Origin of the sequence: Klebsiella sp. HN106 (genome assembly GCF_051209435.1) — a bacterium.
Taxonomy (GTDB): Bacteria; Pseudomonadota; Gammaproteobacteria; order Enterobacterales; family Enterobacteriaceae; genus Klebsiella; species Klebsiella oxytoca.
In genome coordinates, this window is record NZ_JBLURD010000018.1 from 57,672 (window position 1) to 98,843 (window position 41,172).

Genomic DNA, 41,172 nt, shown 5'->3' on the forward strand with positions numbered 1-41,172 from the left:
CAGGACACGAACTCTGCTAAGAAGGTGTCATAATGAATGATTCGTTAAAAGCGCAATGTACCGCCGAGTTTTTGGGCACCGGGTTATTTTTGTTTTTCGGCATCGGCTGCCTGAGCGCGTTAAAGGTGGCGGGAGCCAGCCTCGGACTGTGGGAGATATGCATTATCTGGGGGTTGGGGATCTCGCTTGCCGTGTATCTGACTTCGGGGATCTCCGGCGGGCATCTCAACCCGGCGGTGACCGTCGCTTTATGGCTGTTTGCCTGCTTTCCCGGACGAAAAGTTTTCCCCTATATCGTTTCACAGGTTGCCGGCGCCTTTGGCGGCGCGGTGCTGGCCTATGTGCTGTACAGCACGATGTTTACCGAGTTTGAATCCGCCCACCATATCGCGCGCGGCAGCGTAGAGAGCCTGCAGCTGGCGAGTATTTTCAGCACCTACCCGGCGGCATCGCTGAGCATCTGGCATGCGGCGCTGGTTGAAGTGGTGATCACCTCCATGCTGATGGGGATGATTATGGCGCTGACCGACGACGGCAACGGCGTACCGAAAGGGCCGCTGGCCCCGCTGCTGATCGGCCTGCTGGTGGCGGTAATTGGCGCTTCAACCGGGCCGCTGACCGGCTTTGCGATGAATCCGGCGCGTGATTTTGGGCCGAAGCTGTTTACGTGGATGGCGGGTTGGGGCGATATCGCGATGACCGGCGGAAGGGATATTCCGTACTTTATTGTGCCGATTATTGCGCCACTGATCGGCGCTTGTCTCGGCGCGGCCATCTATCGTTATCTGATTGGTAATAATCTACCGTGTAATACCTGTAAATTAGAGGATTAAGGTCACGGCTGAAATAGCCAAAAATTTTCATGAACCGGTATCACGAACTCGCCAAAAACGTCTCCCACGGATGGGAGACTTTTGCTATCGTATTATTCTTTTATCGTTGGCGGCAATTGATGATGAAAGGAAGTAAATATTAAAGAAATGTTTTATTTATAACAAAAAATTAACTGAGAGGTTTTATCATGATTTCTGCGAGCACACTGAACTCAGAACTCATTAATAAAATCGCACAGGATTTTGCGCAGGCCACCAGTCTGGCGGTGGTGGTCGTCAATATTCATGGTGATGAAATATCTGAACTGTTTAACTTCACACCTTTTTGCCAGCTGATGCGCCAGCATCCCCAGCACAGCACCCGCTGTCGAATGAGCGACCGCTGCGGCGGGCTTGAGGCGTCTAAAACCGATCAGCTCTGTATCTACCGCTGCCACGCCGGGTTAACCGATTTCTCCATTCCTCTGGTCATTGCCGGGCACCTTGTGGGCTTTGTGCTTTGCGGCCAGGTGCGCTTAAGCAACGATGTTGAACTGGTCGATATCCTCAACGTGGATGACCGCTGGCAGGCCGACCCTGAGCTGCTTAAAGCGTTTCGCGACGTGCCGGAAATGGACTACTCCAGAGTGATTGCTTCTGCTGATTTACTGAAGCTTATCGTCGAAAACTGCCTTAAAAAACAGCTCAACTTTGTGGTGATTAAAGATAATCCCCAGCAGCCGGAACCTGCGCGCGCCAGCCGCGTTGCCAGCCCTCATGACAGTAAAATGAAGAAGGCGCTGCGCTACATTGATGCCCATTTATCCGATGAGCTTCGCCTGGAAGACGTCGCCGCTCACGTTTATCTCAGCCCCTATTACTTCAGTAAGCTGTTCAAAAAATATCAGGGTATTGGCTTTAATGCCTGGGTGAACCATCAGCGGATGGTGAGCGCCAAAGAGCTGCTTTGCCACAGCGACTGGAGCATCGCCAGCATTGCGCGGAATTTAGGATTTTCGCAAACCAGCTATTTTTGCAAAGTTTTTCGCCAGGCCTATCAGGTGACTCCGCAGGCCTATCGCCAGCAAATTAACGCCAGATCACAAACTGAGTCATTTTAAATGACAATAATTTGTTATTGCCGATTTTTGTTATGCCCGCGTATCTGGCTCATTATAAAATGAAAATATCTCATTCAGAGCAATAAATTGTCATAGCGCAACAAAATAATAATGAGAGAGCGATAAGCTGCACCAGTTTTTATTTATTTGATGAGATAGAGTGATATCCGAAATGGCTTTCAGCGCGCCATCGGCGTAATGAAACGGCTTTGGTAATTAAAAATTAAACACGACGGGAGCCATCCTGCTTCCGTAAGATGTTCCGGGAATCATTCGAGTGGGTTTCATCCCGCTCGATAAAATCGACAGGCGCCAGGGAAGGGGGTGTGAATCCCCCGCAGCCCCCGCTGCTGTGATGCTGACGAACCCATATATACGCTAAATAATTCGCGTTGTAGGAAGGCGGCAAGCGAGTGAATCCCCAGGAGCTTACACAGGTAAGTGACTGGGGTGAACAAGTAAAGCCAACGCACATACAACGTGAAGTATGACGGGTATGACCACTGATCTGCTTACCGGATTGGGAAGGATGGGAGAGGACGACGCTAAGCCAGAAGACCTGCCTGTCGGTAATAATCAACAACTTCGGTGGGAAGTGGGTTGCTCAGATGCGTACAGTCGAAAGACTGGGAATGCACGCAGCCCTACCACCCGGCACAGGATCGGGGTATGGCAGCCAGGCAGCACGCATTCATTCTTGCAGGTACCGGCAGCGGTTGTGGTAAAACTACGGTCACGCTTGGCCTGCTCAGCCTGTTGAAGCAGCGCGGCATGCGGGTTCAGCCCTGCAAAGTCGGCCCGGACTACCTCGACACCGGCTGGCACACCGCCGTCAGCGGCGTCGCTTCCCGCAACCTCGACAGCTTTATGCTCCCGGAGCCGGTGCTTAACGCGCTATTTTGCGAACAGATGCAGCGGGCGGATATCGCGGTCATTGAGGGCGTGATGGGGCTGTATGACGGCTTCGGTACCGACCCAGGCTACTGCAGCACCGCCGCGATGGCTAAACAGCTCGGCTGTCCGGTCATTTTGCTGGTAGATGGCAAAGCGGTTTCCACCTCCATCGCCGCCACGGTGATGGGATTTCAACACTTCGACCCCAGTCTTAACATTGCCGGCGTTATCGTCAATCGCGTCAACAGCGAAAGCCATTATCAGCTTCTCAAAGGCGCCATTGAACGCTACTGCGAGCTGCCGGTGCTCGGCTACGTACCGCGAGTGGAAGGGGTGGCGTTACCCGAACGCCATCTGGGACTGGTTACCGCCCGCGAGTCGCTGGTTAACCAGCAGCCGTGGCGCGATTTTGCCCAAACGCTGGCGCAAACGCTGGATATTGAACAGCTTCTTACCCTCAGCCAGCTCTCCATCCTACCTGCCGGGGAGTGGCCGACGCTGCCGTCCCCTGATGCTGGCGCGGGCCTGACGCTGGCGCTGGCCGACGACGAGGCCTTCAACTTTTACTACCCGGATAACCTCTCGCTGCTTGAACGCTGCGGAGTGAATATCGTGCGCTTCAGCCCGCTGCACGATAGCGAGCTTCCACCGTGCCAGATGATTTGGCTCGGCGGCGGCTATCCGGAAATTCATGCTGCCGCGCTGGCGGCCAATACGCCGATGCTGGCGCAGCTGCAGGAGGCACACCGGCGCGGGGTGGCGATTTACGCCGAATGCGGCGGTCTGATGTATCTCGGCAGCTCCCTGGAAGACGTCAACGGTGATATCTACCCGATGGCCAACCTTATTCCCGGCCATAGCAAAATGGGCAAACGGCTTACCCGCTTTGGCTACTGCGAGGCGCGAGCTATGCGCAAAACGCTGCTGGCGGCGCCGGGCGAAACCCTGCGCGGACATGAATTTCACTACTCGGATTTTACTCCCGAGTCCCCGGCGGTTCTGGCCTGCCGCAAGGTCCGCGACGGTATGACCCTTCAGCAGTGGTCCGGCGGCTGGCAGGTGGGCAACGCGTTCGCCAGCTATCTGCACCTGCACTTTGCGCAGCGCCCCACCATGCTCAACCACTGGCTGGCTGCGGCAAGGAGCGCGCTATGACGCTACTGGCATGGGGCGTTGCCTGGCTTCTCGATTTTATCATCGGCGATCCGCAAAGCTGGCCGCATCCGGTGCGCTGGATTGGCAACCTGATCGCCGCCGTTCAGCGCGGCGTGCGCCGCTATTGCCGTAGCGATGTTGCCTTGCGCATCGGCGGCGGGGTGATGTGGATAGTTGTAGTCGGACTGACGTGGGGCGTCTGCTGGGGCGTGCTGACGCTGGCGCAGAGGATTCATCCGTGGCTTGGCTGGCTGGTTGAGGTCTGGATGATTTTCACCGTGCTGGCCGGACGCTGTCTGGCGCAGTCGGCGCGGGACGTCGAGCGACCGCTGCGCGCGGGGGATCTGGCGGAAAGCCGTAGCAAGCTGTCATGGATTGTCGGGCGCGACACGTCGCAGCTTGCGCCGCAGCAGATTAATCGCGCGGTTGTTGAGACGGTGGCGGAAAACACCGTTGACGGGATTATCGCGCCGCTCTTCTTCCTGCTGCTCGGCGGCGCGCCGCTGGCGATGGCCTATAAAGCGGTCAACACCCTGGATTCGATGGTCGGCTATAAGCACGAAAAATACCGCGCCATCGGCATGGTTAGCGCCCGCCTTGATGATGTCGCCAACTTTATCCCCGCTCGCCTGAGCTGGCTGCTTATCAGCCTCGCCGCTCTCCTCTGTGGTGAAGCGAGTGGCCGCGCGTTGCGCATCGGCTGGCGCGATCGCTACAACCACAGCAGCCCAAACTGCGGATGGTCGGAGGCCGCCGTCGCCGGGGCGCTCGGCATCCGGCTTGGCGGCCCTAACGATTACTTTGGTCAGCGCGTGGAGAAGCCGTGGATTGGCGAGGCGACGCGCGACGTTTCCGTAGACGATATTTCCCGAACGATTCGACTGATGTGGGTGTCTTCGACCCTGGCGCTGGCGCTGTTTATGGCGATCCGGTTCTGGCTGGTCGGCGCAGCCTGAGGACAAATGAATGCACTATATCCAGCAACCGCAGGCGATTGAGGCGAAAAGCTTCGACATTATTGGCGACATTATTGCGCAGACCCGCCCGGACTACCGCTTTGCCAGCCCGCTACACGAAGCCATTATCAAGCGGGTGATCCACACCACCGCCGATTTTGACTGGCTGGATATCCTGTGGTTTTCTCCCGACGTGCTTCCTCGCTTAAGCGCCGCCCTGAGCCAGCCCTGCACGCTTTATACCGATACCACCATGGCCCTTTCCGGGATCAATAAAACTCTGCTGGCGAAATTCGGCGGCGAGTGCCGCTGCTATATCAGCGATCCGCGCGTGGTGGCGGAGGCCAAAGCGCAGGGGATGACCCGCTCGATGGCGGCGGTCGATATTGCGGTTGCCGAAGAGGGCGAGAAGGTGTTTGTTTTCGGCAATGCGCCCACCGCGCTGTTTCGTCTGCTGGAGCATGATGTCGCGGTCAACGGCGTGATTGGCGTGCCGGTCGGCTTCGTCGGCGCGGCGGAGTCGAAAGACGCCCTGACGCAGAGCGGCCTGCCGGGCATTGCCGCGCTGGGTCGTAAAGGCGGCAGCAACGTCGCCGCCGCTATCGTCAACGCCATTCTGTACCACTTACAGGGGGCGAGATGAGCGAGCAATCCTTCGACGCCCCGGTGTGGCACAACGGCAAGGCGCTGCGTAAAGGCTATACCACCGGATCCTGCGCGACGGCGGCGGCAAAGGTCGCGGCGCTGATGGTGATGCGCCAGCACCTCATTCATCAGGTCTCCATCGTGACTCCTTCCGGCGTCACCCTGTGTCTTAACGTCGAATCACCGCACGTCGAAGGGCAGCAGGCGATCGCCGCGATTCGTAAAGACGGCGGCGATGACGTTGACGCCACCCACGGCATGCTGATTTTCGCCCGCGTGACGCTCGACGACTCCGGCGAGATAACCCTGCGCGGCGGCGAAGGTATCGGCACCATCACCCGTAAAGGAATCGGCCTGCCTATCGGCAGCCCGGCGATTAACCGCACCCCGCGCCACACCATTGAGTCGGCGGTGCGCGAAGCGATAGGCCCGTCGCGCGGGGCGACGGTAGAGATTTTCGCCCCGGAGGGCGAGGAGCGGGCGCAGAAAACCTATAACTCGCGGCTGGGGATCCTGGGTGGTATCTCGATTATCGGCACCACCGGTATCGTGACGCCGATGTCGGAAGAGAGCTGGAAGCGTTCGCTGTCGCTGGAGCTGGAAATTAAGCGCGCGGCGGGGCTGGAGCGGGTGGTGCTGGTGCCGGGCAACCACGGTGAACGCTTCGTACGCGAGCAGATGGGCATCGACTCGCAGGTGGTGGTCACCATGAGCAACTTCGTCGGCTACATGATTGAAGAGGCCGTCCGCCTCGGGTTCCGTCAGATTGTGCTGATTGGCCATCCCGGCAAGCTGATTAAAGTCGCCGCCGGGATCTTCCATACCCACAGCCATATCGCCGATGCGCGCATGGAAACGCTGGTCGCGCATCTGGCGCTGTTGGGGGCGCCGCTGGCGCTGCTGCAACTGGTGAGCGAATGCGATACCACCGAAGCGGCGATGGAGCACATTGACGCATACGGTTTTCAGCCTATCTATAACCATCTTGCTGAACGCATCTGCCTGCGGGTGATGCAGATGCTGCGTTTTACCAAAACGCCGCCCGTCTGCGACGCCATCATGTTCTCCTTTGATAACAAGGTCCTCGGCAGCAATCGCCCGGTGGCCGAGATTGCGCGGGAGATGTCATGTTAACGGTGGTTGGCATGGGGCCGTCAGGCCTGCATTTGATGACGCCGGCGGCGCAAGATGCGGTCGCCAGTGCGGATGCGCTGGTAGGCGGTAAGCGGCATTTGCAGCAGTTCCCCGGATTTCGCGGCGAACGGTTTGCGCTGGGCGCCAATATTGCCGAACTGCTGGTCTGGCTCGGCGAACGCGCAGCGCAGAAGGTGGTGGTGCTGGCCTCAGGCGACCCGCTCTTTTACGGGATCGGCACGCGGCTGATAGCCCACTTTGGCATCGATCGCGTGCGCATTATTCCCGGTATCAGCGCGGTGCAGTATCTCTGCGCGAAGGCCGGTATCGATATGAACGATATCTGGCTGACCAGCAGCCACGGGCGAGACGTCTGTTTTGATGAGCTGGCGCGTCAGCGCAAGGTGGCGATGGTGACCGACGGGCGCTGCGGGCCGCGGGAAATCGCCGCCCAGCTGGCGGCGCGGGGTAAAGGGTATCGCTGGATGGTGATTGGCGAAAATCTGGCGATGGATAACGAGCGGATCCACTGGCTACCGGTCAGTGAGGTCGATGCCGAATATGAGATGAACGCGGTGGTGATCCTCGATGAAAGATGAGCTTTTTCTGCGCGGCGAGAAGGTGCCGATGACCAAAGAGGCGGTTCGCGCGCTGGCGCTGGCCAAACTTGAACTGCACCGGGCAAGCCACCTGATTGATATCGGCGCCGGTACCGGCAGCGTGTCGATTGAGGCGGCGCTGCAGTATCCCTCTTTGCAGGTAACCGCCATCGAACGCAACCCCGCGGCTCTCCGGCTGCTGGACGAAAATCGCCAGCATTTCACCTGCGGCAATATTGAGATCCTGCCCGGTGAAGCGCCGATGGTGATTACCGAGCGGGCCGACGCCATTTTTATGGGCGGCAGCGGCGGCCGTCTCGACGAACTGATTGACTGGTCGTGGCAGCAGCTCTATCCCGGCGGCCGTCTGGTGATGACTTTTATCCTGCAGGAGAACCTGAACGCGGCTCTCGACTATCTGCAGCAGCGGGGGATTACACAGATTGATTGCCTGCTGCTGAACGTTTCATCGCTGACCGCGCTGGGCAGCGGCCACTATTTCAAACCGAATAATCCCGTTTTTGTTATCGCCTGTCAGAAGGAAGAAAACCATGGCTGAGACATTTGACCCCCGTAGTGTGTGGTTCGTTGGCGCAGGGCCGGGCGACCGTGAGCTGATTACCCTCAAGGGCTACCGCTTGCTGCAGCAGGCCCAGGTGGTGATCTACGCCGGGTCGCTGATAAACACCGAGCTGCTGGAGTATTGTCCGCCCGGCGCCGAGTGTCACGACAGCGCCGAACTGCATCTGGAGCAAATTCTCGACCTTATGGAAGCCGGCGTTAAAGCCGGGAAAACGGTAGTGCGTTTACAGACCGGGGACGTGTCGCTGTATGGCTCGGTCCGCGAGCAGGGTGAAGAGCTGACCAAACGCGGTATCGACTGGCAGGTGGTGCCGGGCGTCAGCGCGTTTCTGGGCGCGGCGGCGGAGCTGGGCGTCGAGTACACCGTGCCGGAAGTCTCCCAGAGCCTGATCATCACCCGCCTTGAAGGGCGCACGCCGGTGCCGGCGCGCGAGCAGCTTGAATCATTTGCCAGCCACCAGACTTCAATGGCGATTTACCTTTCCGTGCAGCGCATTCACCGGGTAGCGGAGCGCCTGATTGAAGGCGGCTATCCGGCAACCACGCCGGTGGCGGTGATCTATAAAGCGACCTGGCCGGAAAGCCAGACCGTACGCGGTACGCTGGCGGATATCGGCGACAAGGTACGCGAGGCGGGGATCCGCAAAACGGCGCTCATTCTGGTCGGGAATTTCCTGGGCTCTGAGTATCACTACTCAAAACTCTACGCGGCGGACTTTAGCCATGAATACCGTAAAGCCTGAATCAATCGCACTTTTCTGCCTGACGCCAGGGGGCGTTCGGCTGGCGAAACGGCTGGCGGCGATGCTGCCGTTAACCTGCTTTACCAGCGAGAAGCTGCTGGAAGAGGGTTTTCTCCCCTTTGAAAACGGTTTTGCCAGCGCCGCGCGGGAGGCCTTCAGCAGCTATTCGGCGCTGATTTTCATCGGCGCCACCGGGATCGCGGTACGCGTGCTGGCCCCGCTGGTCAATGATAAGTTCAGCGATCCGGCCGTGGTGGTGATCGACGAACGCGGCCAGCACGTCATTAGCCTGCTTTCCGGCCATGCGGGGGGCGCGAATGCCCTCAGCCGCTATCTGGCCGGGATGCTCGGCGCCGACCCGGTGATCACCACCGCCACCGACGTCAACGAGTTGGCGGCCCTGGATACGCTGGCATTCCAGCTTAATGCCCGGATGAGCGACTTCCGCGCGGCGGTGAAAACCGTCAACCAGATGCTGGTCAGCCATCAGCGCGTCGGTCTGTGGTGGGACGAAGAGCTGGATGAAGACGTCCGCCACTGCGACCGGCGGGGGTTTATCACCGTGACCGATCTGCACCAGCTTCCCGAGCTGGATGCGCTGGTCTGCGTCACGCTGCGCAACGAACTGCCGCCGATCGCCGTGCCGCACTGGAAGCTGGTGCCGCAGCGGGTGGTCGCCGGAATTGGCTGCCGCCGCGATACGCCATTCCCGCTATTAGCGGCGCTGCTGGCGCGCCAGCTTGAGGCGCAGCGCCTGGATCCGCTGGCGCTGAAAGCTATCGGCAGCGTCACGTTGAAGAAGCACGAGCAGGGGCTGATTCAGCTGGCTTCCTGCTGTCGCGTACCGTTCGAAACCTTTCCCGCTGATGCCCTGCGCGAGCATGAGCATCACTTTCCCGCTTCATCGTTCGTCAGAAAAACCGTCGGCGTGGGGAGCGTATCCGGTCCGGCGGCCTGGCTGCTGAGCCATGGGCAACTGTTAGGCGAAACCCTGCGCGAACAGGGCGTCACTATTACTTTGGGAGTTTCACACTGATGTTAAGCGTAATCGGAATCGGCCCTGGCTCGCAGTCCATGATGACCATGGAGGCCATTGAAGCGCTGCAGGCGGCGGAAATCGTCGTTGGCTATAAGACCTACACGCACCTGGTGAAAGCCTTTACCGGCGATAAGCAGGTGATTAAAACCGGAATGTGCAAAGAGATTGAGCGCTGCCAGGCGGCGATTGAGCTGGCGCAGGCCGGACATAACGTGGCGCTGATCAGCAGCGGCGATGCCGGTATTTACGGCATGGCCGGACTGGTGCTTGAACTGGTCAGCAAGCAGAAGCTGGATGTGGAAGTCCGCCTGATCCCGGGGATGACCGCCAGCATTGCCGCCGCCTCGCTGCTGGGCGCGCCGCTGATGCACGACTTCTGCCATATCAGCCTCAGCGACCTGCTGACCCCGTGGCCGGTGATTGAAAAACGCATTGTCGCCGCCGGGGAAGCCGACTTCGTCATCTGTTTTTACAATCCGCGCAGCCGCGGCCGCGAGGGCCATCTGGCGCGCGCCTTTGAGCTGCTGTCGGCCAGTAAAAGCGCGCAGACCCCGGTGGGAGTCGTGAAATCCGCCGGACGTAAAAAACAGGAGAAATGGCTGACTACCCTGGGGGAGATGGATTTTGCACCGGTCGATATGACCAGCCTGGTGATCGTCGGCAACAAAGCGACGTATATCCAGGATGGCCTGATGATCACGCCGCGAGGCTACGTGCTGTGAGCCACGGCGAGGTGCTGGTGATGGGCGGAACCAGCGACGCGAGGGCGCTGTGTCAGCAGCTTGACGCGGCGCAGGTCCCCTACACCCTGTCGGTGGCGACGCCCACCGGTCAGCAGCTGGCGGGGGATATTCGCGGCCAGGTGCGCTGCGGGCGCCTCGAGCTGGAGGAGATGATCGCCTGGCTGAAGGCTAACCGGACCCGCTGGGTGATCGATGCTTCGCACCCCTACGCCGAAGCGGTAAGCCGCAATATCGTCCGGGCCTGTGAAACCGCCGGCGTGCTGCTGAGCCGTTATCAGCGCCCAGAGCAGCTGAGCGGCCTGACGCATCCGCTGCTCTATACCGTGGAGAGCATTGAACAAGCCTGCGAGGTGGCGCGGCGTTTCGGCCAGCGCGTGCTGCTCACCACGGGAAGTAAAGATCTGGCGCGCTGGCGGGCGGGATTAGGTGACAAAACGCTGCTGGCCCGGGTGTTGCCGGTCGCCGATGTCATCGCGCAATGCGCCGCGCTGGGGTTTGGCGTAGGCGAGATTTTCGCCCTGTGCGGGCCGTTCAGCGCCGCGTTCAACGCCGCTTTCTACCGCCAGTGCCGGGCCGACGTGGTGATCACCAAAGCCTCCGGGGCCGAAGGCGGCTATCAGGAAAAAGTACAACCCTGTCTGGATGCCGGTATCCCCTGCATCGTGATTACGCGCCCGGCGCCGCTGGTGACGGGTGAAGAGTTACTGGAAAGTCAGGCTGCCTTTGCCCGGCGCTTATCGCGCTGGCTGGCCGCTGCTTAAGGAGTCAGAAATGAAAAAAGCGCTTCTGGTGGTCAGTTTTGGCACCAGCTATCCCGACACCTGTGAAAAGAACATCGTCGCCTGCGAGCGCGAGCTGGCGGCCAGCTGTCCGGACCGCGACACGTTTCGCGCCTTCACCTCCGGGATGATTATCCGCAAGCTCAAACAGCGCGACGGTATTGAGATTGATACGCCGCTGCAGGCATTGCAGAAGCTGGCCGAGCAGGGCTACCAGGATGTGGCGATTCAGTCGCTGCACATTATCAACGGCGATGAGTATGAAAAGATCGTCCGCGAAGTGCAAAGCCTGCGCCCGCTGTTCCTCCGCCTGACGCTGGGGGCGCCGCTGCTGAGCAGCCATAACGATTATGTCCAGCTGATGCAGGCGCTGCGCCAGCAGATGCCGCCGCTTGCCGCCGATGAAACGGTGGTCTTTATGGGCCACGGCGCCAGCCATCACGCTTTCGCCGCCTACGCCTGTCTGGATCATATGATGACGGCGAAGGGATTTCCGGCGCGGGTCGGCGCGGTCGAGAGCTATCCGGAAGTCGATATTCTTATCGATAGCCTGCGCCAGCAGGGGGTGAAGGGCGTACACCTGATGCCGCTGATGCTGGTGGCCGGCGATCACGCCATTAACGATATGGCCTCGGACGAAGAGGACTCCTGGAAAACGCTGTTCAACGCCGCCGGTATCACGGCGACGCCCTGGCTGAACGGGCTGGGAGAGAATCCGGCGGTGCGCGCAATGTTCGTCGCTCACCTGCAGCAGGCGCTGAGCCTTGCAATGGAGGAGGCGGCATGAGCGGCAAACTATATGCCTTAAGTACCGGCCCTGGCGCCGCCGACCTGATCACCGTGCGCGCGGCGCGGGTGCTGGGCACGCTGGACATTCTCTACGCGCCCGCCGGACGTAAAGGCGGCGACAGCCTCGCGCTCTCCATCGTGCGCGAGTATATCGGCGAACGGACCGAAGTACGCTGCTGCCATTTCCCGATGAGCGCCGACAGCGCGGAAAAAGAGGCGGTGTGGGATGAGGTTGCCGCCGCGCTGGTTCAGGAAGTGGAAGCGGGCAAGCAGGTCGGCTTTATTACCCTCGGCGACGCCATGCTGTTCAGCACCTGGGTGTTCTTACTCCAGCGTATCGGCTGCCCGGAGTGGCTGGAGATTGTTCCCGGCGTCACCTCTTTTGCCGCCATTGCCGCGCGTTCAAAAACGCCGCTGGCCATGGAGCAGCAATCGCTGGCAGTGATCTCCTGCACCGCGCCGGAAACGGAAATCGAGCAGGCGCTGCGCCAGCATGAAAGCCTGGTGCTGATGAAAGTGTACGGGCGGTTTCCCCGCATCAAAGCGCTGCTGGCGAAAAACGGTCTGCTGGATGCCGCGCTGATGATGTCTGAAGCCACGCTGCCGGGCGAGCAGTGCTGGCGCCATCTCAATGACGTCAGCGACGACCAGCCGCTGCCCTATTTCTCGACCATTCTGGTCAATAAACAGTGGGAGTATGCAGAATGAAACTTGAACAACAGCTAAAACAGCTGTCTTTCAGCGGGTTAGCTGCGGCGCTATTGCTGATAGTGGTTCCCGAAAAGGCTTTCGCGATGCACATCATGGAGGGGTTTTTACCGCCGATGTGGGCCCTGGCATGGTGGCTGCTGTTTTTACCCTGCCTGTGGTACGGGCTGGTGCGCCTGCGCCGCATTGTGCAGGAAGATAACAATCAGAAGGTGCTGCTGGCGCTGTGCGGGGCGTTTATTTTTGTCCTCTCGGCGCTGAAAATTCCTTCCGTAACCGGCAGCTGTTCCCACCCGACCGGCGTCGGCCTGGCGGTGATTCTCTTCGGGCCTGGCGTGGTGGCGATCCTTGGCGCCATCGTACTGCTGTTCCAGGCGCTGCTGCTGGCGCACGGCGGGCTGACGACGCTCGGCGCGAACGGGATGTCGATGGCGGTCATCGGGCCGGTGGTCGGCTACATGGTGTGGAAAATGGCCTGCCGCGCGGGCATTCGCCGCGACGTCGGGGTGTTTCTCTGCGCGATGCTGGCGGATCTGGTGACCTACTTTGTCACCTCCGTACAGCTCGGCGTGGCCTTTCCGGATCCCGCCGCCGGCGCGACCGGATCGATCGTCAAGTTTATGGGGATCTTCTGCCTGACGCAGATCCCGATCGCCATTGCTGAAGGACTGTTAACCGTCATGATCTACGACCAGTTGACCAAACGTCAGCTGATTACCGCACAGGGGCATTAACATGAAAAAGACGCTGATATTGTTCGCCATGGTGGTGGCGCTGGTGATCCTGCCGTTCTTTGTCGATCACGGCGGCGAATTCGGCGGTTCAGACGGCGAGGCGGAGAGCCAGATTCAGGTGGTCGCGCCGCATTATGAGCCGTGGTTCCAGCCGCTGTACGAACCGGCTAGCGGAGAAATTGAGAGCCTGCTGTTTACGCTCCAGGGCTCTCTCGGCGCGGCGGTAATTTTCTATATTCTGGGCTACAGCAAAGGCAGACAGCGCCGTGATGACCGGGTTTGACCGACTCAGCTATCAGAGCCGCTGGTTTCACGTCGCACCGGAGCGCAAGTTCCTGTTCTGGCTGCTGCTGATGGTGCTGGCTTTTACCCTGCCTCCGCTGGGGCAGGGTATCGAAATGGCGCTGATTGCCGCCTTAACCTGCTGGCTGCTGCGGGTCTCGCCGTGGAGCTGGTGCCGTTGGATGGCGCTGCCGTTTGGCTTCCTGCTGATCGGTGTGCTGACTATTCTGTTCAGCGTTAGCCGCAATCCGCAGGATCTGCTGGTGAGCCTGCCGCTGGGCAGCGTCTGGCTGGGCATGACGTCGGAGGGGTTGACGACCGCCAATCAGACCTTCTGGCGCAGCCTGGCGGCGCTGGCGTCCACCTTCTGGCTGGTGCTGAATCTGCCGTTCCCGCAGCTTATTTTGCTGCTCAAGCGCGGACGGGTACCGCGGCTGCTGACCGAGCAAATCCTGCTGACCTGGCGTTTTATTTTTATTCTTTTAGACGAAGCGCTGGCGATTCACCGTGCGCAAACATTACGTTTTGGCTACCGTAGCGTGCCGAAGGGCTATCGTTCGCTGGCGATGCTGGTAGGACTGCTGTTTACCCGGGTGATGATTCGCTACCAGCAGATGAGCACCACGCTGGATATCAAACTGTATCAGGGTGATTTTCACCTTTAAGGATAAGTATGCTTGCCACGACCGATCTCTGGTTTCGCTATCAGGACGAGCCGGTGCTGAAGGGGCTGACGCTGGATTTTTCCCATCACGCCGTGACCGGACTGGTAGGGGCGAACGGCTGCGGAAAATCCACGCTGTTTATGAACCTGAGCGGTCTGCTGCGCCCGCAGAGCGGGGCGGTGCTATGGCAAGGAAAACCGCTGGACTACAGCAAGCGCGGCCTGCTGGCGCTGCGTCAGCAGGTGGCGACCGTTTTCCAGGACCCGGACCAGCAGATTTTCTATACCGATATCGACAGCGATATCGCCTTTAGCCTGCGGAACCTGGGCGTAGCGGAAGAGGAAATTGCCCGCCGGGTGGACGATGCCCTGACTCTCGTCGATGCCCAGGGGTTTCGTCACCAGCCGATTCAGTGCCTGAGCCACGGGCAGAAAAAGCGCGTGGCGATAGCCGGCGCGCTGGTGCTGCAGGCGCGCTATTTACTGCTCGACGAGCCGACGGCGGGTCTCGATCCTTCGGGACGCGCGCAGATGATCGACATCATTAAGCGTATTGCCGATCGGGGCAACCACGTGGCGATCTCCAGCCACGATATCGATCTGATCTATGAAATCAGCGATGCGGTTTACGTGTTACGCCGCGGCGAAGTGCTGGCGCACGGCGAACCCGGGGAGGTGTTTGCCCGCAGCGAACTGATGGCCCAGGCCGGGCTCACCCAGCCGTGGCTGGTGAAACTGCACGCGCAGCTCGGGCTGCCGCTGTGTAAAACCGAAGAAGAATTTTTTACGCGGATGCGAAGCAACGCGATGAAGGAGGCGTCATGACGCTGGCAATTATGTTACAGGGCACCGCTTCTGACGTCGGCAAAAGCGTGCTGGTCGCGGGGCTGTGCCGCATCTTTTATCAGGACGGGCAGCGCACCGCGCCGTTTAAATCGCAGAATATGGCGCTTAATTCCGGTATCACGCCGGATGGCAAAGAGATGGGCCGCGCGCAGATTTTCCAGGCTGAAGCGGCGGGTATTATCCCGGATGTGCGCATGAACCCGGTGCTGCTTAAGCCAACCAGCGACCGCAAAGCGCAGGTGGTGCTGATGGGCAAGGTGGCGACCGATATGGACGCGGTGAGCTATCACGAATATAAACCGCGCCTGCGGGAACAGATCCTCGCGGTTTATAACAGCCTGGCCGCCGAACATGATGTGCTGGTGCTGGAAGGGGCAGGAAGTCCGGCGGAGATCAATCTGCGCGATCGCGACATCGTCAATATGGGCATGGCCGAGATGGCCCAGTGCCCGGTGATCCTCGTGGCGGATATCGATCGCGGCGGCGTATTCGCCTCTATCTACGGCACGCTCGCGCTGCTGCACGATCGCGAGCGCGCGCGGGTCAAGGGCGTGATTATTAATAAATTTCGCGGCGACGTGGCGCTGCTGTATTCCGGGATCGAGCAGATAGAAGCGCTCACCGGCGTCCCGGTGCTCGGCGTCATGCCGTGGCTGGATGTCGATCTTGAAGATGAGGACGGCGTCGCGCTGCAAAAAGGGAAATATCTGCGCACCGACAGGCGCGATATTGAGATTGCCGTGATTCAGGTGCCGCACATCTCCAATTTTACCGATTTCAACGCGCTGGCGGCGCAGCCGGACGTCCGCGTCCGCTATGTTCGCCAGCCGCAGGAGCTGGCGGGCGTGGATATGGTGATCCTGCCGGGCAGTAAAAATACGCTCGGCGACCTCGGCTGGCTGCGCGAGAGCGGCATGGCGCATGCGGTACTGCAGGCCCGGCGTCAGGGCGTACCGGTGCTGGGGATCTGCGGCGGCTATCAGATGCTCGGCGAAACCATTATCGATGAGGTGGAGTCGGGGCTTGGCACGCAGCCGGGGCTGGGGTTGCTAAATACCGTTACCCACTTTGCGCAAAGCAAGACGACGACCCAGGTAACGGCAACCCTGGCAACAGCGCTGCCGGCGTGGCTGGCGGCAACGGCGGGGCTGGCCGTAAGCGGCTACGAAATTCATATGGGCGAAACCGAGCTGCGCGACGGCTGCCGTTCGCTGATGCAATTACATAAAGGCGGCCTGAGCGTGGCGGACGGCGCGGTCAGCGATGACGGCCTGGCGTTTGGCACCTATCTGCACGGCCTGTTCGATAGCGATGCATTTACCCGCGCGCTGGTTAACGGCCTGCGCCAGCGTAAAGGGCTAGCGGCGCTGGATAGCGATTTCGAGTATGCGCAGTATAAATCGCGCCAGTTCGATCTGCTGGCGGACGCGATGCGTCAGCATATTGATATCGAAAAAATCTACGCCATCATGCGCCAACATCAGGAGCCCGTATGCTGACTTTAGTGACCGGCGGGGCGCGCAGCGGTAAAAGCCGCCATGCCGAAGCGCTGATCGCCCATGCGCCGCAGGTACTGTATATCGCCACCTCGCAGGTCTTTGATGACGAGATGGCGGCGAGGATCCAGCACCACCGCGACGGCAGGCCCGCGCACTGGCGCACCGCCGAGCGCTGGCAGCAGCTTGATGAGCTGATCACCCCGGATATCGCCCCAGAGGAGGCGATTTTGCTGGAATGCATCACCACCATGGTGACCAACCTGCTGTTTGCGCTGGGGGGCGACAGCTCGCCGGACGGCTGGGATTATGCGGCGATGGAGCGGGCGATCGACGCCGAAATCGCGGTACTGATTGCCGCCTGCCAGCGCTGCCCGGCCCGCGTGGTGCTGGTGACCAACGAGGTAGGGATGGGGATTGTGCCGGAAAACCGTCTTGCCCGCCATTTCCGCGATATCGCCGGACGCGTCAACCAGCGCCTTGCGGCGGCGGCAGACGAGGTGTGGCTGGTGGTGTCGGGCATTGGCGTAAAAATCAAATAGGCCAGGCGCGCCGTAACGGGCGTTATTCTTCCTGCTGGCTCTGCTATGAGTCAGCCAACAAGACGAGAACCTCTATGCAAAGCTTAACCTCTCTACTGGGCGCGATCCCTGCGCCTGATGAAAACGCGATGGCGCGCGCCCGGCTTCATATTGATGGTCTGCTGAAACCGCCCGGAAGCCTTGGACGCCTTGAAGATCTTGCCGTGCAGCTGGCGGGTATGCCCGGTCTTGAAGGTGTGCCGCAGGTGAAAAAAAAGGCGCTGCTGGTGATGTGCGCCGACCACGGCGTGTGGGACGAAGGGGTCGCCATTTCGCCAAAAGCGGTGACCGCGATTCAGGCGGCGAATATGACGCTGGGCAAAACCGGCGTTTGCGTACTGGCGGCGCAGGCGGGCGCGAAGGTGCACGTGATTGATGTTGGAATCGATGCCGAGCTGATACCGGGCGTCATCAACATGCGCGTGGCGCGCGGCTGCGGCAATATCGCCGTTGGTCCGGCAATGCGCCGCAGCCAGGCGGAAGAGCTGCTGCTGGAGGTGATGCGCTATACCCGGGGGCTGGCGGAGGATGGCGTCACGCTGTTTGGCGTCGGGGAGCTCGGAATGGCCAATACCACCCCGGCGGCGGCAATCGTCAGCGTCCTGACCGGCAGCGATGCCCAGGAGGTGGTGGGAATTGGCGCTAATCTGCCGTTGGCGAAGGTTGGCAATAAAGTTGAGGTGGTACGACGGGCCATCGCCGTTAACCGCCCCGATCCGCATGATGGTCTGGACGTGCTGGCAAAAGTGGGCGGTTTTGATTTATTGGGGATGACGGGTGTGATGCTGGGCGCGGCCTCCTGCGGTCTGCCGGTGGTGCTCGATGGCTTCCTCTCCTACGCAGCGGCGCTGGCGGCGTGCCGAATTGCGCCGCAGGTGAAACCCTATCTTATCCCGTCGCACTATTCGGCGGAGAAGGGGGCGCGTACGGCGCTGATGCATCTCGAGCTGGAGCCCTATCTGAATATGGGAATGCGTTTGGGAGAAGGCAGCGGCGCGGCGCTGGCGATGCCGATCGTTGAAGCGGCCTGCGCGATGTATCACGAAATGGGGATGCTGGCGGCGAGCAATATTGTGTTGCCGAAGGGCTGAGAAGGTGAGGGAGCGGCGCTTAGCCGTTCCCTGAATCAGGTATAAGATTTTGCGAATCGCAGAAACAAAAAAACACCCTTGAGGGTGTTTATGATGTTGGTTGCGGGGGCCGGATTTGAACCGACGACCTTCGGGTTATGAGCCCGACGAGCTACCAGGCTGCTCCACCCCGCGTCACCGTACTGCTTATATTGTCTTAAATTTTGATTGGTTGCGGGGGCCGGATTTGAACCGACGACCTTCGGGTTATGAGCCCGACGAGCTACCAGGCTGCTCCACCCCGCGTCACCGTACTGCTTGTACTTCATCAAATTTTAATTGGTTGCGGGGGCCAGATTTGAACTGACGACCTTCGGGTTATGAGCCCGACGAGCTACCAGGCTGCTCCACCCCGCGTCCGTGGAAGCGCACTATACTCCGCTAACGTTTTGATGCAACCCTTTTTGGCAGAAATCATCAATTTTGTAAAAAATGGTGCATATAGAATCACTTCCAGCCTATTTTTTGCGCAAAATTGCCTTTGCGGTACCTAAGCGCATTTCATTAGCCCTGGGGGTTTGTTATCTTCATCACGCACCCGGGCTTAGCAGCATAAAGAAGAGATACCATGAAAGGACGTTGGGCAAAATATGCAGTAACAGGCGCAATGCTGGCAATGCTGGCCGCTTGTTCCTCAAAACCGACCGATCGCGGTCAGCAGTATAATGAAGGTAAACTCACCCAGCCGTTTTCATTGGTTAACCAACCTGATGCGGTAGGTTCGCCGATCAACGCCGGCGATTTCTCCGAGCAGGTGAGACAGATTCGTAGCGCCTCTCCGCGCCTCTATACCAGCCAGAGCAACGTCTACAATGCGGTTCAGGAGTGGCTGCGTTCCGGCGGTGATACCCGTACGCTGAGCCAGTTTGGTATCGACGCCTGGCAGATGCAGGGAACGGATAACTACGGTAACGTCCAGTTTACCGGCTACTACACGCCGGTGGTTCAGGCGCGCCATACTCGCCAGGGTGAGTTCCAGTATCCGATTTACCGGATGCCGCCGAAGCGCGGCAAGCTGCCGTCCCGCGCCAGCATCTACGCCGGGGCTCTGAGCGACAACTACATCCTGGCCTACAGCAACTCGCTGATGGATAACTTCATCATGGACGTGCAGGGCAGCGGCTACATTGATTTTGGCGACGGCTCGCCGCTGAACTTCTTTAGCTATGCCGGGAAAAACGGCTGGCCCTATTACAGCATCGGTAAAGTGCTGATCGACCGCGGGGAAGTAAAGCGCGAAGATATGTCGATGCAGGCAATTCGCGAATGGGGCGAAAAGCACAGCGAGGCGGAAGTCCGCGAGCTGCTGGAGCAGAACCCGTCGTTCGTCTTCTTTAAACCGCAGTCCTTCGCGCCGGTGAAAGGCGCCAGCGCGGTGCCGCTGATCGGTCGCGCGTCGGTGGCCTCCGACCGTTCCATTGTTCCTGCAGGCACCACGCTGCTGGCGGAGGTGCCGCTGCTGGATAATAACGGTAAGTTTAACGGCCAGTACGAGCTGCGTTTAATGGTGGCACTTGATGTTGGCGGGGCGATTAAAGGCCAGCACTTCGATATTTACCAGGGCATTGGCCCGGATGCCGGGCACCGTGCCGGCTGGTATAACCACTATGGCCGCGTATGGGTGCTGAAAAACGCCCCGGGCGCAGGCAACGTCTTTAGCGGCTAGTGCTCACATTTTCCCCGGTCGCGCTGCGCTTACCGGGGCTACGGTCGCCTGAATAAGCCATTGACGACGTAATCCGGGAATATTTCCCGGAACGATGGCTGATTTTGTTGCCCGGGTAAGGCCCTTGCCTCGCGACCCGGGAATGTCCACTTATTTTGAGGTTATATGTCTGTTGTAATTAGCGATGCCTGGCGCCAGCGCTTTGGCGGCACGGCGCGTTTATATGGTGAAAAGGCGCTGCAATGTTTTGCCGACGCGCACGTCTGCGTGGTCGGCATCGGCGGCGTAGGCTCATGGGCGGCGGAAGCGCTGGCGAGAACCGGAATTGGCGCGATTACCCTCATCGATATGGATGATGTCTGCGTGACCAACACCAATCGCCAGATCCACGCCCTTGGCGGCAACGTAGGTCTGGCGAAAGCCGAGGTGATGGCGGAACGCATTCGCCTGATTAACCCCGAGTGCCGGGTGACGGTGGTGGACGATTTTATCACTCCGGAAAACGTCGCCGAGTATCTGGGCGTTGGCTTTAGCTATGTGATCGATGCCATCGACAGCGTGCGCCCGAAAGCGGCGTTAATCGCTTACTGTCGTCGCCATAAGGTGCCGCTGGTCACCACCGGCGGCGCGGGCGGACAAATCGATCCGACGCAAATTCAGGTCGCCGATCTGGCGAAAACCATCCAGGATCCGCTGGCGGCAAAGCTGCGTGAGCGTTTGAAGAGCCAGTTTGGGGTGGTGAAGAACAGCAAAGGTAAGCTCGGCGTGGATTGCGTGTTTTCCACCGAAGCGCTGGTTTATCCGCAGGCGGACGGCAGCGTTTGTGCGATGAAAAGCACCGCTGAGGGGCCGAAGCGAATGGATTGCGCATCCGGGTTTGGCGCCGCGACGATGGTAACCGCAACCTTTGGCTTTGTCGCCGTCTCCCATGCGCTGAAGAAAATGCTGGCGAAGGCGGAGCGGCAGACGGCGTAAATTCCCGGGTCGCGGCGCAGGCGCCTTACCCGGTCTACAAGACAATTCCCCGGAGGCGGTGCTGCGCACCTGGCCGGGCGACAAAACGGCACGAACCCGTAGCCCGGCAAGGCGCGTCAAGCGCCGCCCCCGGGATGAGCTTAAACCTCAACCTCGCGGGCGGCGGCGAGCACCGCCTCACTCAGGGCGTTGAGCCCCTGGCTGCGCGAGGCGCTCAGCTGGCCGCGCAGCCCCAGCGCATCAAATAGCGCCAGCGGATCCTGCGCCAGCAGATCAGCGGCGCTTTTGCCTTCAATGGCGGTCAACAGCACCGCCAGCATGCCGCGTACGATACGGCCTTCGCTATCGCCGAAGAAATGCAGCTTGCCGTCGACGTCAATGAAGTGTCCCAGCCAGACGCGGTTTTCACAACCGGCAATCTCTTTGGCCCGCGCTTTGAGGTCGTCCGGCAGCGCAGGGAGCTGCTTACCCAGTAAAATTAGCTGGCGGTATTTATCCTCCCACTGGCTGAGCGGGGTAAACGTCTGGAGAAGGGTCGCTTCGGTGACGCGGGTACCAAAAGGGTGAGAAGTCGTCATTAATCCACCAGTATTTCCAGAGCGCGGTCCACGGCGTGCACCAGCGCGTAAACATCGTCCTGCGTGTTATAAGGCGCGAATGAGGCCCGCAGGGTACCGCTGACGCCAAGCGCCGCCAGCAGCGGCTGAGCGCAGTGCTGACCGGCGCGCAGCGCAATCCCCGATTCCGCCAGCAGCGTCACCATATCGCTATGGTGAACGCCGTCAAAATCAAACGCCAGCAGGCTGGCGTCCTGGCAGCGGAACGAACGGAATCCCGGACGTTTCGCCAGCTCCTCTTCCGCCAGCGTCGCCAGCCCACGGCTCCAGTTTTCCGCCTGTGCGATATCCGTCTCGTCCAGCCACTCCAGCGCTGCGCTCAGGCCAATCACCCCGGCGATATTGGGCGTTCCCGCTTCGAAGCGCCAGGGCGCGGGCTGGGTTTTAAAGCCGTCGAAAGTGACTTCGGCGATCATTTTACCGCCGCCGAGCCACGGCGACATTTTCGCCAGCCGTTCGCTTTTGCCATACAGCGCGCCGATGCCGGTCGGCCCGTAGAGCTTATGGCCCGAAAAAGCATAAAAGTCGATATCCAGCGTCTGAACGTCCGCGGGGAAATGCACCGCCCCCTGCGCGCCGTCGACCATTACCACCATCCCGGCATCGTGGGCCAGGCGAATCGCCTGCGCCAAATCCGGACAACCGCCGGTGACGTTGGACATCTGGCCAATCGCCAGCACCCGGCTGCGCGGCGTGATGAGCGCGCCAAGCGCGGCCACGTCCGGCAGGCGATCGGGAGCGATCGGTAGCTTCACTATCCTCGCGCCGGTTTGCTCTGCAACCATTAACCACGGCACCAGATTGGCATGATGTTCCGCTTCGCTGACGATAATCTCATCGCCGGGCTTCAGGCGCGGGCGCACGTAGCATTGCGCCACCATGTTAATGGCTTCAGTGGTGCCGCGCGTCCAGACGATATCCTGGCCGGAAGGGGCGTTGAGCAGCGCCGCCACGCGTTCGCGCGCGTTTTCATAGCGGTCGGTTAGCTGCCGGGCGGCAGCAAACTGGCTACGGTGGACGTTACCGCCGCTGAGGCGATAGAACTGATCGCTGGCCTCAATGACCGCCAGCGGCTTGAGCGCCGTCGCTGCGCTATCAAGATAGACGCCAGCGTCGGCCAGCGCCGGAAACTGAGCGCGAAATTGGGCGGGGTTGAATGCGTTCATGAGACTCCTCGTATCGATACCAGGATCGTCGCGCAAATCAGCGGGTGATACAAGTTTTCTGCTAACTACTGGAATTTTCTGAATATGAATTCGCCGGCGTGAAAGATGGTTATGCTAAATAGTGTTGGGTTTGTGTTTTAACCTGGTACAGAACGAATCATAAACAGTATAAATAGTCGTAAGGAGAGAAAGATGAAAATGAATAAGACTGCCGCCATTATTTCTGCCTGTGTGCTGACCTTTGGCCTGAGCGCCTGTTCCTCTAACTACGTGATGCACACTAACGATGGGCGCACTATCGTCACCGACGGTAAACCGCAAACGGACAATGATACTGGCATGATTTCGTACAAAGATGCCTGGGGTAACAAGCAGCAGATTAACCGTTCTGACGTCAAACAGCTGGGCGAGCTGGATAACTGATTCAGGTATAGCAGGCAAAAAAAAGCACCGCGCAGTGCGGTGCTACATTAAATCACTATGGACAGACAGGGTAAATGTACAGGAAGTGAAAAGGGGTAGCTTCGCTACCATGGTCCGCAAACCCGGACCAATTGCAAACACAACAACACAACATCACAACCGTAAGCCAAAAGCTTGTTGGAACACGCATTCCAAAAAAAGCTCTTCGTTCCGGCTCAGGAAGTGCCGCCACTATAGGTATTTGCTGGTAGAAGCTCAACGGACAAATTATAATAGCTCAGATAAAAAAAACTAATAGGTTAACTGTTGTTTCCTATTTGTTAAATTGCCTTAACATCTAAGCCAGAATAACTATGTCCAAGCGTTTGCCACCTCTGAATGCATTACGTGTTTTTGATGCAGCCGCCCGCCACCTTAGCTTCACTCGCGCCGCCGATGAGCTTTTTGTGACGCAGGCCGCAGTCAGCCACCAAATCAAGTCCCTGGAGGATTTCCTCGGCCTCAAGCTGTTCCGTCGACGCAATCGTTCTCTTCTTTTAACGGAGGAGGGGCAGAGCTATTTTCAGGATATCAAAGAGATTTTTTCGCAGCTCACCGAAGCGACCCGCAAGCTTCAGGCCCGAAGCGCAAAAGGGGCCTTAACCGTCAGTATGCTCCCCAGTTTTGCCATCCAGTGGCTGGTGCCGAGGCTGACAAGCTTTAATTCAGCTTATCCGGGAATCGATGTCAGAATCCAGGCGGTAGACCGCCAGGAAGATAAGCTGGCCGACGATGTCGACGTGGCAATTTTTTATGGCCGCGGCAACTGGCCGGGGCTGCGCGTGGAAAAACTGTACGCCGAATATCTGCTTCCGGTATGTTCCCCGCTTTTACTTACCGGCGATAAAGCGTTGAAAACGCCTGCCGATCTGGCGCAACATACCCTGCTGCACGACGCTTCCCGCCGCGACTGGCAAACTTATACCCGTCAGCTGGGTCTAAACCATATCAATGTTCAACAGGGACCTATTTTTAGCCACAGCGCAATGGTGCTGCAGGCGGCAATCCATGGACAGGGGGTCGCGCTGGCCAACAATGTGATGGCGCAGTCCGAGATTGAGGCAGGCCGACTGGTCTGCCCGTTTAATGATGTTCTGGTCAGTAAGAATGCGTTTTATCTCGTTTGTCATGACAGTCAGGCAGAACTGGGTAAAATAGCCGCCTTCCGCCAGTGGATTCTGGCAAAAGCGGCTAATGAACAAGAAAAATTTCGCTTTCGTTATGAACAATAAATCATCGTAGGGTAAACACATGACCAGCCGTTTTATGCTGATATTCGCCGCGATAAGCGGTTTTATCTTTGTGGCTTTGGGCGCGTTTGGCGCGCACGTTTTAAGTAAAACGATGGGCGTTGCGGAAATGGGCTGGATCCACACCGGCCTGCAGTATCAGGCTTTCCATACGCTGGCTATTTTTGGCCTGGCGGTGGCGATGCAGCGCCGCATCAGCATCTGGTTTTACTGGAGCAGCGTCTTTATGGCGCTTGGTACCGTTCTTTTTAGCGGCAGCCTCTACTGCCTGGCGCTATCGCATTTACGCCTGTGGGCGTTCGTTACGCCGGTAGGGGGCGTCTGCTTCCTCGCCGGTTGGGTATTAATGTTAATTGGTGCAATTCGTCTGAAACGTAAGGGCGTTGTTCATGAATAAAGTTGTCCTCTATTGTCGCCCTGGGTTTGAGAAAGAGTGCGCAGCAGAAATTACCGATAAGGCCTCGCGCCTTGAAGTATTTGGTTTTGCCCGGGTCAAAGATGACTCCGGCTATGTGATTTTTGAGTGCTATCAGGCTGAAGATGGCGAAAAGCTGGTGCGCGAACTGCCGTTCAGCTCGCTGGTATTTGCCCGCCAGATGTTTGTGGTCGGCGAACTGCTGCGCGATCTGCCGCCGGAGGACAGGATTTCCCCAATCGTCGGTATGCTGCAGGGCGTCGTGGAAAAGGGCGGCGAGCTGCGCGTAGAGGTCGCCGATACCAACGAAAGCAAAGAGCTGATGAAGTTCTGCCGCAAGTTTACGGTACCGCTGCGCGCTGCGCTGCGCGAAGCGGGCGTGCTGACCAGCTATGAAACGACAAAACGTCCGGTGGTGCACGTTTTCTTTATCGCGCCGGGCTGCTGCTACACAGGCTATTCGTTGTCTAACAACAACTCACCGTTCTATATGGGCATTCCGCGCCTCAAGTTTCCGGCCGATGCGCCGAGCCGCTCGACTCTCAAGCTGGAAGAGGCGTTTCACGTCTTTATTCCGGCGGATGAGTGGGACGAGCGCCTGGCGAACGGTATGTACGCCGTGGATCTCGGCGCCTGCCCCGGCGGCTGGACCTATCAGCTGGTGAAACGCAATATGTGGGTCTCCTCGGTGGATAACGGCCCGATGGCGCAAAGCCTGATGGATACCGGCCAGGTGACCTGGCTGCGCGAAGATGGCTTCAAGTACCGCCCAACGCGCAACAACATCTCGTGGATGGTGTGCGATATGGTGGAGAAGCCGGCGAAAGTGGCTGCGCTGATGGCGCAGTGGCTGGTGAACGGCTGGTGCCGTGAAACCATCTTTAACCTTAAGCTGCCGATGAAAAAGCGCTATGAAGAGCTGTCGCGCAACCTGGCCTATATCCAGGAGCAGCTGGATGAGCACGGCATCAACGCGCAAATCCAGGCGCGCCAGCTGTATCACGATCGCGAAGAGGTGACGGTTCACGTTCGTCGCCTGTGGGCTGCCGTCGGCGGTCGCCGCGACGAACGCTAGTTTGCCCCTTTTGTAGGCCGGATAGGGTGTTAAGCCGCTATCCGGCGCTGCAATAGCCGTTACGACTGCGACACGTCCGAAACAATATGCGTCACATCATCCAGATGGCCAATTCGGGCCTCCCCTGAACGATTAAACTTGCTCTTATCAATCAGCAAAAGCGATTGCGAGGCGCGCTTAAGCAGCAGCGATTTGAACTCGGCGTTGACCGTATTTGAATCCCAGAGCGCGCCGCCGCTGTCGATACCTTCACAGGAAAAAATGAACAGATCGATCTCCAGCGATTTGAGCTGGGAGATAAGCGATGAACTCACGTAACAGCCGTATTTACGCTGAAGCGTCCCCCCGGAGCAGGTGAGCTGAATATTCTCTCGCTTACTTAGCTCCTGGCATATCGGCTGACTGTTGGTAAAAACGTGAAGGTTGAGATCAGGTAGCTGGCGAGCCAGGTACCAGCAGGTGGAACTGGCATCGAGGGCGATAACCATCCCTTCGTCTATCCAGGCCAGCGCCTCGCGGGCGATATCCGCTTTGTGCGCATAGTGGCTTTTTAAACGAATATGAAAAGGGTCGCCGCTGTCCTGGCTTTGCCGGTGAATGACTTTTGCCCGACCGTGGTTACGCAGTACTTTTCCCTGGGACTGAAGCTCGCTGAGATCGCGGCGGATGGTTTCTCTGCTGACGTTAAGCTGTAGCGATAAGGCTTCGGTGGTCAGACTATTATGGTTTATGAGCAGGTCTAGTATCGCTTGCTGTCGTGCCGCTTTCATTTTTCTCACCCTGGCGTTCGCTGAGCGCCCGCACCAGACGGGCGCTGCGGCATGAGATTACGGCGTTACTCCTTTTTTTAAAAGAATATTCCCGTACTTAGCGCGCTCACCTGTGATAACGATCGCAAAGGCTTTTTGCGCCCGCTCGTAGAAAGCAAAGCGGTCAATGCGGGCGATCTCAGGGCAGGGCGCGGCGGCGGAAAGCGCCTCGCGATAGCGCGTTTCGACCTGCGGGTCGAGGGTGTCGCCTTCCACGGCGGCCATCATCACCAACGGCGGAGCGTAGCTGTCTAACTCAAACAGCGGAATAATCGCCTGCAGCAGGTCGCTTACCCGCAGACCGTCGGCGCGAATGACCTGTGGACCCATGCTGTGCGCCGGGAAGTGGGCATCGGATAAGACGATCTCATCTCCGTGCCCCATTTCCGCCAGGACTTTCAGTAGCTCCGGCGATATTAACGGGGAAATCGTTTTTAGCATCTCATACTCCCTCAATCAGTTCGGGTTCGGTTTGCGGGTAAAAATAGCGATACTGATAGCTCACCTGCGCTCTGGCCTGTTCAGGGCTGTGGAATTCACCGACGCCGTACCAGCCAAACATGGCGGCGCCAGCCACGGTGGTTTCGGCGTCATCCAGTACTTTGACAGGCATATCGAGCGTATTGGCTTTGATCTGATTCCACAGCGCGTTGCGGCTACCGCCGCCGACCAGCAGCAGTTCGCTGGCGTTAAAATGGCCGATTTTTTGTAGCGTTTGCAGGTTACGCGCCAGCTGTTCGGCTAATCCTTCCAGCGCGGCGCGATAGAAATGGCCGCGAGTGGTATTCAGCGTGACGCCCTGCCAGCCCGCATTCCGGCAGGAGAGCAGATCGCACTGCATCCTTACCCCCTCAGAACCGGCGGGAATGACGCGCGCTTCTTCAATCAGCGTGCGCCACGGCGTTTCTGCCGTCCACAGCAGCTGGCGTACCCACTCCAGCACGCCTGAAGCCAGCCACTGCATACCGGGGTTATAGCATCCCGGCTGGCTATCCAGTTCGCAGGTCGATCCCGCATAGTGGCTGAGCAGCGGCGTATTCACCTGAACGCTACGCACCATCAAAATTTCCCACGTACCGGAAGAGAGCACCGGTTCATCCTGCTCCGCGCCGGCGCCAAACAGCGCGAACTGGGTATCGTGCCCGGCGGAGATAACCGGGATCCCGGCGGGTAATCCCAGCATCTTCGCGGCATCGTTTTGCAGGGTACCAATCTGCTGGCCCGCCTCCACCAGCCGGGGAAACAGGCGGCGCGGCAATCCCGTTGCCTGCAGAATCTGCGCGCTGAAATCTCGCTGGTGGATATCCAGCATCTGGCTGGTACCCGCCATGGTGATATCGGTCGTGAATTCCCCGGTCAGGCGCTGGTTGATCAGCGAGGAGATGAATAGCCAGGCATGGGCCTGCTCCAGCAGCTGCGGGTGGTTTTCTTGCAGCCATATCAGCTTATAGAGGGTGTTAAAACCAAATGCGCCGACGCCGGCGATCTGCTGGAGCTGCTGCGCGGGCATAAAGCGGCCGATATTGTCCATCACCGCTGCGGTTCGCGGGCATTTCCAGCTGATGACCGGATAGAGCAGCTTGCCCTGTTCATCCACCAGCGCGCCGTCCACGCCGAAGGTGGTGACCGTGATGCCGCGAACCGTGCAGGATGAGAGCGCATCGCCAATCTGCCGACAGCACTCGGCGAAGCGTTGCAGGATGGCCTCCAGCGACCACTGGTGCCATGCGCTGTTCTCCACGGCGATATCGCTGGCGTTAGCCGTTGCGGCGCGGGCGATAATATTCCCCTGGCGATCAACGGCAATCGCCCTGACGTTGGTGGCGCCGCAGTCGAGAACCAGGATGACTTCATTCTTCATAATCTCTCCCGAGACGTTGCCGGATGGCGGCGTAAACGCCTCATCCAGCCTACGGAGACGTTATCATCCGTAGGCCGAATAAGCGCAGCGCCATCAGGCATTTTTAACGTTTATACAGCGGGCCGTAGTTCTGGCAGGCGCGGTAATCCTGGCCTTCGCTATCCATCCCGTGCGCAGCCCAGCTGGACGGGCGGTAAATTTTCGCCTCTTCTACGTTATGCATGCATACCGGGATCCGCAGCATAGACGCCAGAGTGATAAAGTCGGCGCCAACGTGGCCGATGGTCAGCACGCCGTGGTTAGCGCCCCAGTTCGCCATCACCGAGTAGACGTCGGAGAACGGGCCCTTACCGGTCAGGCGCGGCGCAAACCAGGTGGTGGGCCAGGTGGAGTTGGTGCGGGCATCCAGCCGATCGTGCATCTCTTTCGGTAGTTCCACGCTCCAGCCTTCGGCGATTTGCAGAACCGGGCCAAGGCCTTTAATGATATTCACGCGAGTCATGGTAAAGGGCACGCCGCCTTCGGTCAGAAAGCGAGAGGAGAAGCCGCCGCCGCGGAAATATTCATGAATCGCCGGGCACCATTCGGTGGCGGCGAGGCAGGCGTCGGCCTCCTGCTGGCTGATTTCCCAGTGCGGCTTCATGGTTGGCTTGCCATCCGCATCGCGCTGTTTGCAGGCGCCGTCCAGCGCCGCCGAACCGGAGTTGATCAGATGGATAATGCCGTGTTCCGCCAGCCCGGTGAGCGGCTGGCCGGTGACGCGTTCTACCGCTTCCGGCGACCAGTAGGTACGCACGTCGGCAAACACCTGGGCGGTGCCGGTCAGCTGATGGCCCATCAGCATCGCCACGCCGTTGAGGCTGTCGTTTTCCGTGGCGACAACGAAGGGTTCGCGTACGCCATTCCAGTCGAACGAGCTGTTAAGCAGCGCTTCGGCGGTGTCGCCGTTAGGGTATTGATCGGTCCAGTGACGCTGGCCCTGGAAGCCTGCGGCAATGGCGTTGTAGCCCAGCGACTCTTCGACCAGTCCTTTTTCCGCCAGCTTCTTGTTGCCCTGCATCATGTCGCGAATGCACATCGCCATCAGCAGGCTCTCTTTGAGTACCGCGCGGCTCTGCTCGGCATTACGTTTATACTGCTGCGCGTTCTGGTCTTCGCCGTAGCGGAAGGTTTTATCCGCCCACGCCAGCGCCATTTCCAGCTCGCTTTCATCATAGATTTTCTGATCGATACGGCGGCGCAGTTCGGTCATATCCACCGCCTGGACCTTCATACCGAGCCAGGACTCGAAGAAGTTGTGATCGACGATAGAACCGGCGATTCCCATCGATACGCCGCCGACGGAAAGATAGCTTTTGCCCTTCATGCTGGCGACCGCTAAACCGGCGCGGGCAAAGCGCAGCAGTTTTTCTTCAACATCAGACGGAATGGAGGTGTCGTCGGCGTCCTGTACGTCGTGGCCGTATATCGAGAACGCCGGGATGCCCTTCTGGCTGTGAGCTGCCAGCGCTGCCGCAAGGTAAACCGCGCCTGGTCGCTCGGTGCCGTTAAAGCCCCAGATAGCTTTTGGCCGCATCGGGTCCATATCGATAGTTTCGCTGCCGTAGCACCAGCAGGGGGTGACGGTGATGGTGACGCCGACGTTCTGGCTGCTGAATTTCTCTTCGCAGGCGGCGGATTCTGCCATCCCTGCAATGCAGCTATCGGCGATGACGCACTCGATCTGCGCGCCGCAGGCGTGGCGCAGCTTTTCCGTAATCAGCGCAGCGGTAGCCTTCGCCATATTCATGGTTTGCTCTTCCAGCGACTCGCGTACCCCCATGCGGCGTCCATCGATCACCGGGCGAATGCCAATTTTCGGTAAACTGATTTTTTTCATTCCAGATCCCTCACGTTATGCGGATAAATGTTTAGTTAGCTGCCGTTTGCGAACGGAAACGGGCAAAGATGAAGATGACGGCAAAGCACAGCGCCGGTACCAGCTCGGCGGTAGGGATGTTGCCGGCGGCGTCGCTGACAAAGCCCATAACCGGAGTGACGATGCCGCCACCAATAATGGTCATGACGATAAACGAGGAGCCGTATTTGGTGTCCTGCCCCAGATTCTTGATGCCCAGCGAGAAGATGGTCGGATACTGAATCGACATAAAGGCGCTGCACAGCGTCAAGGCCAGCAGGCCCACATGGCCGCCGCTGAAAGCGGAGATCAGGCACAGGAGCATGGCGAGCAGGGCATAGGCCGCCAGCACTTTATGCGGCGCGAAGCGGCTGATGAGCCAGGTGCCGGAGAAACGGCCGATAAAGAAGCACACCATAGTGCCGGTCAAATAGTTGGCGGCGAAACCGGGCGTCATGCCGGGGATCTCTTCGATGGCGTAGCGAATCAGATAGCTCCAGCAGGCGGTTTGTGCGCCGACGTAGCAAAACTGCGCCAGCACCGCCCAGCGCCAGTGGCGAACGCGCACCAGGCGGGCAAGAGAAGCGGAGAAGGAACTCTGGTTGGCATCACTGTGGTCGTCGCTCTGCAGGGCCGGAAATTTGGTCAACATAATCAACAGAGCGACCAGTAAGACAACCGCGACGATGATCATATAGGGGGTTTGCACCGAGAGCACCAGGCTGTGCTTATAAGCGCTAAGCTGCTCCGGAGCCATTTTATCGAGTACATCCTGCGATTGATGCGGCACGTTAGACAAAATAAGGCTTTGCCCAAAGACCACCGCAATAATGGCGCCAAAAGAGTTAAAGGTCTGCGCCAGATTAAGCCGGAAGTGGCCGCCGCTTTCTGGCCCTAACACGGTAACAAAAGGGTTTGCTGCAGTTTCTAAACAGCCTAACCCCGCCGCAATAATAAACAGGCCGATCAGGAATAAGGTATAATTCATGACCTCGGCGGCGGGCCAGAATAGCGCGGCGCCAAAAGCGTATAAGAATAGCCCGGTAATAATGCCGGCTTTGTAACTGAGTTTTTTCATCAAGATCCCGGCCGGAATCGGAATAACAAAATAGCCAAAATAAAAAGCGGATTGAATCAAACCAGCCTGGAAGTTAGTTAAGGTAAAGGCTTGTTGAAATTGTGGTAATAAAATATCGTTAAGATTATTAGCGACCGCCCAAAGAAAAAATAGCGAGCACAGCAGGGCAAAGGGAATAATGTAGCGCTTGCTTTGCCCTGTCTCGACCGCATGAAAACTCTGCGTTTGTATCGTTGTGTTTCCCATAGCATCCTCATTGGTTCAGAAGCGTATTCAGCAGCCGGCTTTGCCCACCAGACCGCAAAAATCAGGTGAGTTCCTGTGACGAGAACGATGATGAAATAAACATCGCGGGATGAACTCATGAATTCATTTTCAAATAAAAAATGCCTTTTAATATGATGGCGGTCACACTAAGTATGCGGTGAGTGATTTTATGTGATTATCATCACTTTTATAATCAGGAAAACATGACCGTTTGAGAAAGATAATTCTAAAACCCACAGAACGAATGCCCGATTTAATTTATAATGTGGAAAACGGTCAGTTGTTAACATTATCGGTAAAATGACCGTTTTTAAATCTATTGATGATAACGGGCATTTTTTCACAACGTAAAAATGAGCAAACGGTTTTTTTAAGCTGAAATAAGTGAGGGGTATCACAGAACCAGTGGATGTAAATTCCTTTCTGATTATTCGGGATGATGATGGTGAGCAATTATTTGAGTTATTCAACAGCGTCGGCGCGCCATGCCCGGCGAGCGGTCTGTTGTCGTATTGCGCATTATTAAGAGAGGTAAAGAATGGAACGTAATAGACTGGCCCGGCAGATTATTGATACCTGCCTGGAGATGACCCGCCTGGGGTTAAATCAGGGGACGGCAGGCAACGTAAGCGTGCGGTACCAGGGGGGGATGCTGATCACACCAACCGGTATACCTTATGAAAAGCTGACGGAAGCGCACATTGTTTATATCGATGCTGAAGGTCAGCATGAACAGGGCAAACTGCCGTCCAGCGAGTGGCGTTTTCATATGGCGGCTTATCAGACGCGTCCTGATGCTCATGCGGTGGTGCATAATCATGCGGTTCACTGCACGGCGGTATCGATCCTCAATCGTCCCATTCCCGCCATTCACTATATGATTGCGGCGGCCGGCGGTAACTCCATTCCTTGCGCACCCTATGCCACTTTTGGTACTCGTGAGCTGTCTGAACACGTGGCCGTGGCGTTGAAAAATCGCAAAGCGACCCTGCTGCAGCACCATGGCCTGATCGCTTGTGAAGAGAATCTGGAAAAGGCCCTGTGGCTGGCGCATGAAGTTGAGGTACTGGCGCAGCTCTATCTCAGCACCCTGGCCATCATCGATCCGGTTCCGGTGCTTGATGATGAGGCTATCGCCATCGTGCTGGAGAAATTCAAAACCTACGGATTGCGTATCGAAGAGTGATCTCGTAAGCGAACGTTTCTGCCGGCTGCAGTGTACAGATTCACCGCCGTCTGCGGTTGGGTAACCCCCACCATTCACCGCCGTCTGCGACTGGGTAACCCGGACAGATGCGCAGCATCGCCTCCGGGAAATTCAGCCACGGTGTACTTTGGTCCCGGGGGCGGCGCTTGACGCGCCTTGCCCGGGCTACAGGTACTCCGCCGTCTGCGGGCCGGTAGTCCCCACGGTTTACCGCCGTCTGCGGTTGGGTAGCCCGGACAGATGCGCAGCATCGCCTCCGGGAAATTCAGCCACGGTGCACTTTGGTCCCGGGGGCGGCGCTTGACGCGCCTTGCCCGGGCTACAGGTATTCCGCCGTCTGCGGGCCGGTAGTCCCCACGGTTTACCGCCGTCTGCGGTTGGGTAGCCCCCACCATTCACCGCCGTCTGCGATTGGGTAGCCCGGACAGATGCGCAGCATCGCCTCCGGGAAGCTGTGTGCTCCGTAGCCTGATGCTATCGTGCCAGCCGCAGCTGCTGCAGGTTGCCATCCAGCTGTAAATCGGTTTGCAGGCGCGCGATTTCCCGGCAGGTGAAGGCCATCTCTTTGTGTTCTTCCAGCTTTTTACGCCACTTCTCCGGCACGTCCGCCAGCCGGGCGTAGATCCCTTCCAGATCCTGAAAATCGGTTAATAACTGGGCTGCGCTTTTGGGCCCAATGCCCGCCACGCCGGGAACCCTGGAGCTGCTGATGCCCGCCAGCCCCCAGTAGTCGGGTAGCTGCTCCGGCGTCACGCCGAACTCTTTGGCGATAAACGGCGCGTCGAGCCAGCGTTTCTGGAAATAGTCGCGGATGCGGATCGTCGGCGACAGCAGCTGGCAGTAGCCTTTGTCGGTTGAAACGATGGTCGCCTGGTGCCCGGCCTGCGCCACCTTAACCGCCAGAGTCGCGGCAAGATCGTCGGCTTCGCTGCCGCTGAGCGCCCAGCAACGAAACCCGCGCTGCTCAAATGCCGCCCGCAGCGCCGGCATTTCCGCCTCGAGGGTTTCCGGCATCGGCGCGCGCCCGGCTTTATAATCGGGCAGGCGCTGGTGCCGCCAGCCGTGGCCGCGATCTTCGTCATCAAATACCGCCACCACGTGGGTCGGCTGGCTATGGAGCACCAGCTGCTCGAGGGCATGTAAGCAGGTATCGACGCAGGGTGAACCCTGCACCGCGTGGATGCGGCGAATCAGATTAAGTGCGTCGACGATGAGTAAATGAACGGCCACGATTCTCCCCTTAAAGCCTGGCCCATCAGGCTATTTTATTTGCTGGTTTGACGCCGGGCAGTGCGCAAAAGCCTCACGTACTACCTCTACGCTCCGGCTTCTGCACGCTCTTCGGGCCAAACTGTCTGCAACGATGATGCCTGGTGGGTTAGGTTCCTGTTCTCAATGCTTTTTAGGGTAACATCGCCGCGCCGATGAGGCTATTGGCGCCTGTAAAATCAGGAAGATGACTCGCAGTTTCCGGCTAATCGACGTGCATCAGCAGGCCGAGATCGCTATTGGTGGCTTCGCCGTACCACACGGCTTCGCGCACTGAAACCGGTTTGTTGATAAGGCCCAGCGCGTAAAACCGATCGGCGATACTTTGCTGGGCGCGAATCACTTTAAGGTCCATTGTGCGCGGGCGATGGCTGCGGCGCGCCAGGGCTCGGGTCAGAGAAGCGGCGTTAAGACCCAGCTCGGCGGAGAGCAGCTCCGCGGCTTTTTCCCGATGCTGGTCGATAAACTGCCCGGTCTGCGCCAGCTCGGCGAATAGCCGCTGCATAATATCGCTATTGCGGCTGGCGTAGTCGCGGCGCGACAGATAGAACTGATGGTTGTTGACGCGCCCCTCGCCGCTGGCTACTACCCGTAATTCGCCGCTATCTTCCGCGTCGCTAAGCAGCGGATCCCACATCATCCAGGCGTCTACCGCCAGGTAGTCGCTGGCGGTCAGCGGATATTTTGGCGGAATATAGACCACTTTAACGTCGTTTAATCCCAGCCCAGCCTCTTCCAGAATATGCAGCAGCAGCCAGTGCACGTTCGAACCTTTATTCAGCGCGATACGCTTGCCGCGCAGGTCGGCAATGGTGCGAATGTCGCTGTGCTGTGGGACGACCATGGCCACGCTTTGCGGCGCGGGCGGTTCCCAGGCGACGTAGACCAGCTCGCTATTATTGGCCTGAGCGAAAACCGGCGGTGCTTCGCCGGTGGTGCCAAAGTCGATTTCATCGCAGGCCAGCGCGTGCAGGAGCTGCGGCCCGGCGGGAAACTCGCTCCACAGCACGCTGACGCCGCGGCTGGCAAAGGCTTTCTCCAGACTTTGCCGCGCCTTCAGAATGCCAAGATTGCCAAAACGCTGGAAGCCGATGCGCAGTTCCCGATCGCGAGAAACGTTATTGACCGCCGCTCCGAAGAGGGGTTCCTGGCGGCGGCGGCTTTTAATGATGCCAAAATTGGCCAGCTGCGTGCGCAGCGTGTGGCGGCTAATGCCGAGCAGCGCTGCGGCCTGGCTTTGGTTATCGTCGCATTGCGCCATCGCGCCGCGAATCAACGCCCCGGTGACCCTTTCCCACAGCGGCTCGCCCGGCAGGGAGAGTTGATGACGAATAAAGTCGTCCAGTTCGTTATCGCTTACCGCCGGTGAGGCGTCGCTTAGGGTGGTTAACCGGAGCTGAGCGGGGGCGATCTCCTCTTCTTTACTCAGCAATACCGCATTATGCAGAGTGTTCTCAAGTTCGCGAATATTGCCCGGCCAGGGGTACTCCATCAGCCTTGCCAGCGTCTCCGGGGCCAGACGACGAACCGGCCGACCCAGGCGGCGGGCGTAGAGCGTAAGGAAATGGTCCGCCAGAACGGGAATATCCTGGCGGCGCTGGCGCAGCGGCGGCAGCGGGACGATGGCGATATTCAGGCGATAGTAGAGGTCTTCGCGGAAACGACGCTCGCGGATAGCCTGCATCAGGTCTACGTGGGTGGCGGCGATCACCCGGACATCGACCTTAATCGCTTTACGCGAGCCGACGCGGGTAATTTCGCGTTCCTGCAGGACGCGCAAGAGCTTCACCTGGAGCGCCAGGCTAAGTTCGCCGATTTCATCCAGCAGCAGCGTGCCGCCGTCTGCCGCTTCGAACCAGCCGGGATGGCTTTGCACCGCGCCGGTAAACGCGCCTTTTTCATGGCCGAACAGCTCCGCTTCCGCCAGGCTTTCGCTGAGCGCGCCGCAGTTAACGGCGAGAAACGGCCGCTGACGACGCGGACTATGATGATGCAGATAGCGGGCGACAACCTCTTTACCAGTACCGGTTTCGCCGACGATCAGCACGGTCGCTTCGGTGGGGGCCAGTTTATCCAGCAGGCTCTGAAAGGCTTTTGACGCCGGATCGATGAGCGCGGGCGTGGCGGCTGGGGTTTGCGGATTCAGCATGGGTGACCTCCGGTATGTGATGTCTTGAACTTATCCTGTGCCGGAGACGGAAACCAGAGGGCAAACCTGTCGTGCTGCTGCAAAGGCGGCAGCCTGAACGCATTGGCTGCTGCATTTGCGACAGCGTTATAAAACTAACTTTTATTTAACTCCATGATTTAAATATGTAAATTTTTTATTCACCATTGGCATGATTATCGCTAACACTCATATAACCAAATTAAAACATCTCTTCGATAAATATCGGATATGGTTATATAGGAAATGGATAATGACGCAAAAAACCGACGATAAAATCAATGTGTTCTGGTTTCTGCCTACCCACGGCGATGGCCGCTATCTGGGTACCGCAGAAGGCGGCCGCCCGGTTGACCTGCCTTACCTGCAGCAGGTGGCGCTGGCGGCCGACAGTCTCGGCTACTACGGGGTGCTGATCCCGACGGGGAAAAGCTGTGAAGACTCATGGCTGGTGGCATCGGCCCTGGCGCCGCTGACCCGCCGCCTGCGCTATCTGGTGGCCGTTCGTCCTGGCCTGCAGCCGCCAACGCTGGCGGCGAGAATGGCGGCGACGCTTGATCGCCTGTCGGGCGGCCGGCTGCTGATTAACGTCGTTACCGGTGGCGATCCGGTGGAGAACAAAGGCGACGGCATTTTCCTCAGCCACGGCGAACGCTATCAGGTGACCCGCGAATTTCTCGACGTCTACTCGCGCCTGCTGCAAGGTGAAAAGGTGGACTATCGCGGTGAGCATATCCACGTGGAAGGCGCTGAAGTGCTGTTTCCACCGGTGCAGGAAAACGGCCCGCCGCTTTACTTTGGCGGATCGTCCGAGGAGGCCATCGACGTCGCCGCCGATCAAATTGATACCTACCTGACCTGGGGCGAGCCGCCGGCGCTGGTGGCCGAAAAGCTGGCTGTGGTGCGCGAGCGCGCCGCCGCCCGGGGCCGTACGCTGCAGTACGGGATTCGTTTGCACGTGATTGTCCGCGAAACCGAAGAAGAGGCGTGGGCCGCCGCCGATCGGCTGATTTCTCATCTTGACGACGAGACTATCGCCCAGGCGCAGAAAATTTTTGCCCGTATGGACTCTACCGGCCAGGCGCGAATGAGTTCGCTGCATAAAGGATCGCGCGACAATCTGCGTATTGCCCCGAATCTGTGGGCGGGCGTGGGGCTGGTGCGCGGCGGGGCCGGAACGGCGCTGGTTGGCAATCCGCAGCAGGTAGCAGAACGCATCCGTGAATATCAGGCACTCGGTATCACCAACTTTATCTTCTCCGGCTATCCGCATCTGGAAGAGGCCCATCGCTTTGCCGACCTGGTCATGCCGTTATTGCCGCTGGCAGGCCATGAGCAGCCGAAGGCGCGTAGCGTCAATACCGGCCCGTTCGGCGAAACTATCGGCGGCGATAAACGTCCGGTGAAACAGGTGAGCGCAAGCTGAGGGGGACCGTATGTTGCACAGGTTTCTGAAGGCGGTGGGCTATGCAAACTGAACCGCACGTGGTGATTGTCGGCGGCGGATTTAGCGGCGCGGCGGTGGCGATTCATCTCCTGCGCCTGGCGCCGGTTGGCGTGCGGGTCACGCTGCTGGAGCCGCGAGAGGTGCCCGGCGCGGGCGTGGCCTACTCCACGACCGAACCGAGTCACAGAATCAACGTTCCCGCCGCGCGAATGCAGCTTGCCGGTGAAGAGGAGGGCGCGTTCGATCGCTGGTACCGCAGCCAGCCTGCTTTTGCAGAAGATCCGCAGGCGCTGCTGGAGGATGGCGCGGTTTATCCGCAGCGCGGTCAGTTTGGCCGCTACGTCGCCCAGCGTTTCGCCGAGGAGGCGCGCGCCAGCGCAGGGCGGCTGACGCATCTGCGCGAGCAGGCGCTGAGCATTCATCATGGCGAGGTCGTTACCGACAGCGGTCGGCGACTGTCGGCCGATCTACTGGTGCTGGCCATTAGCCATCCGCCCCCCTCTCTGCCGACGCTGACGATGCCGTTTGCGACTCATCCGGCGCTCATTGCTAATCCCTGGCGAGCGGGCGTGCTTGAAGCTATCGCACCGGAAGCGAGCGTCGCGATCGTGGGCACCGGCCTGACGATGGCGGATACCGTTGCCACCCTGACGCGGCTGGGCCATCGGGGGCCGATAACCGCATTTTCACGCCGCGGGCTGCTGTCCCGCAGCAACCTGAGCGGCAGCGGTGACCCCTGGCCAGGCGAATACGATCGCGGATCGCTGCGCCAGCGGCTGCGGCAGATCCGCGAGGATATCGCTCGCGCGGAGCAGCAGGGGCTGGCCTGGCAGGTGGTGATGGACGCGGTACGTAATCAGGGACAACGCATCTGGCAGGGGCTGACGGTCGCCGATCGCCAGCGCTTCTTGCGTCATTTGCGCAGCTACTGGGACGTTCACCGCTACCGTATCGCTCCGCAGGTCGCCGGGGTTATTGAGCAGCGCCAGCGCGACGGCAGCCTGCGGGTGCTGGCGGCCCGGCTGACGGCGCTGGAAGGCGATGCGCAAAGGCTGACGTTAACCCTGGCGCTCCGGTACGGTGAAGCACAGCGGGTGAGCGCTGACCACGTTATTTTAACCACCGGCCCGGCGCACGGGGCGCTGACCGATAGCCAGCCGCTGCTGCGCCAGCTAAGCCAGGATGGGCTGATTCGCGCCGACGCGTTCGGCCTCGGCCTGGACGTCGATCTTCGCTCGCGAGCCATTGGCCGGGAAGGGCAAGCTAATCCCAAACTACTGGTTTCCGGCCCTGCCGCGCGGGCCCGCTTCGGAGAGCTGATGGGGCTACCGCAGGTGGCTGACCATGCCGCTGACGTGGCCGCCGAAGCGCTGCAGACTCTGGGCGTCAAACAATCCGTCCGATGTCCGGCGTTCTGAACGCCTTTTATCCCCTGATTCCCTTAACTGATTATGCGCGCGGCCCGACAGCGGGGCGCGCCGTGGAGAAGCGCTATGTCATCACAACGTGAAATTCGTCTGAACGCTTTTGATATGAACTGCGTCGGCCATCAGTCGCCGGGGCTGTGGGCCCATCCGCGCGACCGCTCCTGGCAGTATAAAGACCTCGAATATTGGGTCGACCTGGCGCGTCTGCTGGAGCGCGGCAAGTTTGACGGGCTGTTTATCGCCGATGTGCTGGGCGTCTATGATGTACTGAACGGCAACGGCGATGCGGCGATCCGCCAGGCGGCGCAGGTGCCCGTCAACGATCCGCTGGCGCTGATTACGCCGATGGCGCTGGTGACGGAGCATCTGGGATTCGGCCTGACCGCTTCGCTCTCCTTTGAGCATCCCTATCCGTTCGCCCGCCGTCTTTCGACCCTCGACCATCTGACGAAGGGGCGGGTGGGCTGGAATATCGTGACCTCCTATCTGGAGAGCGGGGCGCGGAACATTGGGCAAAAAGCGCAGACCGACCATGACGCCCGCTACGACTACGCCGATGAATACCTGGAGGTGGTCTATAAACTGCTGGAAGGCAGCTGGGAAGACGGCGCGGTGCTGCGCGACAGGGAGCGCAAGATCTTCAGCGATCCGCGAAAAATTCATCCGATCAACCATCAGGGGAACTTCTTCTCGGTACCGGGGATCCACCTTTGTGAGCCGTCGCCGCAGCGTACGCCGGTGCTCTATCAGGCGGGCGCCTCCAGCCGCGGCAAGCAGTTCGCCGCCGGCCACGCGGAGTGCGTATTTGTCGGCGCGCCGTCGAAGGTACTGCTGAAAAAGACGGTGGCGGATATTCGCCGTCGCGCCGAGGAAGCCGGGCGCGATCCGCGCAGCATCCTGATCTTCAATATGCAGACGGTCATCGTCGGCGAAACCGACCGTGAAGCCCAGGCTAAATGGCAGGAGTATAAACCGTACGTCAGCTACGAAGGGGCGCTGGCGCTGCTCTCCGGCTGGACCGGTATCGACCTTGGCCAGTATCAGCCGGACCAGGTGCTGGAGTATCTGCATACCAATGCGATTCAGTCGATGGTGGAGGCGTTTTCCACTGCCGATCCGAACAGCCAGTGGACCGTGCAGAAGCTGGCGGACTGGGCGGGAATTGGCGGCTTCGGGCCGCTGGTGGTCGGCAGTCCACAGACGGTCGCCGATGAGCTGCAGTCCTGGGTCGAAGAGACCGACGTCGATGGGTTTAATCTCGCCTATGCGGTGACCCACGAAACCTTCCGCGACGTGGTGGATTTACTGGTCCCGGAGCTGCAAAAGCGCGGCGTGTTTAAGCAGGAGTATCGCGAAGGAACCCTGCGCGAGAAGCTGTTCGGCGCCGGCCCGCGGCTGGCTGCGCCGCATCCGGGTGCAGGTTATCGCCACGGCGCGCGGGTGGCGGTCGGGAGCGAAGAGAAGGTGAGTTAATTTTGCTGGTCCCCCTCTCCCCGAAGGGCGGGGGACTGAACTGTGGGGCGGTAGGTTTTTCCCGGAGGCGGCGCTTGACGCGCCTGTCCGTATATGGACACCTCCCGTTATGCAAGCCATCTCTGCATTTTGTGTAACGGGGTAAGTTGCGTTCGTATATCCGGCCTCTCTTACGATACCGTCGTATCCGGGCCATGATGTTATCTGCGCAT

Annotated in this window: 40 protein-coding genes, 3 tRNA genes and 1 riboswitch; of the genes, 31 read left to right on the plus strand and 12 right to left on the minus strand. The window is 59.1% G+C overall.

All coding sequences use genetic code 11. From position 1 onward, the window contains the following. The first annotated feature begins 32 nt into the window (after nucleotides 1-32). The 21 genes from pduF to cobT all read left to right on the plus strand — a co-directional run bounded on the left by pduF (nucleotide 33) and on the right by cobT (nucleotide 18,393). Nucleotides 33-833, plus strand: a complete 801-nt coding sequence (gene pduF, locus ACSIPU_RS26675; protein ID WP_004105118.1) for a propanediol diffusion facilitator PduF — start codon at nucleotides 33-35, stop codon at nucleotides 831-833. A 188-nt stretch (nucleotides 834-1,021) separates the two neighbouring features. Continuing rightward, nucleotides 1,022-1,933 (plus strand): transcriptional regulator PocR, encoded by a 912-nt coding sequence (gene pocR / locus ACSIPU_RS26680; RefSeq protein ID WP_064370267.1) that lies wholly within the window; start codon nucleotides 1,022-1,024, stop codon nucleotides 1,931-1,933. A gap of 290 nt (nucleotides 1,934-2,223) precedes the next feature. Beyond that, nucleotides 2,224-2,514, plus strand: a riboswitch (cobalamin riboswitch). A gap of 88 nt (nucleotides 2,515-2,602) precedes the next feature. Next, complete coding sequence (locus ACSIPU_RS26685; protein ID WP_196558184.1) at nucleotides 2,603-3,982, plus strand: cobyrinate a,c-diamide synthase; 1,380 nt, start codon at nucleotides 2,603-2,605, stop codon at nucleotides 3,980-3,982. Next, entirely contained in the window at nucleotides 3,979-4,938 is a 960-nt protein-coding gene (gene cbiB / locus ACSIPU_RS26690) for an adenosylcobinamide-phosphate synthase CbiB (RefSeq protein ID WP_004105111.1), read from the plus strand. The genes ACSIPU_RS26685 and cbiB overlap by 4 nt, the downstream gene beginning before the upstream one ends. A 10-nt stretch (nucleotides 4,939-4,948) precedes the next feature. Continuing rightward, complete coding sequence (locus tag ACSIPU_RS26695; protein WP_004105109.1) at nucleotides 4,949-5,581, plus strand: cobalt-precorrin-8 methylmutase; 633 nt, start codon at nucleotides 4,949-4,951, stop codon at nucleotides 5,579-5,581. After that, nucleotides 5,578-6,717 (plus strand): cobalt-precorrin-5B (C(1))-methyltransferase CbiD, encoded by a 1,140-nt coding sequence (cbiD, locus tag ACSIPU_RS26700; RefSeq protein WP_004114997.1) that lies wholly within the window; start codon nucleotides 5,578-5,580, stop codon nucleotides 6,715-6,717. Before ACSIPU_RS26695 ends, cbiD begins: the two co-directional genes overlap by 4 nt. Further along, nucleotides 6,711-7,316 (plus strand): cobalt-precorrin-7 (C(5))-methyltransferase, encoded by a 606-nt coding sequence (locus ACSIPU_RS26705; protein WP_004114996.1) that lies wholly within the window; start codon nucleotides 6,711-6,713, stop codon nucleotides 7,314-7,316. The genes cbiD and ACSIPU_RS26705 overlap by 7 nt, the downstream gene beginning before the upstream one ends. Continuing rightward, on the plus strand, nucleotides 7,306-7,875 hold the full coding sequence (locus ACSIPU_RS26710) for a decarboxylating cobalt-precorrin-6B (C(15))-methyltransferase (RefSeq protein ID WP_004105104.1): 570 nt from the start codon (nucleotides 7,306-7,308) through the stop codon (nucleotides 7,873-7,875). The genes ACSIPU_RS26705 and ACSIPU_RS26710 overlap by 11 nt, the downstream gene beginning before the upstream one ends. Next, entirely contained in the window at nucleotides 7,868-8,641 is a 774-nt protein-coding gene (locus tag ACSIPU_RS26715; RefSeq protein ID WP_004114994.1) for a cobalt-precorrin-4 methyltransferase, read from the plus strand. The genes ACSIPU_RS26710 and ACSIPU_RS26715 overlap by 8 nt, the downstream gene beginning before the upstream one ends. Beyond that, on the plus strand, nucleotides 8,622-9,677 hold the full coding sequence (gene cbiG, locus ACSIPU_RS26720; protein WP_023321549.1) for a cobalt-precorrin 5A hydrolase: 1,056 nt from the start codon (nucleotides 8,622-8,624) through the stop codon (nucleotides 9,675-9,677). Before ACSIPU_RS26715 ends, cbiG begins: the two co-directional genes overlap by 20 nt. Then, entirely contained in the window at nucleotides 9,677-10,402 is a 726-nt protein-coding gene (locus ACSIPU_RS26725; protein WP_004105101.1) for a precorrin-3B C(17)-methyltransferase, read from the plus strand. The genes cbiG and ACSIPU_RS26725 overlap by 1 nt, the downstream gene beginning before the upstream one ends. Further along, nucleotides 10,399-11,184 (plus strand): cobalt-precorrin-6A reductase, encoded by a 786-nt coding sequence (locus ACSIPU_RS26730; protein ID WP_004105100.1) that lies wholly within the window; start codon nucleotides 10,399-10,401, stop codon nucleotides 11,182-11,184. The genes ACSIPU_RS26725 and ACSIPU_RS26730 overlap by 4 nt, the downstream gene beginning before the upstream one ends. 10 nt (nucleotides 11,185-11,194) lie before the next feature. After that, nucleotides 11,195-11,989 carry a sirohydrochlorin cobaltochelatase gene (cbiK, locus tag ACSIPU_RS26735; RefSeq protein WP_004105099.1) on the plus strand — a complete coding sequence of 265 codons (795 nt, stop codon included), beginning with the start codon at nucleotides 11,195-11,197 and terminating at the stop codon, nucleotides 11,987-11,989. Continuing rightward, nucleotides 11,986-12,699 carry a cobalt-factor II C(20)-methyltransferase gene (locus ACSIPU_RS26740; RefSeq protein WP_004105097.1) on the plus strand — a complete coding sequence of 238 codons (714 nt, stop codon included), beginning with the start codon at nucleotides 11,986-11,988 and terminating at the stop codon, nucleotides 12,697-12,699. The genes cbiK and ACSIPU_RS26740 overlap by 4 nt, the downstream gene beginning before the upstream one ends. Beyond that, nucleotides 12,696-13,433, plus strand: coding sequence for a cobalt ECF transporter S component CbiM (cbiM, locus tag ACSIPU_RS26745; RefSeq protein ID WP_004105094.1), 738 nt, complete (start codon nucleotides 12,696-12,698; stop codon nucleotides 13,431-13,433). The genes ACSIPU_RS26740 and cbiM overlap by 4 nt, the downstream gene beginning before the upstream one ends. A gap of 1 nt (nucleotide 13,434) precedes the next feature. Beyond that, on the plus strand, nucleotides 13,435-13,716 hold the full coding sequence (locus ACSIPU_RS26750) for an energy-coupling factor ABC transporter substrate-binding protein (RefSeq protein ID WP_004105092.1): 282 nt from the start codon (nucleotides 13,435-13,437) through the stop codon (nucleotides 13,714-13,716). After that, a complete protein-coding gene (locus ACSIPU_RS26755; RefSeq protein ID WP_049101331.1) occupies nucleotides 13,703-14,380 on the plus strand; it encodes an energy-coupling factor ABC transporter transmembrane protein in 678 nt (225 codons plus the stop codon). Before ACSIPU_RS26750 ends, ACSIPU_RS26755 begins: the two co-directional genes overlap by 14 nt. 8 nt (nucleotides 14,381-14,388) lie before the next feature. After that, nucleotides 14,389-15,204 carry an energy-coupling factor ABC transporter ATP-binding protein gene (locus ACSIPU_RS26760; RefSeq protein ID WP_004105088.1) on the plus strand — a complete coding sequence of 272 codons (816 nt, stop codon included), beginning with the start codon at nucleotides 14,389-14,391 and terminating at the stop codon, nucleotides 15,202-15,204. Next, nucleotides 15,201-16,724, plus strand: a complete 1,524-nt coding sequence (locus ACSIPU_RS26765) for a cobyric acid synthase (RefSeq protein WP_064370264.1) — start codon at nucleotides 15,201-15,203, stop codon at nucleotides 16,722-16,724. Before ACSIPU_RS26760 ends, ACSIPU_RS26765 begins: the two co-directional genes overlap by 4 nt. Next, entirely contained in the window at nucleotides 16,718-17,263 is a 546-nt protein-coding gene (gene cobU / locus ACSIPU_RS26770) for a bifunctional adenosylcobinamide kinase/adenosylcobinamide-phosphate guanylyltransferase (protein WP_004105085.1), read from the plus strand. Before ACSIPU_RS26765 ends, cobU begins: the two co-directional genes overlap by 7 nt. A 74-nt stretch (nucleotides 17,264-17,337) precedes the next feature. After that, a complete protein-coding gene (cobT, locus tag ACSIPU_RS26775) occupies nucleotides 17,338-18,393 on the plus strand; it encodes a nicotinate-nucleotide--dimethylbenzimidazole phosphoribosyltransferase (RefSeq protein WP_004105084.1) in 1,056 nt (351 codons plus the stop codon). 97 nt (nucleotides 18,394-18,490) lie between these two features. Here cobT and ACSIPU_RS26780 read toward each other — a convergent pair. The 3 genes from ACSIPU_RS26780 to ACSIPU_RS26790 form a co-directional block, all read right to left on the minus strand. Then, a tRNA-Met gene (locus ACSIPU_RS26780) sits at nucleotides 18,491-18,567 on the minus strand. 34 nt (nucleotides 18,568-18,601) lie between these two features. Next, a tRNA-Met gene (locus ACSIPU_RS26785) sits at nucleotides 18,602-18,678 on the minus strand. 34 nt (nucleotides 18,679-18,712) lie between these two features. Continuing rightward, nucleotides 18,713-18,789 (minus strand) — tRNA-Met (locus ACSIPU_RS26790). Between the two features lie 211 nt (nucleotides 18,790-19,000). Here ACSIPU_RS26790 and mltA point away from each other — a divergent pair. Further along, nucleotides 19,001-20,098, plus strand: coding sequence for a murein transglycosylase A (gene mltA, locus ACSIPU_RS26795; protein ID WP_004105083.1), 1,098 nt, complete (start codon nucleotides 19,001-19,003; stop codon nucleotides 20,096-20,098). Nucleotides 20,099-20,263: 165 nt separating this feature from the next. Continuing rightward, a complete protein-coding gene (gene tcdA / locus ACSIPU_RS26800) occupies nucleotides 20,264-21,073 on the plus strand; it encodes a tRNA cyclic N6-threonylcarbamoyladenosine(37) synthase TcdA (RefSeq protein WP_004105082.1) in 810 nt (269 codons plus the stop codon). Between the two features lie 140 nt (nucleotides 21,074-21,213). On the opposite strand, the gene csdE is transcribed toward tcdA, so the two are convergent. Beyond that, a complete protein-coding gene (gene csdE / locus ACSIPU_RS26805; RefSeq protein ID WP_004105080.1) occupies nucleotides 21,214-21,651 on the minus strand; it encodes a cysteine desulfurase sulfur acceptor subunit CsdE in 438 nt (145 codons plus the stop codon). Further along, on the minus strand, nucleotides 21,651-22,856 hold the full coding sequence (gene csdA / locus ACSIPU_RS26810; RefSeq protein ID WP_004105078.1) for a cysteine desulfurase CsdA: 1,206 nt from the start codon (nucleotides 22,854-22,856) through the stop codon (nucleotides 21,651-21,653). The genes csdE and csdA overlap by 1 nt, the downstream gene beginning before the upstream one ends. A gap of 198 nt (nucleotides 22,857-23,054) precedes the next feature. Here csdA and ACSIPU_RS26815 point away from each other — a divergent pair, with 198 nt between their 5' ends. From ACSIPU_RS26815 to rlmM, 4 genes are all read left to right on the plus strand, one after another. Continuing rightward, nucleotides 23,055-23,279: a YgdI/YgdR family lipoprotein gene (locus ACSIPU_RS26815; protein WP_024274638.1), complete on the plus strand. Its 225-nt coding sequence runs from the start codon at nucleotides 23,055-23,057 to the stop codon at nucleotides 23,277-23,279. Between the two features lie 353 nt (nucleotides 23,280-23,632). Continuing rightward, the gene (gene gcvA, locus ACSIPU_RS26820) at nucleotides 23,633-24,550 is read left to right on the plus strand and encodes a glycine cleavage system transcriptional regulator GcvA (RefSeq protein WP_004114967.1); all 918 of its coding nucleotides are present in this window, start codon (nucleotides 23,633-23,635) and stop codon (nucleotides 24,548-24,550) included. A gap of 19 nt (nucleotides 24,551-24,569) precedes the next feature. Further along, nucleotides 24,570-24,965 carry a DUF423 domain-containing protein gene (locus tag ACSIPU_RS26825; protein ID WP_004105073.1) on the plus strand — a complete coding sequence of 132 codons (396 nt, stop codon included), beginning with the start codon at nucleotides 24,570-24,572 and terminating at the stop codon, nucleotides 24,963-24,965. Continuing rightward, nucleotides 24,958-26,058, plus strand: coding sequence for a 23S rRNA (cytidine(2498)-2'-O)-methyltransferase RlmM (gene rlmM / locus ACSIPU_RS26830; RefSeq protein ID WP_004114964.1), 1,101 nt, complete (start codon nucleotides 24,958-24,960; stop codon nucleotides 26,056-26,058). The genes ACSIPU_RS26825 and rlmM overlap by 8 nt, the downstream gene beginning before the upstream one ends. 59 nt (nucleotides 26,059-26,117) lie before the next feature. Here rlmM and fucR read toward each other — a convergent pair whose 3' ends face one another. From fucR to fucP, 5 genes are all read right to left on the minus strand, one after another. Then, complete coding sequence (gene fucR / locus ACSIPU_RS26835) at nucleotides 26,118-26,828, minus strand: L-fucose operon activator (protein ID WP_004105071.1); 711 nt, start codon at nucleotides 26,826-26,828, stop codon at nucleotides 26,118-26,120. A 57-nt stretch (nucleotides 26,829-26,885) separates the two neighbouring features. Continuing rightward, nucleotides 26,886-27,308, minus strand: coding sequence for an L-fucose mutarotase (gene fucU / locus ACSIPU_RS26840; RefSeq protein ID WP_004105070.1), 423 nt, complete (start codon nucleotides 27,306-27,308; stop codon nucleotides 26,886-26,888). Between the two features lies 1 nt (nucleotide 27,309). Next, entirely contained in the window at nucleotides 27,310-28,728 is a 1,419-nt protein-coding gene (gene fucK, locus ACSIPU_RS26845) for an L-fuculokinase (RefSeq protein WP_024274637.1), read from the minus strand. A gap of 103 nt (nucleotides 28,729-28,831) precedes the next feature. After that, on the minus strand, nucleotides 28,832-30,607 hold the full coding sequence (fucI, locus tag ACSIPU_RS26850; protein WP_023321544.1) for an L-fucose isomerase: 1,776 nt from the start codon (nucleotides 30,605-30,607) through the stop codon (nucleotides 28,832-28,834). A gap of 31 nt (nucleotides 30,608-30,638) precedes the next feature. Beyond that, nucleotides 30,639-31,949 carry an L-fucose:H+ symporter permease gene (gene fucP, locus ACSIPU_RS26855; protein ID WP_004105064.1) on the minus strand — a complete coding sequence of 437 codons (1,311 nt, stop codon included), beginning with the start codon at nucleotides 31,947-31,949 and terminating at the stop codon, nucleotides 30,639-30,641. Between the two features lie 559 nt (nucleotides 31,950-32,508). Between fucP and fucA the strand changes: the two genes are divergently transcribed. Continuing rightward, entirely contained in the window at nucleotides 32,509-33,156 is a 648-nt protein-coding gene (gene fucA, locus ACSIPU_RS26860) for an L-fuculose-phosphate aldolase (RefSeq protein ID WP_004114950.1), read from the plus strand. Between the two features lie 495 nt (nucleotides 33,157-33,651). Here fucA and xni read toward each other — a convergent pair whose 3' ends face one another. Next, entirely contained in the window at nucleotides 33,652-34,407 is a 756-nt protein-coding gene (gene xni / locus ACSIPU_RS26865) for a flap endonuclease Xni (RefSeq protein WP_004105061.1), read from the minus strand. 244 nt (nucleotides 34,408-34,651) lie between these two features. Next, nucleotides 34,652-36,595, minus strand: coding sequence for a sigma-54-dependent Fis family transcriptional regulator (locus tag ACSIPU_RS26870; protein ID WP_004105059.1), 1,944 nt, complete (start codon nucleotides 36,593-36,595; stop codon nucleotides 34,652-34,654). A 271-nt stretch (nucleotides 36,596-36,866) separates the two neighbouring features. Here ACSIPU_RS26870 and ssuD point away from each other — a divergent pair, with 271 nt between their 5' ends. From ssuD to ACSIPU_RS26885, 3 genes are all read left to right on the plus strand, one after another. Continuing rightward, nucleotides 36,867-38,039 (plus strand): FMNH2-dependent alkanesulfonate monooxygenase, encoded by a 1,173-nt coding sequence (gene ssuD / locus ACSIPU_RS26875; RefSeq protein ID WP_004105057.1) that lies wholly within the window; start codon nucleotides 36,867-36,869, stop codon nucleotides 38,037-38,039. A gap of 41 nt (nucleotides 38,040-38,080) precedes the next feature. After that, entirely contained in the window at nucleotides 38,081-39,478 is a 1,398-nt protein-coding gene (locus tag ACSIPU_RS26880; RefSeq protein ID WP_024274635.1) for an FAD/NAD(P)-binding protein, read from the plus strand. Between the two features lie 75 nt (nucleotides 39,479-39,553). Continuing rightward, entirely contained in the window at nucleotides 39,554-40,960 is a 1,407-nt protein-coding gene (locus ACSIPU_RS26885; RefSeq protein WP_004105053.1) for an LLM class flavin-dependent oxidoreductase, read from the plus strand. Nucleotides 40,961-41,172 lie beyond the last annotated feature (212 nt).

Bases quoted from the DNA above. Each gene is read 5' to 3' on its own strand.
- pocR (WP_064370267.1), top strand. From the start codon at position 1,022: ATGATTTCTGCGAGCACACTGAACTCAGAACTCATTAATAAAATCGCA.
- ACSIPU_RS26765 (WP_064370264.1), top strand. From the start codon at position 15,201: ATGACGCTGGCAATTATGTTACAGGGCACCGCTTCTGACGTCGGCAAA.
- fucI (WP_023321544.1), bottom strand. From the start codon at position 30,607: ATGAAAAAAATCAGTTTACCGAAAATTGGCATTCGCCCGGTGATCGAT.
- cobT (WP_004105084.1), top strand. From the start codon at position 17,338: ATGCAAAGCTTAACCTCTCTACTGGGCGCGATCCCTGCGCCTGATGAA.
- csdA (WP_004105078.1), bottom strand. From the start codon at position 22,856: ATGAACGCATTCAACCCCGCCCAATTTCGCGCTCAGTTTCCGGCGCTG.
- ACSIPU_RS26755 (WP_049101331.1), top strand. From the start codon at position 13,703: ATGACCGGGTTTGACCGACTCAGCTATCAGAGCCGCTGGTTTCACGTC.
- ACSIPU_RS26750 (WP_004105092.1), top strand. From the start codon at position 13,435: ATGAAAAAGACGCTGATATTGTTCGCCATGGTGGTGGCGCTGGTGATC.
- ACSIPU_RS26695 (WP_004105109.1), top strand. From the start codon at position 4,949: ATGCACTATATCCAGCAACCGCAGGCGATTGAGGCGAAAAGCTTCGAC.
- ACSIPU_RS26885 (WP_004105053.1), top strand. From the start codon at position 39,554: ATGTCATCACAACGTGAAATTCGTCTGAACGCTTTTGATATGAACTGC.
- gcvA (WP_004114967.1), top strand. From the start codon at position 23,633: ATGTCCAAGCGTTTGCCACCTCTGAATGCATTACGTGTTTTTGATGCA.
- ACSIPU_RS26685 (WP_196558184.1), top strand. From the start codon at position 2,603: ATGGCAGCCAGGCAGCACGCATTCATTCTTGCAGGTACCGGCAGCGGT.
- cbiD (WP_004114997.1), top strand. From the start codon at position 5,578: ATGAGCGAGCAATCCTTCGACGCCCCGGTGTGGCACAACGGCAAGGCG.
- ssuD (WP_004105057.1), top strand. From the start codon at position 36,867: ATGACGCAAAAAACCGACGATAAAATCAATGTGTTCTGGTTTCTGCCT.
- fucK (WP_024274637.1), bottom strand. From the start codon at position 28,728: ATGAAGAATGAAGTCATCCTGGTTCTCGACTGCGGCGCCACCAACGTC.
- cbiM (WP_004105094.1), top strand. From the start codon at position 12,696: ATGAAACTTGAACAACAGCTAAAACAGCTGTCTTTCAGCGGGTTAGCT.
- ACSIPU_RS26760 (WP_004105088.1), top strand. From the start codon at position 14,389: ATGCTTGCCACGACCGATCTCTGGTTTCGCTATCAGGACGAGCCGGTG.
- cbiK (WP_004105099.1), top strand. From the start codon at position 11,195: ATGAAAAAAGCGCTTCTGGTGGTCAGTTTTGGCACCAGCTATCCCGAC.
- fucA (WP_004114950.1), top strand. From the start codon at position 32,509: ATGGAACGTAATAGACTGGCCCGGCAGATTATTGATACCTGCCTGGAG.
- cbiB (WP_004105111.1), top strand. From the start codon at position 3,979: ATGACGCTACTGGCATGGGGCGTTGCCTGGCTTCTCGATTTTATCATC.
- ACSIPU_RS26870 (WP_004105059.1), bottom strand. From the start codon at position 36,595: ATGCTGAATCCGCAAACCCCAGCCGCCACGCCCGCGCTCATCGATCCG.
- ACSIPU_RS26825 (WP_004105073.1), top strand. From the start codon at position 24,570: ATGACCAGCCGTTTTATGCTGATATTCGCCGCGATAAGCGGTTTTATC.
- ACSIPU_RS26740 (WP_004105097.1), top strand. From the start codon at position 11,986: ATGAGCGGCAAACTATATGCCTTAAGTACCGGCCCTGGCGCCGCCGAC.
- tcdA (WP_004105082.1), top strand. From the start codon at position 20,264: ATGTCTGTTGTAATTAGCGATGCCTGGCGCCAGCGCTTTGGCGGCACG.
- ACSIPU_RS26880 (WP_024274635.1), top strand. From the start codon at position 38,081: ATGCAAACTGAACCGCACGTGGTGATTGTCGGCGGCGGATTTAGCGGC.
- fucU (WP_004105070.1), bottom strand. From the start codon at position 27,308: ATGCTAAAAACGATTTCCCCGTTAATATCGCCGGAGCTACTGAAAGTC.
- fucP (WP_004105064.1), bottom strand. From the start codon at position 31,949: ATGGGAAACACAACGATACAAACGCAGAGTTTTCATGCGGTCGAGACA.
- pduF (WP_004105118.1), top strand. From the start codon at position 33: ATGAATGATTCGTTAAAAGCGCAATGTACCGCCGAGTTTTTGGGCACC.
- ACSIPU_RS26710 (WP_004105104.1), top strand. From the start codon at position 7,306: ATGAAAGATGAGCTTTTTCTGCGCGGCGAGAAGGTGCCGATGACCAAA.
- ACSIPU_RS26705 (WP_004114996.1), top strand. From the start codon at position 6,711: ATGTTAACGGTGGTTGGCATGGGGCCGTCAGGCCTGCATTTGATGACG.
- cbiG (WP_023321549.1), top strand. From the start codon at position 8,622: ATGAATACCGTAAAGCCTGAATCAATCGCACTTTTCTGCCTGACGCCA.
- ACSIPU_RS26815 (WP_024274638.1), top strand. From the start codon at position 23,055: ATGAATAAGACTGCCGCCATTATTTCTGCCTGTGTGCTGACCTTTGGC.
- mltA (WP_004105083.1), top strand. From the start codon at position 19,001: ATGAAAGGACGTTGGGCAAAATATGCAGTAACAGGCGCAATGCTGGCA.
- csdE (WP_004105080.1), bottom strand. From the start codon at position 21,651: ATGACGACTTCTCACCCTTTTGGTACCCGCGTCACCGAAGCGACCCTT.
- cobU (WP_004105085.1), top strand. From the start codon at position 16,718: ATGCTGACTTTAGTGACCGGCGGGGCGCGCAGCGGTAAAAGCCGCCAT.
- fucR (WP_004105071.1), bottom strand. From the start codon at position 26,828: ATGAAAGCGGCACGACAGCAAGCGATACTAGACCTGCTCATAAACCAT.
- ACSIPU_RS26725 (WP_004105101.1), top strand. From the start codon at position 9,677: ATGTTAAGCGTAATCGGAATCGGCCCTGGCTCGCAGTCCATGATGACC.
- ACSIPU_RS26715 (WP_004114994.1), top strand. From the start codon at position 7,868: ATGGCTGAGACATTTGACCCCCGTAGTGTGTGGTTCGTTGGCGCAGGG.
- rlmM (WP_004114964.1), top strand. From the start codon at position 24,958: ATGAATAAAGTTGTCCTCTATTGTCGCCCTGGGTTTGAGAAAGAGTGC.